This is a genomic window from Nocardioides sp. TRM66260-LWL (genome assembly GCF_020075545.1).
Classification (GTDB): domain Bacteria; phylum Actinomycetota; class Actinomycetes; order Propionibacteriales; family Nocardioidaceae; genus Nocardioides.
Genome location: NZ_JAIQZK010000001.1, coordinates 1,129,320 through 1,186,587 on the forward strand (window position 1 = coordinate 1,129,320; position 57,268 = coordinate 1,186,587).

Annotated in this window: 49 protein-coding genes and 1 tRNA gene (2 of these 50 only partly in view); 38 read left to right on the forward strand and 12 right to left on the reverse strand. The window is 74.3% G+C overall.

The genetic code is table 11. The annotated features are described in order from the left end of the window. From K8Z61_RS05430 to K8Z61_RS05445, 4 genes are all read right to left on the reverse strand, one after another. Nucleotides 1-472, reverse strand: the 5' portion of a protein-coding gene (locus K8Z61_RS05430) for a DUF4267 domain-containing protein (protein ID WP_224127228.1). 53 nt of this gene lie to the left of the window's left edge; the window shows 472 of its 525 coding nt (coding positions 1-472); the start codon lies at nt 470-472; its stop codon lies off the left edge, out of view. A gap of 47 nt (nt 473-519) precedes the next feature. Continuing rightward, nucleotides 520-1,509, reverse strand: coding sequence for an alpha/beta hydrolase (locus K8Z61_RS05435; RefSeq protein WP_224127229.1), 990 nt, complete (start codon nt 1,507-1,509; stop codon nt 520-522). Continuing rightward, nucleotides 1,506-2,105, reverse strand: a complete 600-nt coding sequence (locus K8Z61_RS05440) for a hypothetical protein (protein WP_224127231.1) — start codon at nt 2,103-2,105, stop codon at nt 1,506-1,508. Before K8Z61_RS05440 ends, K8Z61_RS05435 begins: the two co-directional genes overlap by 4 nt. Before the next feature lie 104 nt (nt 2,106-2,209). Further along, complete coding sequence (locus tag K8Z61_RS05445) at nt 2,210-2,662, reverse strand: DUF6328 family protein (RefSeq protein ID WP_224127233.1); 453 nt, start codon at nt 2,660-2,662, stop codon at nt 2,210-2,212. 79 nt (nt 2,663-2,741) lie between these two features. Between K8Z61_RS05445 and K8Z61_RS05450 the strand changes: the two genes are divergently transcribed. The 5 genes from K8Z61_RS05450 to K8Z61_RS05470 all read left to right on the forward strand — a co-directional run bounded on the left by K8Z61_RS05450 (nt 2,742) and on the right by K8Z61_RS05470 (nt 13,257). Beyond that, nucleotides 2,742-3,857 carry a PP2C family protein-serine/threonine phosphatase gene (locus tag K8Z61_RS05450; RefSeq protein WP_224127235.1) on the forward strand — a complete coding sequence of 372 codons (1,116 nt, stop codon included), beginning with the start codon at nt 2,742-2,744 and terminating at the stop codon, nt 3,855-3,857. Between the two features lie 115 nt (nt 3,858-3,972). Next, nucleotides 3,973-7,161, forward strand: a complete 3,189-nt coding sequence (locus K8Z61_RS05455) for a hypothetical protein (protein ID WP_224127237.1) — start codon at nt 3,973-3,975, stop codon at nt 7,159-7,161. A 5-nt stretch (nt 7,162-7,166) separates the two neighbouring features. Further along, complete coding sequence (locus K8Z61_RS05460) at nt 7,167-11,108, forward strand: hypothetical protein (protein WP_224127239.1); 3,942 nt, start codon at nt 7,167-7,169, stop codon at nt 11,106-11,108. 73 nt (nt 11,109-11,181) lie between these two features. Beyond that, complete coding sequence (cobA, locus tag K8Z61_RS05465) at nt 11,182-12,432, forward strand: uroporphyrinogen-III C-methyltransferase (protein ID WP_224127241.1); 1,251 nt, start codon at nt 11,182-11,184, stop codon at nt 12,430-12,432. Between the two features lie 3 nt (nt 12,433-12,435). Next, nucleotides 12,436-13,257 carry an RNA methyltransferase gene (locus K8Z61_RS05470; RefSeq protein WP_224127243.1) on the forward strand — a complete coding sequence of 274 codons (822 nt, stop codon included), beginning with the start codon at nt 12,436-12,438 and terminating at the stop codon, nt 13,255-13,257. Nucleotides 13,258-13,468: 211 nt separating this feature from the next. Here the strand turns inward: K8Z61_RS05470 and def are convergent, their stop codons facing one another. Then, entirely contained in the window at nt 13,469-14,098 is a 630-nt protein-coding gene (gene def, locus K8Z61_RS05475; protein ID WP_374227904.1) for a peptide deformylase, read from the reverse strand. 125 nt (nt 14,099-14,223) lie between these two features. Between def and K8Z61_RS05480 the strand changes: the two genes are divergently transcribed. The 4 genes from K8Z61_RS05480 to K8Z61_RS05495 all read left to right on the forward strand — a co-directional run bounded on the left by K8Z61_RS05480 (nt 14,224) and on the right by K8Z61_RS05495 (nt 18,623). Then, a complete protein-coding gene (locus tag K8Z61_RS05480; RefSeq protein ID WP_224127244.1) occupies nt 14,224-15,609 on the forward strand; it encodes an acyl-CoA dehydrogenase family protein in 1,386 nt (461 codons plus the stop codon). Continuing rightward, nucleotides 15,609-16,823 carry an acyl-CoA dehydrogenase family protein gene (locus tag K8Z61_RS05485; protein WP_224127245.1) on the forward strand — a complete coding sequence of 405 codons (1,215 nt, stop codon included), beginning with the start codon at nt 15,609-15,611 and terminating at the stop codon, nt 16,821-16,823. Before K8Z61_RS05480 ends, K8Z61_RS05485 begins: the two co-directional genes overlap by 1 nt. Nucleotides 16,824-16,972: 149 nt before the next feature. Next, complete coding sequence (locus K8Z61_RS05490) at nt 16,973-17,758, forward strand: hypothetical protein (RefSeq protein ID WP_224127246.1); 786 nt, start codon at nt 16,973-16,975, stop codon at nt 17,756-17,758. 94 nt (nt 17,759-17,852) lie between these two features. Further along, entirely contained in the window at nt 17,853-18,623 is a 771-nt protein-coding gene (locus tag K8Z61_RS05495) for a hypothetical protein (RefSeq protein WP_224127247.1), read from the forward strand. Nucleotides 18,624-18,654: 31 nt separating this feature from the next. Here K8Z61_RS05495 and galK read toward each other — a convergent pair whose 3' ends face one another. Both galK and K8Z61_RS05505 read right to left on the reverse strand, forming a co-directional pair. Then, the gene (gene galK / locus K8Z61_RS05500; RefSeq protein ID WP_224127249.1) at nt 18,655-19,818 is read right to left on the reverse strand and encodes a galactokinase; all 1,164 of its coding nucleotides are present in this window, start codon (nt 19,816-19,818) and stop codon (nt 18,655-18,657) included. A 35-nt stretch (nt 19,819-19,853) separates the two neighbouring features. Then, on the reverse strand, nt 19,854-20,483 hold the full coding sequence (locus K8Z61_RS05505; protein ID WP_224127251.1) for a LysR substrate-binding domain-containing protein: 630 nt from the start codon (nt 20,481-20,483) through the stop codon (nt 19,854-19,856). A 145-nt stretch (nt 20,484-20,628) separates the two neighbouring features. Here K8Z61_RS05505 and K8Z61_RS05510 point away from each other — a divergent pair, with 145 nt between their 5' ends. From K8Z61_RS05510 to K8Z61_RS05540, 7 genes are all read left to right on the forward strand, one after another. Beyond that, on the forward strand, nt 20,629-22,074 hold the full coding sequence (locus K8Z61_RS05510) for a DUF1800 domain-containing protein (protein ID WP_224127253.1): 1,446 nt from the start codon (nt 20,629-20,631) through the stop codon (nt 22,072-22,074). Further along, on the forward strand, nt 22,071-23,333 hold the full coding sequence (locus tag K8Z61_RS05515; RefSeq protein WP_224127256.1) for a DUF1501 domain-containing protein: 1,263 nt from the start codon (nt 22,071-22,073) through the stop codon (nt 23,331-23,333). Before K8Z61_RS05510 ends, K8Z61_RS05515 begins: the two co-directional genes overlap by 4 nt. Before the next feature lie 85 nt (nt 23,334-23,418). Continuing rightward, nucleotides 23,419-23,503: transfer RNA gene (locus K8Z61_RS05520), tRNA-Leu, on the forward strand. A 311-nt stretch (nt 23,504-23,814) separates the two neighbouring features. Further along, on the forward strand, nt 23,815-24,285 hold the full coding sequence (locus tag K8Z61_RS05525) for a Fur family transcriptional regulator (RefSeq protein WP_224127258.1): 471 nt from the start codon (nt 23,815-23,817) through the stop codon (nt 24,283-24,285). Nucleotides 24,286-24,337: 52 nt separating this feature from the next. Next, nucleotides 24,338-26,581, forward strand: a complete 2,244-nt coding sequence (gene katG, locus K8Z61_RS05530) for a catalase/peroxidase HPI (RefSeq protein WP_224127259.1) — start codon at nt 24,338-24,340, stop codon at nt 26,579-26,581. Between the two features lie 127 nt (nt 26,582-26,708). Next, nucleotides 26,709-27,476 (forward strand): isocitrate lyase/phosphoenolpyruvate mutase family protein, encoded by a 768-nt coding sequence (locus K8Z61_RS05535; RefSeq protein ID WP_224127260.1) that lies wholly within the window; start codon nt 26,709-26,711, stop codon nt 27,474-27,476. Nucleotides 27,477-27,561: 85 nt separating this feature from the next. After that, entirely contained in the window at nt 27,562-28,932 is a 1,371-nt protein-coding gene (locus K8Z61_RS05540; RefSeq protein ID WP_224127261.1) for a M20/M25/M40 family metallo-hydrolase, read from the forward strand. A 24-nt stretch (nt 28,933-28,956) separates the two neighbouring features. Here the strand turns inward: K8Z61_RS05540 and K8Z61_RS05545 are convergent, their stop codons facing one another. Then, nucleotides 28,957-29,157 carry a DUF5703 family protein gene (locus K8Z61_RS05545; RefSeq protein WP_224127623.1) on the reverse strand — a complete coding sequence of 67 codons (201 nt, stop codon included), beginning with the start codon at nt 29,155-29,157 and terminating at the stop codon, nt 28,957-28,959. A gap of 67 nt (nt 29,158-29,224) precedes the next feature. Beyond that, nucleotides 29,225-30,172, reverse strand: a complete 948-nt coding sequence (locus K8Z61_RS05550) for an aldo/keto reductase (RefSeq protein ID WP_224127624.1) — start codon at nt 30,170-30,172, stop codon at nt 29,225-29,227. A 59-nt stretch (nt 30,173-30,231) separates the two neighbouring features. Between K8Z61_RS05550 and K8Z61_RS05555 the strand changes: the two genes are divergently transcribed. Then, nucleotides 30,232-31,068 carry an undecaprenyl-diphosphate phosphatase gene (locus tag K8Z61_RS05555; protein ID WP_224127262.1) on the forward strand — a complete coding sequence of 279 codons (837 nt, stop codon included), beginning with the start codon at nt 30,232-30,234 and terminating at the stop codon, nt 31,066-31,068. A gap of 19 nt (nt 31,069-31,087) precedes the next feature. On the opposite strand, the gene K8Z61_RS05560 is transcribed toward K8Z61_RS05555, so the two are convergent. Further along, entirely contained in the window at nt 31,088-32,068 is a 981-nt protein-coding gene (locus K8Z61_RS05560) for a magnesium and cobalt transport protein CorA (RefSeq protein ID WP_224127263.1), read from the reverse strand. A 110-nt stretch (nt 32,069-32,178) separates the two neighbouring features. Here K8Z61_RS05560 and K8Z61_RS05565 point away from each other — a divergent pair, with 110 nt between their 5' ends. The 5 genes from K8Z61_RS05565 to mshC all read left to right on the forward strand — a co-directional run bounded on the left by K8Z61_RS05565 (nt 32,179) and on the right by mshC (nt 37,009). Continuing rightward, nucleotides 32,179-33,399, forward strand: a complete 1,221-nt coding sequence (locus K8Z61_RS05565) for an FAD-dependent oxidoreductase (protein WP_224127264.1) — start codon at nt 32,179-32,181, stop codon at nt 33,397-33,399. 159 nt (nt 33,400-33,558) lie between these two features. Next, the gene (locus tag K8Z61_RS05570; protein ID WP_224127265.1) at nt 33,559-34,293 is read left to right on the forward strand and encodes a histidine phosphatase family protein; all 735 of its coding nucleotides are present in this window, start codon (nt 33,559-33,561) and stop codon (nt 34,291-34,293) included. Between the two features lie 31 nt (nt 34,294-34,324). Beyond that, nucleotides 34,325-34,894 (forward strand): DUF3090 domain-containing protein, encoded by a 570-nt coding sequence (locus tag K8Z61_RS05575; protein WP_224127267.1) that lies wholly within the window; start codon nt 34,325-34,327, stop codon nt 34,892-34,894. Further along, nucleotides 34,884-35,678 (forward strand): SCO1664 family protein, encoded by a 795-nt coding sequence (locus tag K8Z61_RS05580; RefSeq protein ID WP_224127269.1) that lies wholly within the window; start codon nt 34,884-34,886, stop codon nt 35,676-35,678. The genes K8Z61_RS05575 and K8Z61_RS05580 overlap by 11 nt, the downstream gene beginning before the upstream one ends. 92 nt (nt 35,679-35,770) lie before the next feature. After that, on the forward strand, nt 35,771-37,009 hold the full coding sequence (gene mshC / locus K8Z61_RS05585; protein ID WP_224127271.1) for a cysteine--1-D-myo-inosityl 2-amino-2-deoxy-alpha-D-glucopyranoside ligase: 1,239 nt from the start codon (nt 35,771-35,773) through the stop codon (nt 37,007-37,009). An 18-nt stretch (nt 37,010-37,027) separates the two neighbouring features. Here mshC and K8Z61_RS05590 read toward each other — a convergent pair whose 3' ends face one another. Then, a complete protein-coding gene (locus K8Z61_RS05590; RefSeq protein ID WP_224127273.1) occupies nt 37,028-37,876 on the reverse strand; it encodes a PAC2 family protein in 849 nt (282 codons plus the stop codon). Between the two features lie 195 nt (nt 37,877-38,071). Between K8Z61_RS05590 and metH the strand changes: the two genes are divergently transcribed. Together metH and K8Z61_RS05600 are read left to right on the forward strand one after the other, a co-directional pair. Continuing rightward, entirely contained in the window at nt 38,072-41,761 is a 3,690-nt protein-coding gene (gene metH / locus K8Z61_RS05595; protein WP_374227912.1) for a methionine synthase, read from the forward strand. Continuing rightward, the gene (locus K8Z61_RS05600) at nt 41,754-42,437 is read left to right on the forward strand and encodes an HAD family phosphatase (RefSeq protein WP_224127277.1); all 684 of its coding nucleotides are present in this window, start codon (nt 41,754-41,756) and stop codon (nt 42,435-42,437) included. The genes metH and K8Z61_RS05600 overlap by 8 nt, the downstream gene beginning before the upstream one ends. Here K8Z61_RS05600 and K8Z61_RS05605 read toward each other — a convergent pair. Further along, the gene (locus tag K8Z61_RS05605; RefSeq protein ID WP_224127279.1) at nt 42,426-43,316 is read right to left on the reverse strand and encodes a PD-(D/E)XK nuclease family protein; all 891 of its coding nucleotides are present in this window, start codon (nt 43,314-43,316) and stop codon (nt 42,426-42,428) included. The two genes, K8Z61_RS05600 and K8Z61_RS05605, sit on opposite strands and share 12 nt — an antisense overlap. A 93-nt stretch (nt 43,317-43,409) precedes the next feature. On the opposite strand from K8Z61_RS05605, the gene K8Z61_RS05610 reads away from it, so the two are divergent. The 14 genes from K8Z61_RS05610 to K8Z61_RS05675 all read left to right on the forward strand — a co-directional run. Further along, the gene (locus K8Z61_RS05610; RefSeq protein ID WP_224127280.1) at nt 43,410-44,561 is read left to right on the forward strand and encodes a site-2 protease family protein; all 1,152 of its coding nucleotides are present in this window, start codon (nt 43,410-43,412) and stop codon (nt 44,559-44,561) included. A 73-nt stretch (nt 44,562-44,634) separates the two neighbouring features. Then, a complete protein-coding gene (locus K8Z61_RS05615) occupies nt 44,635-45,675 on the forward strand; it encodes a tRNA (adenine-N1)-methyltransferase (RefSeq protein ID WP_224127281.1) in 1,041 nt (346 codons plus the stop codon). Between the two features lie 75 nt (nt 45,676-45,750). Next, nucleotides 45,751-47,505, forward strand: coding sequence for a proteasome ATPase (arc, locus tag K8Z61_RS05620; RefSeq protein ID WP_224127283.1), 1,755 nt, complete (start codon nt 45,751-45,753; stop codon nt 47,503-47,505). Nucleotides 47,506-47,858: 353 nt separating this feature from the next. Beyond that, entirely contained in the window at nt 47,859-49,370 is a 1,512-nt protein-coding gene (dop, locus tag K8Z61_RS05625) for a depupylase/deamidase Dop (RefSeq protein ID WP_263430415.1), read from the forward strand. A gap of 37 nt (nt 49,371-49,407) precedes the next feature. Beyond that, nucleotides 49,408-49,605 carry a ubiquitin-like protein Pup gene (locus K8Z61_RS05630; RefSeq protein WP_224127284.1) on the forward strand — a complete coding sequence of 66 codons (198 nt, stop codon included), beginning with the start codon at nt 49,408-49,410 and terminating at the stop codon, nt 49,603-49,605. Further along, nucleotides 49,602-50,477 (forward strand): proteasome subunit beta, encoded by an 876-nt coding sequence (gene prcB, locus K8Z61_RS05635; protein ID WP_224127286.1) that lies wholly within the window; start codon nt 49,602-49,604, stop codon nt 50,475-50,477. The genes K8Z61_RS05630 and prcB overlap by 4 nt, the downstream gene beginning before the upstream one ends. Then, the gene (prcA, locus tag K8Z61_RS05640; protein WP_224127288.1) at nt 50,474-51,181 is read left to right on the forward strand and encodes a proteasome subunit alpha; all 708 of its coding nucleotides are present in this window, start codon (nt 50,474-50,476) and stop codon (nt 51,179-51,181) included. The genes prcB and prcA overlap by 4 nt, the downstream gene beginning before the upstream one ends. Before the next feature lie 9 nt (nt 51,182-51,190). Continuing rightward, nucleotides 51,191-52,552 carry a Pup--protein ligase gene (pafA, locus tag K8Z61_RS05645; RefSeq protein ID WP_224127290.1) on the forward strand — a complete coding sequence of 454 codons (1,362 nt, stop codon included), beginning with the start codon at nt 51,191-51,193 and terminating at the stop codon, nt 52,550-52,552. A 108-nt stretch (nt 52,553-52,660) separates the two neighbouring features. Then, the gene (locus tag K8Z61_RS05650) at nt 52,661-53,590 is read left to right on the forward strand and encodes an FKBP-type peptidyl-prolyl cis-trans isomerase (protein WP_224127292.1); all 930 of its coding nucleotides are present in this window, start codon (nt 52,661-52,663) and stop codon (nt 53,588-53,590) included. A 34-nt stretch (nt 53,591-53,624) separates the two neighbouring features. Then, on the forward strand, nt 53,625-54,611 hold the full coding sequence (locus K8Z61_RS05655; RefSeq protein WP_224127294.1) for a YafY family protein: 987 nt from the start codon (nt 53,625-53,627) through the stop codon (nt 54,609-54,611). Beyond that, a complete protein-coding gene (locus K8Z61_RS05660) occupies nt 54,608-55,675 on the forward strand; it encodes a YafY family protein (RefSeq protein ID WP_224127296.1) in 1,068 nt (355 codons plus the stop codon). The genes K8Z61_RS05655 and K8Z61_RS05660 overlap by 4 nt, the downstream gene beginning before the upstream one ends. 44 nt (nt 55,676-55,719) lie before the next feature. Beyond that, nucleotides 55,720-55,980 (forward strand): twin-arginine translocase TatA/TatE family subunit, encoded by a 261-nt coding sequence (gene tatA, locus K8Z61_RS19230; RefSeq protein WP_224127297.1) that lies wholly within the window; start codon nt 55,720-55,722, stop codon nt 55,978-55,980. A 92-nt stretch (nt 55,981-56,072) separates the two neighbouring features. Next, the gene (gene tatC / locus K8Z61_RS05670; protein ID WP_224127298.1) at nt 56,073-56,840 is read left to right on the forward strand and encodes a twin-arginine translocase subunit TatC; all 768 of its coding nucleotides are present in this window, start codon (nt 56,073-56,075) and stop codon (nt 56,838-56,840) included. Between the two features lie 34 nt (nt 56,841-56,874). Further along, nucleotides 56,875-57,268, forward strand: partial view of a hypothetical protein gene (locus K8Z61_RS05675; RefSeq protein WP_224127299.1) — the 5' portion only. The gene runs 26 nt beyond the window's last position; the window shows 394 of its 420 coding nt (coding positions 1-394); it begins with the start codon at nt 56,875-56,877; its stop codon lies beyond the right edge, outside the window.

Consider the following 57,268-nt stretch of genomic DNA (forward strand, 5'->3'; position numbering starts at 1 on the left):
CCTTCTGCTGCGCGGCGCGCTTCGCGGCGGTGCGTGCCGCCTTCCGCGCCTTGCGACCGCCCGACGCCGCGAGGGCGCCCGCCTTCGCCTCGGCGCGCGCCTCGCGGGCCCGGCGACCCTCCGCGCGGAGGCCGAGCAGACCGGTCAGCACCGCGAACAGCGCCGGACCGGCGAGCAGCTGACCGGCGCGCTGCGGAACCTGGCCCTCCTGCGGTCCGAGGTAGCCGGTGGCCGCGTCGGCGCCGTCGACCCCCACGCCGAGCAGCAGCAGCCCCGCCCGGCCCCGGCCGCGGGAGACCAGCGTCGCGGTGCCGAGGGCGATCTCGCGGGAGGCGAAGAGGCGGATGACGTACGGCGCCTGGGGGTTGGCGACCGGGTCGAGCCCGAAGAGGGTGGCGGCCTGCTGCGGACGGGCCAGGGAGAACGCGCCGATGGCGATGCGGCCGAGTGAGAGGCCGGTCACAGGATTCATGCTGCGGACCCTAGCGAGCAGGCGTCCGGCGCGTCTGCCCCGTCCGATCAGGAGCGGTGCAGCCGCTCGACGTGCGCGTCGTGCCAGGCCTCGATCTCGGCGTAGACCCGGTCGCGGGCGGGCCGCCGCGAGAGGACGACGTCGTGCACCGCCCCGGGCACCGCGACGTAGGTGACGTGACGACCGATCGCCGTGGCCCAGCGACGGATCTGCTCGACGTCGAGCACGACGTCGGAGCTGCGCGCGTCCTCGTCGACCTCGGTCGGCGCGGTCGTGCGGTCGGAGGAGAGCACGAGCACCGGCACCGCGACGTCCAGACCGCGGTGCAGCCGGGCGTGGCCGCGGCGCACGGCGCGCAGCCAGCCCACCCGCACCGGGAAGGACTCCATCGGCTTCCAGGCGAGGTCGAAGTCCCACTCGCCACCGTGATCGCGGTGCAGCACCTGCCCGTACACGCCGTTGACCTCGCGGGGGATCACCCGGGTCGGCGCCATCGCGCCGAGCCGGTCGATCACGGCGGTGCCGACGGTGCGCAGCAGCGCGCTGCCGCGGAGGTCCAGCCAGGGCGAGTTGAGCACGAGGCCCGCCAGCTCGGGCAGCGCCGCCGCGCCCCGCTCGTCGACCCACAGCGGCACGGTGAGCCCGCCGGTGGAGTGCGCGGCGACGAGCACCCGCCGGTGACCGTCCCGCTCGGTGATGCGCAGCCAGGCGGCGTCGAGCTCGGGGAAGTGCTCGGCCAGGTCGGTGACGAAGGTCGGCAGCAGGTCGGGCCGCAGCGAGCGGCCGTACCCGCGCAGGTCGAGGCCGTACACCTCGTAGCCGCGCTCGGCCCACCAGGCGCCGAGCTCGGCGTGGAAGACGTAGTCGGCGAAGCCGTGCACCAGCAGCACCGCGCCGACCGGACGTGCTCCGGCCGCCGCCGGGCGCCGGATGAGCGTGGCGATCGCGCCGTCGTCGAGGTGGAGCGTCTCGGCGGTCCAGGGGTCGCCCAGGACGTCGGGCACGGGGAGGTCCTGCGGGGTCGGGTCGGGGCTCATCGGCGCCTCCTGCGTGCGGCGGCGCTCAGCTCGAGCGCGCGCTCGGGACGGTTCGTGGTGACCAGCCAGGCGCGTCCGGGCGCCAGCCAGTGCCGCAGCTCGCGGTCGGCGTCGACGGTCCACACGACCAGCGGGACGCCGTGGCGGCGCGCCCAGCCGGCCACGCCGAGCCGGGCCAGCGACCAGTGCGCGACGACGACGTCGGCGCCGCAGCCCTCGAGCCGGCTCCGGGGCCGTAGCTCGCTCCACCGGATCGCGACCTGCTCGCGCAGCGGCCGCCCGGCCACGTCCTGGCCCAGGGAGAGCCCCAGGCGGAGCGCGAGCCCGCGCTCGTCGGCCCAGCCGCGCAACACCCGGAGCACCTCCTCGCGACCGGTCGTGACGACCAGCCGCTCGAGCCCGAGCAGCTCGACGGCCCGGGCCACGGCGGCGATCTCGAGGGCGCCGTCGTCGGTGCCGAACTTGAGGTCGAGGTGCGCGCCGGCGCCTGCGTCGGCCAGGGCGAGGAGCACCTGCTCGGGCTCGAGGTCCTCCGCGCCGCCGACGTCGTGCGCGACGACGACGCGGCCGTCCTCCAGCTGCAGGTCGAACTCCACGAAGGGCGCGCCCAGGGCGAGCGCGCGCTCGAGCAGGGTGCGGCTGTTGCACCGGTGGGCGCTGACGCTCGCGGCGGGACGCCCGCCCGACGCGAGCCGGGGGCTCAGACCAGCCTCCGCGGCGTGACGACGAGCACCACCAGCGCGAGCGCGGCCACCACCGCGCCGCTGACCAGGCCCGCCTGGCGACCGACGACGACGTCGACGACGAGGGTCGCGATGCCGGCCACGAGCACGCACAGGCAGGCCAGCGCGACGTCCAGCGCCCGCCGCGCGGTGTGGACGACGTCCTGCTTGTGGTGGCGGCCGGAGAGCCGGCGGTGCACCGCGATCGGCGTCAGCACGGCCAGCGTCGTGAGGAGCGCCGCCCCGACGAGCAGCAGGTAGATCGAGCGCTCGAACCCGTCGAGCCGCCCGAAGGCGGGCTGGAAGGGGAGCGTGACCAGGATGCCGGCGAGCAGCTGGGCCCCGGTCTGGGCGACCCGCAGCTCCTGCAGGAGGTCCTCGAACTGACGGTCGAGGTGGGCCGGGTCGGTCGGCGGGCCGTCGGACTGCACCGGCGCATTCAAGCATCGCCGCCGACGGTCGTGGGGAACCGCGATCCCCCGGAGGGAGGAGCCGCCTATCCTTCAGCGCATGAGCGGTGCGCGGCGGCCACCAGCGCGGCCCGCACCGGGTCCGCGCGGCTGGAGCGCGCGCCCGAGCGCGGTCGCCGCGAGCTGGCGCACCGGCACGCGCAGCAGCCAGCGCCTCGTCCTCGGGCTGATGCTCGCGGCGGTCACGATCTGCTTCCTCGTCTCCCGCGCCGCCTACGCCGTCCTCCCGGTCGGCACCTACACGGTCTGGCTGCTGGTGGGCCTGCTGGTGCTGCGGCCGCGTCCCCTCGTGGTGCTGACCTTCTACACGGTGGTCGGGGCGATCGTCATCGGCGTGCTCGACGGCGACGTCACCACCGCGCGGGTCGCCGGCATGGTCGCGCTCGTCGTGGCCGGCGCGCTCGTGCTGCAGCACGCCCGACGGCAGCGCACCGGGCTGCCCACCTCGCTCGGCGAGACGATGCTCGCCGACCTGCGCCAGCGGCTCCACGACCAGGGGCGCATCCCTCCGCTGCCGGCGGGCTGGCACGCGCAGTCGGCGATGCTCGCGGCCGACGACGTCGGCTACGCCGGCGACTTCATGACCGCCGCGCTCGACCGCCGCGGCGAGGTGCTCGAGGTGATCCTGGTCGACGTCGTCGGCAAGGGCGTCGCCGCCGGCGCGGACGCCCTGCAGCTGGCCGGCGCGCTCGGCGGACTGGTCGGCGCCCTCCCGCCCGAGCCGCTCATGCAGGCCGCCAACGACTTCCTGCTGCGCCGCCCCGACGACGAGTCGTTCGCGACCGCGGCCTACGTGCGGCTCGAGCTGAGCACGGGGGAGTACCTCGTGCTGAGCGCCGGGCACCCGCCCGTCCTGCGCTGGTGCGCCCGGGACCGCGCCTGGCTCGTCGACCCCGCCCGCGGCCTGGCCCTGGGCGTGCAGCCGGACGCCGAGCTGGTGCGCAGCGAGGGTCGGCTCGAGCCGGGCGAGGCGCTGCTCTTCTACACCGACGGCGTCGTCGAGAGCCGCGGGCAGGACATCGAGGCGGGCATCGTCTGGCTCCAGGGGGTCGCCGCCGAGGCCGTCCGGGCCGGCTTCGACGGCGCGGCCCGGCGGATCATCCGCCAGGTGGCCCGGGGCGACGACGACCGTGCCGTGCTGCTGATCTCCCGCTGATCTCCGGTGAGCTCCCGCTGATCTGGCGCTGATCTGGCGCTGATCCTGCGGGTGCGCGCCGGCTCCCGCGCCCACTTCAAGGATTCCTCAAGGCCGCCTGCCTAGCGTCCGCGGCATGACGCTCGACGAGCAGCACGAGGTCCCCGGCAGCCCGCCGGCTCCGGCCGTGCGCGGCGACCTGCCCGCCGCGCTGGCCCGCCGCGGCGTCCTCGGCGCGGGCGGCGTGCTGCTGAGCGCGGCCGCCCTCGGCGGGAACCCCGCGGGCCGGCGCCTGCTCGCCGCGGTGGCCGACCCCCTCGGCGCCGACGCCCGCGCCCTGCGGCGGGAGTCGGGCGCCGTCGTCGAGCGTCTGCGTCGCGACGCCGACCAGCTGGTCCTCGACGTCGTGCGCACCGGGTTCGTCGAGACCGAGGTCGACGGCGTCGTCCAGCTGGAGGCGTCCGGGCCCGAGCCCGCGACCCTCGCCTTCGTGCTGCCGGCCCCCGCGCTCGGGGAGGCGTACGCCCACGGGTCCACCGCGCTCTCGGCGACGACCCCCGCGGTCAAGGCCGAGCTGGGGCAGCCGGCCGTCCTGGTGTTCACGGCCCCCGTCGGCACCCGGCTGCGCTACGACGTCGCCGGGCTGCTGGAGTGGTCGGGACTGGACGCGCGCTGGGGCGGTGCGGACGGCTCGCTGCTGGAGGCGCCGTACCGCCTGTCCGTGCGTCCGGTCGGCCAGACCGCCTGGCGCCACGACCCCGCACCCCGCCTCCTGCTCGACGCCACGGGCGAGTCCACGGCGGTCACCGAGCTGTGGCACACCCGGCTGACCCGCCCCGACCAGGGCGACCCGACCCTGCGGGTGCTCGCGCAGTACCCGACCGCGCTCAAGCTGCCGCTCGACGCGACGGACCGCAAGGCGATCGTGGCCCTCGCCGACACCGACCTGACCGGCGGCGGCCGGGGTCCGGTGCGCGCACCGCAGGTGCTGCTGACCTCGCTGGGCGCGATCCTGGAGCTGCACGGTCGGTGGCCGGTGCCGAAGACCGGGTCGCTGACCACCTGGGACCACCGCACCACCCTCGGCCGCGACCAGTACGTCAAGACCGTCAACGCCGGCTTCCTGCTGCCGTGGGGGCATCCCGCGGTGCTGATCGAGGAGACCTGGCGACGGATGCGGCTGCGGGGCTCGGGCTCCGCCGCGCGCCCGACGGCGGTGCTGGAGAAGGTCGTCACGCTCGTCGTGACGGAGCCGGTCGTCGACACCTCGCTGAAGGCCAAGCGCACGACGGCCGGGAAGACCCGCGGCTCGCGGCTCCCGTTCGCCACCGTGCGCTGCACGGTGCGCACCAGCCCCGAGCTGACGCTGCGCGGCAGCGAGAAGAGCGTCGGCGGCGTGCTGCGGCTGGCCGAGGGCGGGCTGCTGCGACTGCCCTTCGTCGGGATCGACTGGGAGGGCGCCGAGGTGCCGTTCACCTCCACGGTCGCCTTCCTGCCCGTCTCGCAGCTCGGTGCGGCTGGACGGCCGGCGGAGATCTGGTCCGACGTGGTGGAGCAGGACGCCGCCGGCATCGCGCTGGGCGGGCGCGCGATCGCCCTCGTGCCCCCGCCGGTGCCCGGCGCGACCCAGGTGGCGCTCACCGGCGCCCAGGTCGGGGTCACGCCGGTGCCGCTGACCTCCACGGAGCAGGCGATCAAGACCCGGGCGTCGTTCCGCCCGGTGCTCACCAGCCTGGACGCGATCGTCCCCGCGCTCAGCGCCCTCAGCGCGGCGGCCGCCGGCAGCGAGGGCGGCGCCGGCGGCGCGACGCCGGCCGCGCAGAAGCCGACCACGCACGTGTGGCCCAGCGCCTACGTGAAGGACGAGGCCAACCCCGGCGGGGTGTACCTGCGGCCCTCGGCGCCCGTCGCAGCCGCGAGCCCGAGCAGCCTCACCGGCGGACTGGGCTCGCTGCCGCAGGTCTACCAGGGCCTCTCGACCAAGGTCGGCGCCGTGCTCGCCGCCACCGAGGAGGCCTTCGACGCCGTCGCCAAGGGCGTCTCGACCGCCGCCGACGTCTACGAGAAGCTCACGCTCTTCGGGCGCATCCCGCTGGCCGAGATCATCGTCGGCGGCGACCTCTCGGCGCTCCCCAAGGCGATCACCGAGGTCGTCGACCAGCGGCAGACGGTGACGACGACGCTCACCCCGAGCCTGAAGCCGAAGGCCGTCGGACCGCTGCGCCTCTACCCCGGCGACCTGCGGATCACGGCCACGCTCGCCGCGGGCGGGGAGAGGCCGCCCGAGCACCGCGTGGACGCCCGGCTCACGCAGTCGCGCCTGGAGCTCGGGGGCGTCGTGCGCCTGCCGGTCATCGACCTGCACGTCACCTCGAGCACCGCCGCGCCCTTCGACCTGACGCTCGTGCTGGGCACCGTGGAGTTCCTCGGCCAGCTGGCCTTCGTCCAGGACCTCGCCGCCGTGCTGAAGCCGTTCCTCTCCGACGACGGCGGGGGCGCGGGGGGCTCGGCGAAGGCGACCTCCTACCGGGCGGTGCCGACGTCCGCGGCGCTGGCCCGGTCGGCCCGGACAGCCCGGGTCGCCCGGGCCGCCCAGGCCGGGGAGGTCGCACGCCGCGGGTTCGACCCCGACGTCGACGTCGACCTGTCGGGACTCCACGTGAGCCAGAGCATCGCGCTCCCGGACGTCCAGGTGGGGGTCTTCCAGCTCAGCGGCCTGGGGTTCGGCTTCGGCGTCGACCTGCTCTTCGCCGGCGGCCTCGGCGCGCGGTTCTCCTTCGCGAGCCACGAGAACCCCTTCCAGGTGCTCTACGGGCCGTTCGGCGGCGGCGGGTACTGCGCGATCGAGCTGGACGGCGGCGACGTCAGCCGCCTCGAGCTCTCCCTGGCCGCGGTCGGCGGCGTCGGCATCGACCTGGGCGTCGCCGCCGGGGCGATCTCCGTGTCGGCCGGCGTGGTGCTGGTGCTGCCGAAGAGCGGCCCGCTCAGCCTGACCGCGTTCTTCCGGACGTCCGGTGCGCTGGAGGTGCTCGGCCTGGTCTCGGTGAGCGTGGTCTTCGAGATCAGCCTGACCCTCGTCGACAGCGATCCGGTGAGCCTCAGCGGGCAGGCCGAGCTGGCCATGCGCATCGAGGTCTGCTGGGTCAGCAAGACCGTCACCGCCTCGGTGCAGAAGACGTTCACCGGCGGCGCGCAGCCGAAGCCCGTCGGCGGCGGCGCGCGCCGCGCGCCGGCCCCGCAGGACGCCCCGTACGCGTTCCGCGACGCCTACCCCGACCTGTCCACCTGGCAGTCCTACGCGGACGCCTTCGCCCCGGGAGGCTGAGCCCGATGGTCGCCAAGCGCACCCAGACGATCGTCCTGACCGCCGTGCCCCGCGGCTGGTCCGAGGGCGGCAGCACGGTCCGGATCGGCGTGCACGTCTCGCCACGCCTGTCCTACAGCGGCACGGGCGCCACCCTGGCCGACTTCCCGGCCTGGCTCGACTGGCCGGCGCAGAGCCTCGCCTGGGAGGTCTCCTGGGACGCCGGACGCACCTGGGCGGCGGCGGACGACGTGGTGGACGCCGGCGACTCGGCGTTCTGGACCGCGATCCTGCGGCCCCAGGTGCCGGTCGTGTCCTTCGACGGCACGCCGCCGCCGGCGGGCAAGGTCCGCGGGTACTCCTACGCCGCGCTGGAGAAGACGGTGCTCGCGGCCCTCGACGGCGCCACCCTCGGCGCGACCGCCGCGGGCCGGGCCGCGATCACGGCCGCCGCCGTCCGCACGCCCGAGCCCGACCGCAGCCCCACCGCCTCCCCGACCGCGGCGCTCACGGCCTTCCGCGGGTTCCACCGGCCCCGCCGCGCGGCCGGCGGCGTCCCGGGCCGGGGCTCGCTGGACGACGACCTGCACGCCCGGCTGGCCCTGCTCGGCGATCACGGTCCGCTGCTCGAGCGGCTCGGTCTGGTCGTCGAGCTGGTCGCGCGGCCGCCCGCGAAGGCGTCCTCGGCCACCGTCCGAGCCCGCTGGACGCCGGGCGGCGGCGTCACGACCCGGGTCCGGCGCACCCGTACCGCGTGCACGCTCACCGCGAGCGTCTTCCGCGCGCGGGCGGCGTCCGACTCGCTGCTCGACGCCGGGCTGCGCTACCGCGTCGACGGCCCCGAGTTCACCGTGCACAGCCTGGACGCCGACGTGTCGGCCGCCCAGCTGCTCGGCGCCGCGGCCGGGCCGGAGGGGAAGGCCGACGCTCCGCCGGCCGGCCGCAGCAGCGGGCTGACCCTGGCGCTGGTCGGCCGCGCGGCCCGGGTCTCGGCGCAGATCGCCCGCGCCCGCGCGGTGGCCGCCGACGTCGTGGCCGGCGAGGTGCCCCTGCTCTACGCCGACGACCTCGCCATCGGCACCCACGTGCAGGTCTCGCCGACCGACTCCGGCGCCTGGTTCGGCCTGGGCCACCGCCGCGTCCGCTACCGGGCCGAGGGCGCGGCGCGCGGCCTGGCCTTCGAGGCCGTCGACGAGGCGGCCGTCACGATCGCCGCCCGCCGGGAGCAGCCGGGCTCGCCGGACCTGCTGGTGAGCGACGTGCTCGCCCGCTTCGACGGCTGGAGCGTCGCGGTGCCGCGTCCGGGCGGCCAGATGATCCAGACGCCGCAGGGCAGCCGTCCGGACGCCCGGCCGGAGCGTCCCGCGCTCACCTGGCTGACGATGGACGCCTCGGTGCCCGCCGTGGCCGCGGACGGCGCGGACGGGCGCCTGCCGTCCCTGCGCTACGGACGCTCGTACGCCCTGCGCGCCCGGGCGGTCGACCTGACCGGCCGCGGCATGGGCCCCTGGACCGGCGCCCCGGCCACGGCGCCGGCGCCCTACCTGCGCTGGGACCCCGTGCCCGCGCCCCTCGTCCTCGCCCCGCCGTCCCTCACCGCGGGCGAGTCCGCGCGGCGGATGGTCGTGCGCAGCGACCCCGCCAGCGGGCTCGGCCCGCGCACGCCCTCGGTGCGCACGCTGGTGCCGCCGCGGGTGGCCGCCGAGATCGGCCTGCTCCACGGCGTCTTCGACGCCGAGGACTCCCACGCGCCCGACTCCCTGGCCTGGCAGCGCATCGCCGACCTCGACGCGCGGACCCCGCCCACGGACGCGCCGCCGCCCGACCTCGGGGCGCCGGCCGGCACGGGCGGGGCGGCGCCGGTGCCGACCACGGGCTCGCCCGGCCCCACCGACGGCGGCGTCAAGGGCGCTCCCGACGCCCAGCCCCACCCGCTGCCGGTCGACTGGCTGCCCGACCCGATGGCGACCGGCGTGGTCGTCGATCCGGACGCCGCGCCCGCGACCCCCGCGCGGTTCCTGCCGCCCGGCGCCTCGCCCAGCGGTCGCGCGGAGATCGGCGCCTGGAACGCCGTGGGCCTCCGGCTGCGCGCCGCGCCCGCCACGCCGACCCCGGCCGGCCCGGTGACGGTCGACGCCCTCGGCGGCGACGAGCACCAGCAGGTCGTCAGCCTGGCCCTGGCGCCCGGCGAGGTCCGCACCGTCCGGCTCCGGGCCCAGCCGACCCCCGACCTGCTGTCCCACCACGGCGTGGTGTCCCGGCTCGGCGGCACCGCCGAGCAGCGGGCTGCGACGGTCGCGGCCGGCGGCGCGCCGCTGCTGACGCCGAGCGTGGAGGTCGAGATCGTGCACGCCGTGCGCGCGCCCCTCGAGGCTCCCGCGATCGGGTCGGCGAAGGCTGCCCGGGTGCTCGGCCGCAAGGACGCCCCGATGACGACCCGCCTGCGCTGCCATCGCACGACGACCGGGCGGCTCACCCTGCGTGCGTCGTGGAGCCAGTGGCGCGACGACGGGCCGGGCACGCCCGCGCCGCGGCGCGTGCAGGTGCAGCGGCACGTCGTCCTCGACCGCAGCCTCGATCCCGGCGCGAGCACCGGCGTGACGACCCAGCTCGACCTCGCCCCGACCTTCGTGCTGCCCGACGCCCGCCGGATCACCGCGAGCCTGGAGGCGGTCGCGACCTCGCGGTTCGTCGACGAGTGGCGCGAGCCCATCCCGGCCCTCGCGGCGCAGCGCTCCGACGGAGGCACCTACCTGGTCCTGCCCGACGACGTCGACGTCGAGAGCGTCCGGCTGGTCCGCGGCGGGGCCACCGTCGCGGCCACCGATCTCGAGGGTGCCTTCGACCCCGACACCGGACGGCCGACGCTGCGCCTCCTGGGCGACCTGCCGGCCGCCGTCGCCGCCGGCCAGGTCGACGCCCGGGCCGTGCGGGGCGAGGTGCTGCGGGTCTCGGCGCCCTACCAGCTCGCGCTGCGCTCGGCCGTGCGCCCGGCGCCGCCGCAGCCGCGCTACGCCGTGCCCTCCTTCCGCGTGGAGCCCGGCACGGCCGACGGCGCCGGGGCCACCGCGGCGCGCCGCGGCACCGGGCTGCGCCTGTGGCTGGAGCGGCCGTGGTGGTCAAGCGGCGACGGCGAGCAGCTCGCGGTCGTCACCGAGGTGTCCAAGACCCCGCTCGGCACCGAGGACCGCACGAGGCTGGAGCGGCTGGTCACCACCTACGGGGCCGACCCGACGCTGAGGGCCGGCGACCCCGTGCCCCGCACCGGCGCGCTCGTCTCGGGCACCGAGGTCGACCGCCTGCCGATCTCCGAGGAGCTGGGCGCGAGCCTCAAGGCCGGCAGCACGTTCACCGCCCGCATGCACGACGTGGCCTACGACGCCGAGCGCGACGCCTACTGGGTCGACCTCGCCTTCGCCGACCTGCCGGCCGGGACGTTCGTCCGCCTGGCGATCGCCCGCTACCAGCCGCTCATGGCGGCGGCGCCCGGGGCGAGCCTCGCCACGGCCGTCGGGCTCTCGCGGATCGTCACCCTGGACCCCGTCCTGCTGCTGCCGGAGCGCCGGGCCACCGTGCGCCGCGACGGCACGACCGTGACCGCCCGGGTCGAGGGCCGCGTGCACCGCGGCGCGTCCGAGGGCGCCCGACCGTTCCTGCGGGTCTCGCTGCAGCAGAAGGTCGGCGGCGGCCCCGACACGGGCTGGCGCACGGTCGCGGCCGCCACGGGGGTCGCGACCGACGCCGGGTACCCGCCGGTCGCCCTCGACGCCCCCGCCGGACGTCGCCCGCAGCGCCTCCTCGTCGAGGAGCTCGAGCGGTGGCGCGCGGGTGGGCCGGACGGCACGCTCGCCCCGCCGGCGGCGGCCACGGCGCCGACCGGCGATCCCGACGACCGCGCCGGCACGGTGGCCGGGCTCACCGGCGTGCGTCCGGTCTGGGTGGCGACGCTGCCGCTGCCGGCCGGCTGACCCGTGTCGGGAGGGACGTCCGGGGCCGGCCCGGATGCCGGTCCGTCCGCGCGCAGGCCCGATGATGGGACCCGTGACCCCCGACCTCGACCCGACCCCGCCCCCGTACCTCGTCGGCCTGCGGCTGCAGGGACGCCGGGTGCTGGTGGTCGGCGGCGGCGGGGTCGCGCAGCGGCGCGTGCCCCAGCTGCTCGCGGCCGGGGCGGACGTGCTCCTGGTCAGTCCCGAGGTCACCCCTGCGCTCGAGGGCCTGGCGGGCGAGCTCACCTGGGCGCCGCGTCCCTTCGAGGACGCCGACGTCGACGACGCCTGGTACGTGCTGGCCGCCACCGACGACCCCGCGGTCAACGCCCGCGTCGCCGAGCTCGCCGAGGGGGCGCGCGTCTTCTGCGTGCGCGCCGACGACGCGCGCGCCGCGACCGCCTGGACGCCCGCCACGGGTCGGCACGACGGCGTCAGCGTCGCCGTGCTCGCCAACCGCGACCCGCGGCTCTCCGCGGCGGTGCGCGACGACGTCCTCGACGCCCTGCGCGCCCGGCGTCCCGACGACACCGGCGACCTCGGCGAGGACGAGGCGGGGGTCGGCGTCCCCGGCGTCACGCTCGTGGGCGGCGGCCCCGGCGATCCCGAGCTGATCACGCTCGCCGGACGCCGCGCGCTCATGGCCGCCGACGTCGTCGTGGCCGATCGCCTGGCGCCGCGCGAGCTGCTGGGCGAGCTGAGCCCCGACGTCGAGCTGATCGACGTCGCCAAGCTGCCGCGCGGGCGGTCCACCAGCCAGGAGGAGATCAACCGGGTCATCGTCGAGAAGGCGCGGCAGGGGCTGCGGGTCGCCCGGTTCAAGGGCGGCGACAGCTTCGTCTTCGGCCGCGGCTACGAGGAGGTGCTCGCATGCCGCGAGGCGGGCATCCCGGTCACGGTCGTGCCGGGCGTCACCAGCCCGATCGCCGTGCCGGGCGTCACCGGGCTGCCGGTCACCCACCGCGGCGTCGCCCACGAGGTCACCATCGTGTCGGGGCACCTGCCGCCGGGGCACCCGGAGTCGCTCACCCGCTGGGAGGCGCTCGCGGGCCTGCGCGGCACGCTCGTGCTGATGATGGCGGTCGAGAACGCGCCGCGGATCGCCGAGGTGCTCCTCGCCGGCGGTCGCGACGCCGCGACGCCGGTCGCGGTGGTCTGCGACGGGACGATGCCGGGGGAGCGCACCGTGCTGGCCACGCTCGGCACCCTCGCCGAGGAGCTGCTCGCCCAGCAGGTGCGTCCGCCGGCGATCATCGTGATCGGCGAGGTCGTGGCGGTCGCGCATCCCGAGCGGTTCGCCTGAGCGATGGCCGAGCTCGTCGAGATCACCGACCCCGCCGACCCGCGCCTGGCCGACTACCGCGACCTGCGCGACGTCAGCCTGCGCCGCCACCTCGAGGCCGAGCACGGGCTGTTCCTCGCCGAGGGGGAGAAGGTGGTGCGACGCGCCGTGCTCGCCGGCCACCGGCCGCGCTCGTTCCTGATGGCGCCGCGCTGGCTCGACGGCCTGGCCGACGTGCTCGCGAGCTCCGACGCGCCCTGCTACGTCGTCGGCGAGGACCTCGCCGAGCGGGTCACCGGCTTCCACGTCCACCGCGGGGCGCTCGCGTCGCTGCACCGCCTGCCGCTGCCGTCGCTGGACGACGTGCTGTCCGGCGACCCCGCCCGGGTCGCCGTGCTCGAGGGCGTCGTCGACCACGCCAACGTCGGCGCGCTGGCCCGCAACGCCGCCGCGCTCGGCGTCGGCGCCCTGCTGCTCGACCCCACCTGCGCCGACCCGCTGTACCGCCGCGCGGTGAAGGTCTCCATGGGCGCGACCCTGCAGCTGCCGTGGACGCGCCTCGACCCGCTCGCCGACGGCGTCGCCGCGCTGCGCGATCGTGGGTACGTCGTCGCCGGCATGACGCTCTCCGAGGCGTCGGTGTCGATCGACGAGGTCGCCGCCGACCCTCCGGCCCGGCTGGCGCTGGTCTTCGGCACCGAGGGCCACGGCCTCACCGAGCGCGCGCGGCGGCTGCTGGACCTCGAGATCGTCATCCCGATGGCCGCGGGCATCGACTCGCTCAACGTCGCGGCCTCCTCCGCCGTCGCCTTCCACGCGCTGCGGCCCCGCGACGGCCGGGCCTGACGCCGGACTCGCAGGCATCGCTCATCGGGTGCTCAGAGAGGTCTCAGCCCGCCCGCCTAGCGTGGAGTCATCGACGACGTCGGCCCCGCGACCCGGGGCGGCGTCACCCGGGCGGTCCGCCACACCCGCTCGAGCACGAGGCCCGCAGGTCCCCACTGAGGGGAGGGGACCTGCGGGCCTCGTCGCGTCGCGGCGTGGTCGGCCGGCTCGCTCAGGCCTCGGCGGGCCAGTGCGGCGGGTACTCCTCCGCGAGCCGATCGTGCTCCTTCTGCAGCCGCTTGCGGCGCTTGGCCGGCAGCCGGTCGCCGAAGACCGTGCCGAGGGTGTGATCGGTCTCGTGCTGCAGGCAGCGGGCGAGCAGGCCGTCCCCGGAGAACTCGACCGGCTCGCCGTCCAGCCCCTGGCCACGCACCGTGGCCAGGTCGGGACGCGCGCACGGCTCGAAGGCGCCGGGGAACGACAGGCAGCCCTCCTCGGAGTCGTCGAGCCGACGGTCGCGGCCCTCGGGCAGCTCGAGCACCGGGTTGCACACGACGCCCGCGGTGCGGCGCCCCGACTCGTCGGGGCAGTCGAAGACGAAGACGGCCTGGTCGACGCCGATCTGGCAGGCCGCCAGCCCCACGCCGTCGGCGGCGTACATGGTGGCGGTCATGTCGGCGACCAGCGCCCGCAGCGCCTCGTCGAAGGCCGTGACGCTCGCCTGCGGCCGGTGCATGACCGGCGTGCCCCACCGCGTCATGGGGCGCACCGTGCCGCCCTCGGGCAGCGGACTGTACGGCGTGTGGTCGGGGCCCGGGGCCGCGGGGGAGTCGGGCTGGTCGGCGGACGGGTCGCTCGGCATGGCGGCGATCCTACGAGTGGAAGTGCGCGTCGACCGCGCCCGCGGCGCGCCGGTGTGACCTGGCGCACGGCATCCGGTCGGCCGAAGCTGTAGTCCGACGTGTAACTCTGAGTTACATTTGCTGCATGAGCCTTTCCAAGAGCCTTCCGAAGCTGCCGAAGGGCTGGGCGCCCGGCGGCAGGCACGGTCTCTCCAGCAGCGAGACGCGCGACCCCATCGGCCTGGCCGTCCTGGCCCTCAACAAGCTCGCCCAGAGCGACGTGCTCGACCGCGTCGGCCTGCGCAAGCAAACCGAGCAGGCCGTCTTCACCGTCACCCGCAGCGGCTTCAAGACCGCCACGGCCGCGGGCCGCGCGTTCGCGAAGGCCGGCTCCAGCAGCAAGCCGGGCGTCCGGGTCGGCACCGCCTCGGCCAGCGGCCAGTTCGACCTCACCCCGAACGAGGACGAGCAGATGCTCGTCGACGTCGTCACCGAGTACGCCGGCGAGGTGCTCGCGCCCGCGGCCTCCGAGGCCAACGACGCCTGCGCCGCGCCGGAGGACCTGCTCAAGGCCGGCCTCGAGCTGGGCCTGCCGATCCTCGGCGTCCCGGAGGAGCTCGGCGGCATCGCCGAGCAGCGCTCCGCCGTCGCCGGCACCCTCGTCGCCGAGGCGCTCGCGAAGGGCGACATGGGCCTCGCGCTCGCCGTCCTCGCCCCCGGCGCCGTCGCGACCGCGCTCGGCCTGTGGGGCACCGAGGCGCAGCAGCAGACCTACCTGCCGGCCTTCACCGGCGACGAGGTCCCCGCCGCCGCGCTCGCCCTCGCCGAGCCGACCGTCCTGTTCGACGTGCTCAAGCCGTCGACCACCGCCACCCGCACCGCCGACGGCTTCGTCCTCAACGGCGTGAAGGCGGGCGTGGTCCGCGGCGCCGAGGCCGAGCTGTTCGTCGTCGGCGCGCTGCTCGAGGGCAAGCCCGCGCTGTTCCTCGTGGAGAGCTCGGCCGCCGGCCTCGAGGTCGAGGCCGACCCGTCCATGGGCCTGCGCGCCGCCTCGCTGACCCGCCTCTCGCTCACCGACGTCGCCGTCCCGGCCGACGCCGTGCTCGGCGAGACCGACGGCTCCACCTACACCGAGTGCGTGCGGCTCTCCCGCCTCGGCTGGTGCGCCCTGGCCGTCGGCACCGCCCAGGCCGTGCTCGACTTCGTGACGCCCTACGTCAAGGAGCGGCAGGCCTTCGGCGAGCCGATCGCCCACCGCCAGTCGGTGGCGTTCATGGTCGCCAACATCGCGATCGAGCTGCAGGCCATGCGCCTGCTCACCTACAAGGCCGCGGGTCGTGCGGCCGCCGGCCAGGACTTCGCCCGCGAGGTCGCCCTGGCCCGCAAGGCGTGCGCCGACAAGGGCATGCAGATCGGCCTCGACGGCGTCCAGCTGCTCGGCGGCCACGGCTTCACCAAGGAGTACCCCGTCGAGCGCTGGTACCGCGACCTGCGGGCCATCGGCATCATGGAAGGGAGCGTGCTGGTCTGATGGCCATCAACCTCGAGGACCCGAAGAAGTTCCGTCCGCTGCGCGACCAGGCCCACCAGGTCGCCATGAACATGCTGCGGCCCATCTCGCGCAAGTACGACCTCGCGGAGCACGAGTACCCCAAGGAGCTCGACATGCTCGCCGCGATGATCGACGGGCTCTCCGAGTCCGGCGCGGGCGAGGGCGCGGGCGCCGCGGGCGTCCGGCGTGACGACAAGGGCGAGCCGGCCGGCAACAAGAACGGCTCCAACCTCGCCTCGGTCATGTCGATCGCCGAGATGTGCTGGGGCGACGTCGGCCTGCTGCTCTCGATGCCGCGCCAGGGCCTGGGCAACTCCGCCATCGCCTCGGTGGCGAACGAGGAGCAGCTCAAGCGCTTCGACGGCACCTGGGCCGCCATGGCGATCACCGAGCCGGCCACCGGCTCGGACTCCGCCAACATCTCCACCACCGCCGTCCTCGACGGCGACGAGTACGTGCTCAACGGCGAGAAGATCTACGTCACCTCGGGCGACCGCGCCGACTCCGTCGTCGTCTGGGCCACTTTGGACAAGTCCCTGGGACGCGCGGCGATCAAGTCCTTCGTCGTCCAGAAGGGCACGCCCGGCATGCGCGTCGAGCGGCTCGAGCACAAGCTCGGCATCAAGGCGTCCGACACCGCGGTGATCATCTTCGACGACTGCCGCGTGCCCAAGGAGAACCTCCTCGGCTCGCCGGAGATCGACGTCAAGCAGGGCTTCGCCGGCGCCATGGCGACCTTCGACAACACCCGCCCGCTGGTCGCCTCGATGGCCGTCGGCTGCGCCCGCGCCGCCCTCGACCTCACCCGCGACCTGCTCGAGCAGGCCGGCGTCGAGATCGACTACGACAAGCCGGCCTACAACCAGTCGGCCGCCGCGGCGAAGTTCCTCCAGATGGAGTCCGACTGGGAGGGCGCCCGGCTGCTGATGATGCAGGCGGCGTGGATGGCCGACAACCGTCAGCCGAACTCGCTGGAGGCCTCGATGGCCAAGGCGAAGGCCGGCCGTGTCGGCTCCGACGTCACGCTCTCGTGCGTCGAGCTCTGCGGCACCCTCGGCTACTCCGAGGCCGAGCTGCTCGAGAAGTGGGGTCGCGACTCCAAGATCCTCGACATCTTCGAGGGCACCCAGCAGATCCAGCAGCTCATCGTCGCCCGCCGGATCCTGGGCCTCTCCAGCGCCGAGCTGAAGTGAGCTGACATGAGCCGCGCCGGTCGTCGACCGGCTCGATGACGACGGCCCGTCCCCGCTGCCGCGGGGGCGGGCCGTTCGTCCGTTCCCGCCCGAGGAGGGCGTGCGGGGGCTAGCGTCGCAACGTCCCGTCCTCTCGGAATCGAGGCCCCGTGCGCCCGTCGTCCCGCCCGTCCCGTCCCGCCGCGCTCCTCGCGACCGCAGCCGTCCTGCTCGGCGGAGCGGGCGCCGCGGCCTCCGCGGCCCCTTCCGCCCGGTCGGCATCGTCGGGCCCGTCGGCCCGCGCGAGCGATCCCTCGACCCGGCTGATCGACGCCGACTGCGGCGCGCTCGGCCACCTGGTCGGACGCGTGCAGCGCGACACCCCGGCGCGGGCCACGCTGTACCTGGCCCTGCGCGGCGGCCCGCCGGGCCATCGGCTGACCTACCGACTCACGCAGCCGGGCGGCGACGGCTCCAGCGAGTGGTATCCGCAGCTCGACGAGCAGGGGAACAGCACCGGAGACGCCATCTTCGGGCTCTCGGCAAGGAGCGACGACGCGTCGTTCCGCGGGGTGCTCGACGACGGTGGCGCGACGTGCGACGCCGCGTCGGGCACGATCCCTCTGCGCGCGGGCCCGCCCCGCGTCCATCGGGCGAAGCGCTGCTCGCACGGCGGCGTCCTCCGCACCACCGTGCAGAACTTCTCCGACGGCACCCGCCGGGTGAGTGCCCGCGTCGACGACGGAGCGCCCGGCGACCGGCTCGCCGTCTCGTTCGCGATCAAGCGCTCGCGGGGCGACTCCGCGCCCAGCGTGCGGACGGCGACCGTCTTGCTGGACGACCAGGGCCATGGCGATCTCGGCGCACGGCGCGTCGCGGCGGCGCAGCGCTACGCGGAGTACCTGGTCGTCGCGACGTCCGAGCGCACCCGGTGCGCGCTGGGCAAGGACCTCTAGCCGGCAGACGTCTGGTCCGCCGACCGTCGTCCGTTGACCGGACGGGGCCGGGACGCGAGGGTGGCGCCATCCCACGCTCTCGGAAGGTGCCCCCATGCTGCTCCCTCGTCGCGCCCTGCTCGCTGCGCTCGTGCCCGCCGTCCTGCTCGTCCCGTCGTTCGGCGCGCCGGCCGACGGCGCCCCGGCCGGTTCGGCCGAGCGGGCCGGATCCTCGGCCATCCGTGCCCGCACCTGCGAGGGGCTCGGCCGGCTGGTCGTGCGCGTCGATCGCCTCTCGCCGACCACGGTGCGGGTCCGGGCGGCCGTGCGGGACGGCCGACCACACGCGCGGATCCCGCTCCAGCTCTCCGTGCAAGGACCGCAGACGGCGCACTCGTCCGGGGGCGCGGCCCGGACGGGGGACGTCACGCTCGACCGCCGCGGCGCTTCGACGAGCACCGAGCTGCGCGTCGCGCCCTTCCGTGCGGGCACGACCTTCGACGTCGATCTCGGCCGGCCCGGTGCCTGCACGATCGCGGGCGCCGTGCCGGACCGCGCCGCCGGCTCGACCTTCGAGCGCGCGAGCGCCTGCCGGGGTCAGGGACGCCTGGTCGCCCGCATCCACCGTGACGCCCGCGGCGTGCGGCTGCTGCGCGTGCGCCTCGAGGGCGCGCGTCCGCGGGAGACCGGGGGACTGGGCACCTCGATCAGCCGCACCCACCCGGGCGGCACGCACTCCACGGCCAGCGGCGACGGCCTCTACGAGACCGACGCCCACGGGCGGGCCGACCTCCTGACCCTGCGGGTCGAGCCCAGCCAGCGGGTCGACTACCGGGTCGAGGCCGGCTCCCGCGCGCTCGACTGCGAGATCCGCGGCCGTCTCTGAGCCGCCGGACCGCTGGGCGGGGACGTCGGCCTCAGAGCACCTGCGCCCCCGCCGAGGCGACGGCCCGCAGGTGCTGCGGCGGCGCGAAGCCGTCGGCGGCGAAGCGGGCGTCGATCGCCGCCGCGACGCCCTCGGCCCGCTCAGCCGGGACGAGGGCCACGCTCGAGCCGCCGAAGCCGCCGCCGGTCATCCGGGCGCCGATCGCGCCGGTGCCCCGGGCGGCATCCACGGCCGCGTCCAGCTCGGCGCAGGAGATCTCGAAGTCGTCGCGCATCGACGCGTGCGAGGCGTCCATCAAGGCGCCGAACGCGTCCAGGTCGCCCGCTGCGAGGGCCGCGACGGCGTCCTCGACCCGGGCGATCTCGGTGACGACGTGGCGGGCCCGGCGGCGCACCCGCTCGTCGGGCAGCGCCTCGACGGCGTCGATCTCCGCGCGGCGCAGGCTGGGGACGTCGAGCGCGGCGGCGGCTGCCTCGCAGTCGGCCCGGCGGGCCGCGTAGCCGCCGTCGACGAGGGCGTGGCTGACGCGGGTGTCGGTGACCAGCCAGACCCAGCCGTCCGCGGGGAGCGGCACAGACGTGGCGCTCGGCTCGTCGGCCTCGAAGTCGACGAGCAGGGCGGACCCGGCCTCCGCCAGCATGGCGACGGTCTGGTCCATCCCGCCCGTGGGCGCACCGACGACCTCGGTCTCGGCGCGGATGGCGGCCCGGGCCAGCGAGCGCCGGGCCGGGTCGTCCAGCGGCGCTCCCGTGGCGGCCAGGAGCGCCGTGCCGACGGCGCACTCGAGCGCCGCCGAGCTCGACAGCCCGGCACCGGACGGCACGGTGGAGTCGACGAGCAGGTCGAAGCCGCGCGGCGTCCCGAGCGCCCACGCGACGCCGGCGGCGTACCCCACCCAGCCGGGACGCTCGCCGCCCGGCGCGAGGTCGTCGAGGCGTCCGCTCCACGGCTCGTCGACGTCCGTGCTCGCGCACCGGACGACGTCGTCCTCGCGCAGCCGCAGCACGGCCAGGGTCGCGTGGGGGAGCGCCAGGGGCAGGACGAGACCGCCGTTGTAGTCGGTGTGCTCGCCGATCAGGTTCACGCGTCCGGGCGCCCGCGCCACGACGTCCGCCTCGAGGCCGAAGCGCTGCGCGAACGCCGTCCGCAGGAGGGAGGCGGAGCGCGCGGCGTCGCCGGGGGAGAGGAAGGGCACCCGCCGCAGCGTAGTCAGCCCGGCCGACGCGCGGCTCAGCCCCGCGAGGACCGCGCGGTGCGGCCGCGCACGATGCCGATGAACTCCTGCCGCAGCGGGTCGTCGTCGTCCTCGACCAGCCACGCGAGCCCGACCCGCGTGCCGGGCAGGTCGGCGACGGGACGCGTGACGACGTCGCGCCGGGCGTGCAGGCGCGCGAGCGCCATCGGCAGCACGACGACGCCGGTGCCGGCGGCGACGGTCTCCACGGCCTCGGCGGCGCTCATCGGCGGCCAGGCGAGCTGCTCGGCCGCCGGCCTCCAGTCGGCCCACTCCGGCCCGTGCCCGGGGTCGAGCGGCCGGACGAGCTGCTCGTCGGCGAGGTCGGCGAGCGTCACCTCGTCGTCCGGTCCGGCGGCCGCCACGACGAGGTGCTCGCGCCCCGCGACCACCACGGGCCGCTCCTCGTACAGCGGGATGCAGTGCACGCCGTCGCGGTCGACGGGCAGTCGCACCAGCGCCATCGCCACCCGCCGCGAGCGCAGCGCCTCGTCCTGCTCGGAGGCGGCGAGCGGCATCAGCTCCAGCGGCTCGGGACGACGCTCGCGCCACGTCCGCGCCCACTTGTCGGGGGTCGCCCCCTCGACGAAGCCGATGACGAGGGGCTGCGGCGCGCTGACGGCCATGGGGACGGGTCTCCCTCGGTTCGGACGATTCCGCCCCGGGACGGCGCGGCGCCCCTAGTGTGAGCCACGGCGTCTCCGGGGACAGAGCGGTCCCCGGGTGTCCCGGGCGCCCTCGCTCCCACTCACGTCGCAGGAGTCCCTCCCCGTGGCCCCTCCCACCGTGCTCCCGGCCGCCGATCGGCACCTGCTGGAGCGCTTCTCCTACGGCATCACGCCGTCGCTGGCCGACGAGGTGCGCAGCGCCGGATCGGCCCGCGCGTGGTTCGACCGCCAGCTCCGCGGGGAGGTCGCCGAGGACGGACTGGTCGCGGCGATCCCGACCTGGTTCCCGGGGCTCAACAACCCGCCGCCGACCGCCGCCCTGCTGGCCGGCGGCGGCGCGCGCTCGGCCTACCAGTCCGACACCGAGGTGATCGCCCGGACGCTCGCCCGCCGCCTGCTGAGCAAGCGGCAGGTCTACGAGCGGATGGTCGACTGGGCCTCCAACCTGCTCTACGTGCCGGCCGTCTCGGGGCGTCCGTTCCCCTGGCGCTCGGACTTCGACGAGAACGTCATCCGGCCGCGCGCCCTCGGCAGCTACCGGGCGCTGCTCCAGGCCGCGACCGTGCACCCCGCGATGGTCGTCTACCTCAACGGCGACCAGAACGCCCGCGGCGCGGTCAACGAGAACCACGCGCGCGAGCTGCTCGAGCTGCACACCGTCGGCCGTCGCGCCTACCGCGAGAGCGACGTCAAGCAGCTCACCCGGCTGCTCACCGGCTTCACCATCGACGACCGCACCACCCTCTACACCTGCGGCTACGACCCCGCGCGCCACCAGACCGGCACCGTCCGGATCCTCGGCTTCACCCACCGCAACGCCGATCGCGACGGACGGGCCGCCGTGCGGGCGTTCCTCGACTACGCCGCGCTGCACCCGGCCACCGCGCGCCGGGTCGCCACGCGGCTGTGCCAGCGGTTCGTGGCCGACGAGCCCGACCCCGCCCTGGTGCGACACGTCGCCGCTGCCTACTTGGCCGCCCGCAGCGACCTGCCCAGCACCCTGCGCGCGCTCGTGCGGCACCCGGCCTTCGCCGCGTCGGCGGGCGGCCTCACGCGGCTGCCGGGCGACGACGTCGTCCGCTCGGCCCGGGCGCTCGGGCTGCGGCCCCTCGGCGCCGGCACCGGCTCCCTGGTGCACCGCCTGGTGTCCTACGCCGAGGACATGGGCCAGGTCAGCTATCGCTGGCCGGCGCCGGACGGCTGGCCGGAGCGCTCGCGCACCTATCTCGGGCCGGCGCGGATGCTGCGCGGCTGGCAGGCCCACTACGAGCTCACCACCGTCTCGAGCGCGTCGGGACAGGCGGCCGTCGCGCCGGAGCCGTTCACCCAGCTGCCCGACCGGTGGCCGGTGACGCTGCGCGCGCTGGTCGAGCAGCAGACCGTGCTCCTGCTCGGCCGGCACGCCAGCGCCCGCCTCGTCGACGCCGTCGCGGACGTGCTCGGCCTGCGACCCGGTCACCTGTTCACCGGACCCGGCCAGGTCGACCAGCGGGTCTACCGGCTGGTGCGCGGCACCGTCCTCAACGACCCGTCAGGAGTGCGCCGATGAGCCACGACGAAGCCGTCGCGACCCCCGGGTGCGACTGCCCCGGCCCCGGGACGATCAGCCGGCGCGCCGTGGTCGGGGGCGCCGCGATCGCCTTCGCGGGCGGCGGGCTGCTAGCCGACGCGGTGCTGACGCCGACCTTCGCGGCCGGCGGATCCGGGCGGGTGCTCGTCGTGGTCTCTCAGCGCGGTGGCGCGGACGGCCTGAGCCTGGTCGTCCCGCACGCCGAGCGGGCGTACTACGCCGCCCGGCCCGGCATCGCGATCCCGCGGTCGCGCCTGCTCGCGGCCGACCACCACTTCGGGCTGCACCCGAGCCTCGCTCCGCTGCTGCCCCTGTGGCGATCGGGTCGGATGGCCGCCGTGCACGCGGTCGGCATGCCGTCGCCCAACCGCTCGCACTTCGAGGCGATGCTCGAGCTCGAGCAGGCCGACCCGCGCGGCAGCCTGCGCTCGGGCTGGCTGAACCGGCTCGTCGACGGCCTGCACTCCTCGGCGGGGCCGCTGGAGGGCGTCCAGTCGGGCTCGACCCTGCTGCCGCAGGAGCTGCGCGGCAGCGCGCCGACGATCGCCGTGCCCGATCCGTTCGCGCTGCGGACCCCGCTCGCCGGCGCCGCCGACGGACGCGCCGTGCGTGCCGCCCTGCGCCGGCTGCACAGCGGCTCGGACGACGCCGTCGCCCGCGCCGGTCGCCAGGCGCTCGCGGTCGTCGATCGCGCGGCCCCCGTGCGCAAGGCCTACCAGCCGTCCCGACTCGCCGCCGCTGGCTACCCGTCCTCGCCGCTCGGCCGCGCGCTCCAGGCGGGCGCGGCGTTCATCCGCAGCGGCGTCGGCGTGCGCACCCTGACCGTCGACTCCGGCGACTGGGACCACCACGTCGGGCTGTCGGGGCGGCTGGAGGCCAGCACCGACGACCTCGCACGCAGCCTCCAGGCCTTCTTCGCCGACCTCGGCGACGCCGCCTCCCGGGTGACGGTCGTGACGGTCAGCGAGTTCGGGCGACGGCTGCAGCAGAACGGCGGGGGAGGTCTCGACCACGGCTACGGCGGCCTGATGTTCGTGCTCGGGGGCGGCGTGAAGGGCGGCTACTACGCCCGCTGGCCCGGCCTCTCGGCCTCGCGGCTCGTCGACGGCGACCTCGCGGTCACCACCGACTACCGGCACGTGCTGGCCGAGGTCGTCGACCGCCGGTTCCCCGAGGTCGACCGCAGCCGGATCTTCCCCGGAGCGGGCCGGCTGAGGCCCCTGGGGTTCATGAGGTGACGCCGCGGCGACCGGTGCGCGACGCCGGGACGACGCCCCGATTTGCGGCGCCGGGCCTGCGTTGCGCTACTGTTCCACCGCACTCGTCCGGGTGGCGGAATTGGCAGACGCGCTAGCTTGAGGTGCTAGTGCCCTTATTGGGCATGGGGGTTCAAGTCCCCCCTCGGACACACGACCAGGAACGGCGGCCCTCGGGCCGCCGTTCCTGCTTTCCGGGGGAGCGCGGCGAGGACGGCCTCGCCGAGAGGGTGAGCGGCGGGCCCGTCCACCGGCCCTCGCCGACGACGTCGTCCCAGGTCAGACCGGACATCGGTGCCATGGCGACGGTCCGCGTCGGTGAGCCTCTCCTTGCTTGGCCGGGCCCGTCCGGGGTGTCAGTCTCGACGGTGGAGTCCGCCTCTGCGGGCGCCACCGTCTCGGGATCGGAGAGGACGCGTGTTCTTTCTTGAATGATTCAAGAAACTCCGGCAGGCTGCAGGACATGAGTGACGACCACGCCGCCCTGCTGCGTGCCGCGTCGCTGCGCGTCACGCGGCCGCGGCTCGCCGTCCTCGACGCCGTGCACCGGCACCCGCACGCCGACACCGAGGCGCTGATCGGCGCGGTGCGCGCCGATCTGGGAGAGGTCTCGCACCAGGCCGTCTACGACGTCCTGCGCGCCCTCACCTCCGCCGGGCTCGTCCGGCGGATCCAGCCGTCCGGCTCGGTCGCCCGCTACGAGGCGCGGGTCGGCGACAACCACCACCACGTCGTCTGCCGGGCCTGCGGCGCGGTCGCCGACGTCGACTGCGCCGTCGGCGAGGCCCCGTGCCTCGAGGCGGCGGACGACCACGGCTTCCGCATCGACGAGGCCGAGGTCATCTACTGGGGCACCTGCCCCGACTGCACCCGCGGCGACGCCGCCCGCACCACCCCGACCCCCGCATCCATCGAGCACCACTCCTCCTCGTGATCACCCGTCACGCAGGCCACCAGAGAAGTCAGAAGAGTCCGGGAAGGAAGTCATGACCGAGAACCACGACACCCGCGTCGGCGAGATGAACGAGAGCGAGAGCGAGGCCAAGTGCCCCGTCGTGCACAGCACTGAGCGCGCCCCGTACCCCACCCAGGGCGGCGGCAACCGCGGCTGGTGGCCTGAGCGCCTCAACCTCCGGATCCTCGCCAAGAACCCCGTGGTCGCCAACCCGCTGGGCGGCGACTTCGACTACGGGCAGGCGTTCCAGTCCCTCGACCTCGCCCAGGTCAAGCGCGACATCGCCGCCGTGCTCACCGACTCCAAGGACTGGTGGCCCGCGGACTTCGGCCACTACGGCCCGTTCATGATCCGCATGGCGTGGCACGCCGCCGGCACCTACCGGGTGCAGGACGGCCGTGGTGGAGCGGGCACCGGCCAGCAGCGGTTCGCGCCGCTCAACTCCTGGCCGGACAACGGCAACCTCGACAAGGCCCGCCGCCTGCTGTGGCCGGTGAAGCAGAAGTACGGCCAGCGCCTCTCGTGGGCCGACCTGATCGTGCTCACCGGCAACGTCGCGCTGGAGGAGATGGGCTTCGAGACCTTCGGCTTCGCCGGCGGCCGCGCCGACGTGTGGGAGCCGGACGAGGACGTCTACTGGGGCCCGGAGACCGAGTGGCTCGGCGACGAGCGCTACACCGGCGACCGCGAGCTGGAGAACCCGCTCGCCGCCGTCCAGATGGGCCTGATCTACGTCAACCCCGAGGGCCCCAACGGCCAGCCCGACCCGCTCGCCGCCGCCCGTGACATCCGGGAGACCTTCCGCCGGATGGCGATGAACGACGAGGAGACCGTCGCGCTGATCGCCGGCGGCCACACCTTCGGCAAGACCCACGGTGCGGCCGACCCCGACGTCCACGTCGGCGACGAGCCCGAGGGCGCCGGCTTCGAGGAGGTCGGCCTGGGCTGGAAGAACTCCTTCGGCACCGGTGTCGGCGCCGACGCGATCACCAGCGGACTGGAGGTCACCTGGACCACCAAGCCGACCCAGTGGACCAACGACTACTTCACCCACCTGTTCGAGTACGAGTGGGAGCTCACCAAGAGCCCCGCTGGCGCCTGGCAGTGGACCCCGAAGGACGGCGCGGGCGCGGAGACCGTCCCGCACGCCCACGACGCGTCGCGGAAGATCTCGCCGAGCATGCTCACCACCGACGTCGCGCTCCGCGTCGACCCGGTCTACGAGCAGATCTCCCGCCGCTTCTGGGAGAACCCCGACGAGTTCGCCGACGCCTTCGCCCGCGCCTGGTTCAAGCTGACGCACCGCGACATGGGCCCGATCCAGCGCTACCTCGGCCCCGAGGTGCCCTCGGAGACCCTGCTCTGGCAGGACCCCGTGCCGGCCGTCGACCACGAGCTGATCGACGAGGCCGACGTCGCGGCGCTCAAGCAGTCGGCGCTCGAGTCCGGGCTGTCGGTCACCCAGCTGGTCAAGACCGCCTGGGCGGCGGCGTCCTCCTTCCGCGGCAGCGACAAGCGCGGCGGCGCCAACGGCGGCCGCATCCGCCTGCAGCCGCAGGCCGGCTGGACCGTCAACGACCCCGACGAGCTCGCCGGCGCGATCCGTGCCCTCGAGACCGTCCAGGAGGCGTTCAACGCCGGCCGCACCGACGGCAAGCGCGTGTCGTTCGCCGACACCGTGGTCATCGCGGGCGCCGCGGGCGTCGAGAAGGCGGCCAAGGACGCCGGCTTCGACGTCACCGTGCCGGTCACCGTCGGCCGCACCGACGCCACCCAGGAGCAGACCGACGTCGAGTCGTTCTCCTGGCTGGAGCCCCGCGCCGACGGCTTCCGCAACTGGGAGGGCAAGGGCCTGCGCCTCGGCGCGGAGTACCAGCTGGTCGACAAGGCCAACCTGCTCACCCTCTCCGCCCCGGAGATGACCGTGCTGGTCGGTGGCCTGCGCGTGCTCGGCGCGAACGCCGGCGGCTCGACGCACGGCGTCCTGACCGACCGCGTCGGCGTCCTGAGCAACGACTTCTTCGTCAACCTGCTCTCGATGGACACCGTGTGGTCCGCGACCTCGGAGGACTCCAGCGCCTTCGAGGGCAAGGACCGCGCCACGGGCGAGGCCCGCTGGACCGGCACCCGCGCCGACCTGGTCTTCGCGTCCAACTCCGAGCTGCGCGCCCTCGCCGAGGTCTACGCCAGCGACGACGCGGCCGAGAAGTTCGTCCACGACTTCGTCGCCGCCTGGGCGAAGGTCAGCGACCTCGACCGGTTCGACCTGCGCTGATCGGCCGCTGACCGGCCACCGAGCCGCAGCAGCTGACGACGGCCCCCGGGGGAGCGATCCCCGGGGGCCGTCGTGCGCCCACCCGACCGGGTCGGCACGGCACGCGCCCGGTCGGCAGACTCGGGCCATGACCTCTCGCCCCTCCGCGGCCTCCGAGCTGCTGGCCCTGCACCACGCCCCCGAGCTGCTCACCGTCGTCAACGTCTGGGACTCCATCAGCGCGACCGTCGTCGCCGACATCCCCGGCACCAAGGCGCTCGCCACCGCCAGCCACTCGATCGCCGCCTCCCGCGGCTACGAGGACGGCGAGAACATCCCCGTCGACGAGATGCTCGAGGAGGTGCGCCGCATCGTCGAGCGCACCCAGCTGCCGGTGAGCGCCGACCTCGAGGGCGGCTACGGCGACGCCGCCGAGACCGTCCGCCGGGCGATCGGCCTGGGCGTCGTCGGCGCCAACATCGAGGACCAGCTCAAGCCGCTGGCCGAGGCCGCGCGTCAGGTCGAGGCGATCATGAAGGCCGCCGAGTCCGAGGGCGTCCCCGACTTCGTGCTCAACGCCCGCACGGACGCCTTCCCGCGCCAGGCCGAGAACCCGCTGGAGGAGGCCGTCGCCCGCGGCAAGGCGTTCCTCGACGCCGGCGCGCCGGTCGTGTTCGTGCCCGGCCGGCTCGACGAGCAGCAGGTGACGACGCTCGTCGACGCGCTGGGCCCGCAGCGACTCACGCTGATCGGCATCCCCGGCGTCCCGCCGCTGGCGCGCCTGCAGGAGCTCGGCGTCGCCCGGGTCTCCTACGGCCCGATGTCGCAGAACGTCGCGCTCACGGCGCTGGCCGAGCTCGTCGAGGCCGTGCACGACGGCGGCGGCGTGCCGGAGTCGATGCGCATCCTGAACTGAGGCCCGACCGGCCCCTCGACGACGATCCGCCGGTCGCGTCGAGGGGGTGGGGGAGAGGCCGGGCGACGGTGACATGCTGGACCGCATGAGCCCGTCGCACCCCGATCCCGCTCACCTCTCGGACCCCTCGACCGTCCCGCTTCCCGAGGACGAGGTCGTCGAGCTGTGCAGCGACCTCATCCGCATCGACACCTCCAACTACGGCGACCAGGACGGCCCGGGCGAGCGGCTCGCGGCCGAGCACGTCGCGGCCCTGCTCGACGAGGTCGGCATCGAGAGCCGGCTCTACGAGCCCGAGCCCGGACGCACCAGCCTGGTCGCGCACTGGGGCGGCACCGGCGACGGCGCGACCCACCCCGACGGGGCGCTGCTGCTGCACGGCCACCTCGACGTCGTCCCGGCCGCGGCCGAGGACTGGCAGGTGCACCCGTTCAGCGGCGAGGTCCGCGACGGCTACGTCTGGGGCCGCGGCGCGGTCGACATGAAGGACTTCGACGCGATGCTGCTCAGCGTCGTGCGCCACCGGCAGCGCACCGGACGCGTGCCGGCGCGTCCGATCGTGCTCTGCCTGACCGCGGACGAGGAGGCCGGCGGCCACCGGGGCGCGCAGGTGCTCGTCGAGCAGCACCGCGACGAGCTCGAGGGGGTCACCGAGGCGGTCGGCGAGGTCGGCGGCTTCAGCGCGACCGTCCGCGGCCGTCGCGTCTACCTGATCGAGGCCGCCGAGAAGGGCATGGCGTGGATGCGCCTCACCGCGCGCGGACGGGCGGGTCACGGCTCGATGCTCAACCCCGACAACGCCGTCAGTCGTCTCGCCGGCGCCGTCGCGCGCATCGGCGCCCACGAGTGGCCCGTGCGGCTGACGCCCGCCATGGAGGTGCTGCTGGCGAGCGTCGGCGAGCTGGCCGGCACGCCGGCGACGCCCGAGAACGCCGCCTCCCTGGTCGAGGAGTTCGGCGGCGCGGCCCGCATGCTCGGCGCCGTCATCTCCAACACTGCCAACCCGACGATGCTGCAGGCCGGCTACAAGGTGAACGTGATCCCGACCGAGGCGACCGCGCACGTCGACGGCCGCTTCCTGCCCGGCTTCGAGGACGAGTTCTTCGCCACCCTGGCCGAGCTCGTCGGCGAGGGCGTCGAGATCGAGCACCTCAGCCACCAGCAGCCGTGGGAGACCCCGTACGAGGGACGACTGGTCGACGCCATGACCCGCTCGCTGCTTGCCGAGGACCCCGACGCGCTCGTCGCGCCGTACCTGATGAGCGGCGGCACCGACGCCAAGCACTTCCGCCGGCTGGGCCCGCAGGTGCGCTCCTACGGGTTCGCACCGCTGCGGCTGCCCGCCGACCTCGACTTCACGGCGCTGTTCCACGGCGTCGACGAGCGGGTGCCGGTCGACGCGCTGCGCTTCGGCGCGCGCGTGCTCGACCGGTTCCTCGACGACGCGGCCGGCTGAGCCGCCCGGGGGCCGACCCGCCGGTCAGGCGGTGCGCACCATCCGGATGATCTTGCGACGCAGGATCACCCGGCGGGTGCCGTCGGCGCTGATCCGCACCCGGTCGAGCTCCCAGCCGCCGTGCTCGGCGCGATCGGTCAGCAGCCGCGTGACCGCCGAGCGCGACAGGTCCCGCGAGAGGGTGATCCGGTCGAACTCCCACTCCACCCCGGGCGAGGTCGCCATCCAGGGTCGTCGGTTCGGTCGGGTCACCGGGCCTCCTCCAGCGGCTGCGCGGACGAGCGGCAGCCGGTCAGTCGTCGGACACGTCGTCGAGCGCCTCGGCGATCTCCGCCGGCAGCTGCAGCTCCTCGACGGCGAGGCTGGCCCGCAGCTGGGCGGCGCTCCGAGCTCCCACGATAGGCGCCGTCACCCCGGGACGGTCACGCACCCACACCAGCGCCACCTCCGCAGGCGTCCAGCCCAGACCGTCGGCGGCCCGCGCCACGCCCTCGACGATCGCCGCCGAGCGGGTGTCGAGGTAGTCGCCGACGAAGCGGGAGAACTGCGACGTCGCGGCGCGGGAGTCCGAGGGCGTGCCGGTGCGGTACTTGCCCGTCAGCACCCCGCGTCCGAGCGGGGACCACGGCAGGACGCCGAGGCCCAGCGCCTGCGCCGCCGGCAGCACCTCGTCCTCGACGCGGCGGTTGAGCAGCGAGTACTCCACCTGGGTCGAGATCAGCGGGGTGCGGCCCGGCACCGCCTGCTGCCAGGTGGCGGCCCGGCCGGTCTGCCAGCCGGTGTAGTTCGAGACGCCGACGTAGGCGGCGCGGCCAGTCGACACCGCGTGGTCGAGCGCCGCGAGGGTCTCCTCCATCGGGGTGCCCGGCTGCCACAGGTGCACCTGCCACAGGTCGACGTGGTCGACGCCGAGCCGCGTCAGCGAGGCGTCCAGAGCGGTGAGCAGCGCCCGGCGCGAGGTGTCGTAGCGCAGCCGCCCGTCGCGGGCCTCGACGCCGGCCTTGGTGGCGATGACCACCTCGTCGCGGGCGACGACGTCGCCGATCAGCGCCCCGAGCATCTCCTCCGACCGGCCCTCCGCGTACGCCACGGCGGTGTCGACGAGCGTCCCACCGGCCTCGGCGAAGGCGATGAGCTGGTCGCGGGCCTCGTGCTCGTCGGTGTCGCGACCCCACGTCATGGTGCCGAGCCCGAGGCGGGAGACCCGCAGTCCGCTGTGACCGAGCCGACGCTGCTGCATGCGGCTCACCGTAGCGATAGTCAGGTGGATGTCAGCGCAGGCTCCCTAGGATGCCGGGCGTGCTGCACTTCCTCGAAGCCGTCGTCCTCGGAGTGATCCAGGGGCTGACCGAGTTCCTGCCGATCTCGTCCAGCGCCCACCTGCGGATCCTCCCCGCGATCTTCGGCTGGGAGGACCCCGGCGCGGCGTTCACCGCCGTCATCCAGATCGGCACCGAGCTCGCCGTGCTCCTGTACTTCCGCAAGGACATCTGGCGCATCGTCACGATGTGGCTCCGCTCGCTGGTCAAGCCGGAGTACCGCGGTCACCTCGACGCCCGGATGGGCTGGTACGTCATCGTCGGGTCGCTGCCGATCGTGGTGCTGGGCATCGTCCTGAAGGACCCGATCGAGACCCACTTCCGCAGCCTGTGGCTGATCGGCACGACGCTCATCGTGCTCGGCCTCGTGCTCGGCCTGGCCGACCGCGTCGGCTCCACCGACAAGCAGGTCGAGGACCTCTCGCTGCGCACCGCCGTCATCATGGGCCTCGCGCAGGCCGCCGCGCTCGTGCCCGGCGTCTCCCGCTCGGGCGCCACCCTCTCCGCCGGGCGCCTCCTCGGCTACGACCGCGCCGCCGCCACCCGCTTCGCCTTCCTCCTCGCCATCCCCGCCGTCGTCGGCGCCGGGCTCTTCGAGCTCAAGGACATCGGCGGCACCGCCAACCCCTACGGCTGGGGCCCGACGATCGTGGCCACCGTCGTGTCGTTCCTCGTCGGCTACGCCGCGATCGCCTGGCTGCTGAAGTACGTCTCGACGCACTCCTACACGCCGTTCGTGGTCTACCGCGTCGCCTTCGGAGCCCTCACGCTGCTGCTCGTCGCCGGCGGCGTGCTCAGCGCCACCGCCGGCGCCTGAGCGACGCGGCGCCGGGCGCTCAGAGCCAGCCGCTGCGCTTGAAGAACCGCCACAGCCCGTAGGACGACAGCGCCATCAGCGCGAGCGCCATCGGGTACCCGAGGCGCCAGCCGAGCTCGGGCATGTCGACGAAGTTCATGCCGTAGATGCCGGCGATCAGCGTGGGCACGGCGACCAGGCCGACGCCGGCCGAGATGGTGCGCATGTCCTCGTTCTGCTGCACCGAGATGCGGGCGAGGTGGGCGTCGAAGGCGGTCGAGAGCAGCCCGTCGAGGCTCTCCACGATCTCGGCGGCCAGGTTGAGGTGGTCGAGCACGTCGCGGAAGAACGGCGCCGAGCCCTCCTCGAGGCCGCCCACCTCGCCGGCGGCGAAGCGGCGCATCGGCTCGCGCAGCGGGTTCACCGCACGCCGCACCTCGGCGATCTCGCGCTTGAGCGTGTAGATGCGGACGGAGTCGTTGGTGCGCGCCGGGGAGAAGACCGACTCCTCGACCTCGTCGACGTCGACCTCCAGCTCGCCGACGACGCTGGTGTAGCCGTCGACGACGCGGTCGCACACCGCGTACAGCACCGCGGAGGGGCCGTGGGTGAGCACCGAGGCGTTCGCCTCCAGATCGCGACGTGCGGAGGCGAGCTCGGAGCCCCGGCCGTGCCGCACGCTCACCACGAAGTCCGGTCCGACGAACAGGCAGATCTCCCCGGTCTCGACGGCGTCCTGCTCGTCGACGTACCAGAGGGTCTTGAGGACGAGGAACAGCTGGTCGCCGTAGGCGTCGATCTTGGGCCGCTGGTGGGCCGAGAGGGCGTCGTCGACCGCGAGCCGGTGCAGCCCGAAGGCCGAGGCGACGGCGTCGATCTCGGCGCGGTCCGGCTCGTGCAGGCCCACCCAGACGAAGCCGTGCTCGGTGCGCGCGGTCTCCCGCAGGGTGGCGTAGTCCGCGTGTCCGCAGGCAACGCCCACCCGGGCGCCGTCGCGGTACACGCCGCTGTCGACGATCACCGGGCCACGCTAGCCGCGGCCCGCCCTTTCGGTGGTGTCCGCCCCCGGTGCGCGGGTCAGGCTGAGGAGGTCCCACCCCGTCCCATCCGTCGAGCCCTCGGAGGCACCCCGTGTCCAGCGACACCCGCGAGACCAGCGACATCCGCCAGCACGACTTCCTGATCATCGGCGCCGGCATGGCCGCGCACGCGGCGGCCGTGGGCATCCGGGCGCAGGGCGCCACCGGGTCGATCGCGATCCTCGGAGCCGAGGCCGACGGACCGGTCGAGCGGCCCGCCCTGAGCAAGGACCTCTGGAGCGGCGACGACGCCGAGGGCACGTCCGCGCTGAAGGACACCGCCGGCGAGACCGGCGCGAGCCTCGTCCTGGGCGACGCCGCCGCGTCGATCGACGTCGAGGCCCGCACCGTCACCACCGAGTCCGGCGCCGTGCACGGCTACGGCGAGCTGCTCGTCGCCACCGGCGGCGTGCCCCGCACCCTCGACGGCCTGGACGAGGGGGAGCGGGTCATCGCCTACCGCTCCCTCGACGACTACCGCCGCCTGCGCGCCCTCGCCACCGCCACCCCGGCGCCGAGGATCGCGGTCGTCGGAGCCGGCTTCGTGGGCACAGAGATCGCGGCCTCGCTGAGCCGCACCGACGCCGACGTCGTCCTCGTGCACCCGGGCGCCCGGGTGGCCGACCACGTGCTGCCCGACGAGCTCGCGACCGAGCTCGAGCGCGAGCTCACCGAGCACGACGTCGACCTGCACGGCGGCGCCGAGGTGTCCCGCGGGGAGGTCCGCCTCGACGGCGTGACGCTGCACCTCGACGACGACACGTCGGTGGACGCCGACGTCGTCGTGATCGGCCTGGGCGTGCGCCCGGCGACCCGCTTCGTCGAGGGCGTGCTCGACCTCGCCGACGACGGCGGGATCGTGGTCGACGAGCACCTGCGCACCAGTGCCCCGCACGTCTGGGCCGCGGGCGACGTCGCCCAGTACCCCGACCCGATCCTCGGTCTTACCCGCGTCGAGCACGTCGACGCGGCGACCACCCAGGGCGAGGCGGCCGGACGGGCGATGGCCGGCGGCACGGAGCCCTACGCCCACACGCCGATCTTCTGGTCCGACGTCCGCGACCTCGGCTACGAGGCCGTCGGCACCCTCTCGACCCGGCTGCAGACCGTCGTCGACCCCGTGGGCGACGGCACCGTCGTCTACTACCTCGACGACGACGCGGTGCGCGGCGTGCTGCTCTGGAACGTCTGGGAGCAGACCGACGCCGCCAAGGAGGTCCTCGCCGGCCCGCGTCCCGCCGATCCCGCCGAGCTGCGCGGTCGCATCGGCTGACCGCCCGGTCGCCGATCAGGGCAGGCAGAACTGGTCGCCGGCAGGCGAAGTTTCGCCTGCCGGCGACCGGTTTCCCCGGGCGCCCGGGGAAACCGACGCACCGCCGCCACCACCCGATCGGGCCCGGACGCCGTGGAGCCCGCACCTACGCTGGCCGCCATGGCAACGGTCATCCTGGTGCGGCACGGTCGCACCACCGCGAACGCCTCCGGCGTGCTGGCCGGGCGCACGCCGGGCGTCCGACTCGACGAGGTCGGCCGCGGTCAGGCCGAGCGCGCCGGTCGGCGCCTCGCGGGGGTGCCGATCGCCGAGGTCGTCTGCTCGCCGCTCGAGCGGTGCCGGCAGACGGCCCGCCTGGTCCTCGCCCAGCGCGAGGGCGAGGCGCCCCCGATCCGCACCGAGAAGGGCGTCTCGGAATGCGACTACGGCGACTGGCAGGGCCGCCCGCTCAAGGAGCTCGCCAAGGAGCCGCTGTGGCGCACCGTCCAGGCCCAGCCCTCGGCGGTGGTGTTCCCGGGCGGCGAGGCGATGACCACCATGCAGTCGCGGTCGGTGGCGGCCGTCCGCGGGCACGACGCCCGGATCGCCGCCGAGCACGGTGCCGACGCCGTGTGGATCGCGGTGAGCCACGGCGACATCATCAAGTCGATCCTCGCCGACGCCCTCGGCATGCACCTCGACCTCTTCCAGCGGATCAACGTCGATCCCGCGTCCATCTCGGTCGTCCGCTACGGCGAGAGCCGCCCGACGGTGCTGGCCACCAACACCCACGAGGGCGATCTCGCCTGGCTGGCCCCGCCGCCGCGCAAGCGCGGACGCCGTCCCCGCCGGGTCGCCGACGACGCCGCGGTCGGCGGAGGAGCCGGCCCGACCGCCCCGGAGGACGCCTCGTGAGCGTCCCGCACCTGCGTGAGAGGGTTGCCCCATGCCTCTGATCCACGGCTTCGACCCGCCCGAGCGGTTCGTCACCGGGACCGTCGGCCCCCCGGGAGGACGCACGTTCTTCCTCCAGGCCCGTGAGGGCGGCCGCCTGGTCAGCGTCGCCCTGGAGAAGCAGCAGGTCGCGGCGCTCGCCGAGCGCGTCGACGAGCTGCTCGACGAGGTGATGAACAGCCAGACGACCACCGTCGTTCCGGCGCTCGCGCCCCGCGCGCTCGACGACAACGGCCCCCTCGACCAGCCGATCGAGGAGGAGTTCCGCGCCGGCACCATGACGCTGGCCTGGGACGCCGGCGCCGAGCGGGTCGTCATCGAGGTCTTCCCGTTCGTCGAGGCCACCGTGGTCGGCCCCGAGGGCGACGACGAGGTCGAGGAGCCCGAGCCCGAGCAGCTGCTGGTCGTGCGGCTCGAGCCGGGTCAGGCCCGGGCGTTCGTCCAGCGCACCGCGCGGGTGCTCGACGCCGGGCGCCCGACCTGCCCGTTCTGCGCCGAGCCGATCGACCCGGAGGGCCACCTGTGCGTGCGCGCCAACGGGTTCAAGCGGCGTGACCCCTGACCTGCGCGCCGACGACCCGGCCGTGGGGCCGCTGCTCGACGGCGACCTCGTGCTCGACGGCCGGGTGATGCCGGCGTCCAACGCCACGTTCGTCGGCCACGTCAGCGGCTCCGGCGTGCGCATCGTCTACAAGCCGGTGCAGGGGGAGCGGCCGCTCTGGGACTTCCCCGGCGCGGTGCTCGCTCACCGCGAGGAGGCCGCGTACCTCGTCTCCCGGGTCTTCGGTGGCGACCTCGTGCCGCCGACCGTCGTCCGGGAGGGTCCGCACGGTCCCGGCATGGTGCAGCGCTGGTGCGAGACCGACCCCGACCAGGAGGCCGTCACGCTGGTCCCCGACGGCGCCGTGCCGCCCGGCTACCTCCACGTCTTCGACGGTCTGGACGCCGACGAGCGGCCGATCGCGCTGGTGCACGAGGACACCGCGGTGCTGCGCCGGATGGCGGTTCTCGACGTCGTCATCAACAACGCCGACCGCAAGGGCGGGCACGTGCTGGAGATGCCCGACGGCCACCGGCACGGCGTCGACCACGGCATCGCCTTCCACGCCGAGCACAAGCTGCGCACGGTGCTGTGGGGCTGGGCCGGGCAGCCGCTGACCGACGACGAGCTGGCGGCGGTGGGCGCGGTGCGCGGCGCGCTCGGCGGCGATCTCGGCCAGCGCCTGGTCGGGCTGCTCGACGCGCTCGAGATCGACTGCCTCGCGCGCCGCTGCGATCGCTTGCTGGCCGCAGGGGTCCTGCCGCAGCCGCGCGACTGGCCGGCCATCCCCTGGCCGCCGTTCTGACGCTGGCCGGAGGCCTCGCGTCGCCGCCGCGGCGCGCGGCGACCGGCCCTCCCGGATCGGCCGCGGGGCGAGCCCCGGCTAGGCTGCCGGGCATGCGTGCGTGGACTGCTCCCGAGGTGCCCACCCTGACGGTCGCCGGCCCTCCGGTCGTCCTCCACGACACGCCGACCGGCGGCCCGGTCACCACCGCTCCGCAGGGTCCGGCCCGGCTCTACGTCTGCGGCATCACGCCCTACGACGCCACCCACATCGGGCACGCCAACACCTACGTCGCCTTCGACCTGCTGCAGCGCGCGTGGCGCAGCGCCGGCCACGAGGTGCGCTACGTCCAGAACGTCACCGACGTCGACGACCCGCTGCTCGAGCGGGCCGAGAAGGTGCACGTGGAGTGGACCGAGCTGGCCGAGCGCGAGACCGAGCTGTTCCGCCAGGACATGGAGGCGCTGCGCGTCCTGCCGCCGGAGGCCTACGTCGGCGCCGTCGAGTCGATCCCGCTGGTCATCTCCCTGATCGAGCGGCTCGACGCGGCGGGCGCGATCTACCGGGTCGACGACGACCTCTACTTCTCCGCGGCCGCCGACCCCGCCTTCGGCGAGGAGTCGCGGCTCTCGCGCGAGGAGATGCTGACGATCTTCCCCCAGCGCGGCGGCGACCCCGACCGTCCCGGCAAGCGCGACCCGCTCGACCCGCTGGTCTGGCGAGCCGAGCGCGAGGGCGAGCCGTCGTGGCCGAGCCCCTTCGGTCCCGGGCGCCCGGGCTGGCACATCGAGTGCGCCGCGATCGCCCGCGAGCACCTCGGAGGGGCCTTCGACGTGCAGGGCGGCGGCAGCGATCTCGTTTTCCCGCACCACGAGATGTGCGCGGGCCACGCGCAGGTGGCCGAGCCGGGCGTCGCGTTCGCGCGGGCCTACGCGCACGCCGGCATGGTGGCCTACGACGGCGAGAAGATGTCGAAGTCCAAGGGCAACCTGGTGTTCGTCTCCGCGCTGCGCAACTCCGACGTCGACCCGATGGCGATCCGGCTGACCCTGCTGCGCCACCACTACCGCAGCGACTGGGAGTGGACCGACGCGCAGCTCTTCGACGCCGTCGACACCCTCGTCGACTGGCGCCGCGCCCTCGCGCTCGGCTCGGGCGCGGCCTCCGCCCCCGTCGTCGAGGGCGTGCTCGCCGCGCTGGCCGACGACCTCGACGCGCCACGCGCGGTCGCGCTCGTCGACGCCTGGGTGCGTGCGACGCTCGGCACCGACGGGCTCGCCGACACCTCCGACCCCGACGCCTCGCTCACCATCGCTCGGCTCCTGGACGCCGCGCTCGGCCTGGCACTGTAGATCCGGCCCGGCGGTGGGTCAGTCGCCCTCCTGCCGACGCTTGAGGTAGCGCTCGAACTCGCGGGCGATCGCCTCGCCGGAGGCCTCCGGCAGGTCGGCGGTGTCGCGCGACTCCTCCAGGGAGCGCACGTACTCGGCGACGTCCTCGTCCTCCTCGGCCAGCTCGTCGACGCCCCGCTCCCACGCGCGGGCGTCCTCGGGCAGGTCGCCGAGCGGGATCGACACCTCCAGGAGGTCCTCGATCTGGCCGATCAGCGCGAGCGTGGCCTTCGGGCACGGCGGCTGGGCGACGTAGTGCGGCACCGCCGCCCAGTAGGAGACGGCCGGGATGTCCAGGCGCGAGCAGGCGTCCTGCAGCACGCCGACGATGCCGGTGGGCCCCTCGTAGGACGAGTGCTCGAGCTTGAGCCGCTCGACGAGCTCGGGCTCGGTGGCGGTGCCGTTGATCGGGATCGGGCGCGTGTGCGGGGTGTCGGCCAGCAGCGCGCCCAGGGTGACGACGAGCTCGGAGCCGAGGTCGTCGCAGGCCGCCAGGATCTCGGCGCAGAACTGCCGCCACCGCATGTTCGGCTCGATGCCGCGCACGAGGATGATGTCGCGGCCGAGGTCCGGGGGAGAGGCCACCGCGATCTGCGTGCTGGGCCACGTGATGCGCCGGTGACCGTGCTCGTCGGTGCCGATGTGCGGGCGGTTGACCTGGAAGTCGTAGAACTCCTCGGGATCGATCGCCCCGACCACGCGCGCGTCCCAGACCGTCATGAGGTGGTCGATCACGCCTGAGGCGGCGTCGGCGGCGTCGTTCCAGCCCTCGAAGGCGGCGATGACGATGGGGTCGACGAGGTCCTGGGCGTGCTCGAGCTCGATCACCCGGTCAGCCTAGTCGGGGTCGCGATTTCGCTCGGGTGTTCGGGCGGTGTCACGATCTGGGAAAGCAGTCCAGCCCTCGGACACGGGGTCCGTACCGTGGAGGGTGGACCGGCAGGCGCCGGTCCGGAAGGAGTCCCCGTGTCGATCGCCCCCCTCGCCGCGACGCCGACCTGGCGTCCGGACGCCACCGACGCCCTGACCGCCGCCCTCGAGCAGCGGATCTTGGTGATCGACGGCGCGATGGGCACCGCGATCCAGCGCGACCGGCCCGACGAGGCCGGCTACCGCGGCGAGCGGTTCGCCGACCACCCCAGCGACCTGGTCGGCAACAACGACCTGCTCACGCTCACCCAGCCGCAGATCATCGCCGACATCCACCGCGAGTACCTCGAGGCCGGCGCGGACCTGATCGAGACCAACACCTTCAACGCCAACGCCGTCTCCCTGGCCGACTACGGCCTGGAGGAGCTCGCCTACGAGCTCAACCTCGAGTCCGCGCGCCTGGCCCGACGCATGGCCGACGCCGTGGCCACGCCCGAGCGTCCCCGCTACGTGGCCGGCGCGCTCGGCCCGACGACCCGCACCGCCTCGATCTCCCCCGACGTCAACGACCCCGGGGCCCGCAACGTCAGCTGGGACGAGCTCGTCGAGGCCTACGGCGTGGCGGCCCGCGGCCTGGTCGACGGCGGCGCCGACCTGCTGATCATCGAGACGATCTTCGACACCCTCAACGCCAAGGCCGCGATCTTCGCCGTCGAGACCCTCTTCGAGGAGACCGGCCGCCGCTGGCCGGTGATCATCTCGGGCACCATCACCGACGCGTCCGGCCGCACCCTCTCGGGCCAGGTCACCGAGGCGTTCTGGAACTCGGTGCGGCACGCACGCCCCCTGGCGATCGGCCTGAACTGCGCGCTCGGCGCCCGCGAGATGCGCCCCTACGTCGCCGAGCTGTCCCGCATCGCCGACACCTTCGTCTCCTGCTATCCCAACGCCGGCCTCCCGAACGCCTTCGGCGAGTACGACGAGGCCGCCGAGGAGACCGCGGCGATCGTCGGGGAGTTCGCCGACGCCGGGCTGGTCAACATCGTCGGCGGCTGCTGCGGCACCACCCCGGCGCACATCGGCGCGATCGCCCGTCGGGTCGAGGGCGTCGCGCGCCGCGAGGTGCCCACCGTCGAGCCGGCGATGCGGCTGGCCGGCCTCGAGCCGTTCACCGTCGGCGCCGACTCGCTGTTCGTCAACGTCGGCGAGCGCACCAACATCACCGGCTCGGCCCGCTTCCGCAACCTCATCCGTGACGGCGACTACGACACCGCGCTCTCCGTCGCCGCCCAGCAGGTCGAGAACGGCGCGCAGGTCATCGACGTCAACATGGACGAGGGCATGATCGACGGCGTCGCGGCGATGGACCGCTTCCTCAAGCTGGTCGCCGCCGAGCCCGACATCAGCCGCGTCCCGCTGATGGTCGACTCCTCCAAGTGGGAGGTCATCGAGGCCGGCCTGAAGACCGTGCAGGGCAAGCCGATCGTCAACTCGATCTCGCTGAAGGAGGGCGAGGACGCCTTCCGCGCCCACGCCCGCCTGTGCCGCAAGTACGGCGCCGCGGCCGTCGTAATGGCCTTCGACGAGGACGGACAGGCCGACAACCTGCAGCGGCGCATCGCGATCTGCAGCCGCGCGTACCGGATCCTCACCGAGGAGGTCGGGTTCCCGGCCGAGGACATCGTCTTCGACCCCAACGTCTTCGCGGTGGCCACGGGCATCGAGGAGCACGCGTCGTACGGCCTGGACTTCATCGAGGCCACGCGATGGATCAAGGAGAACCTGCCGGGGGCGAAGGTCTCCGGCGGCATCTCGAACGTCTCGTTCTCGTTCCGCGGCAACAACCCGGTGCGCGAGGCGATCCACGCCGTCTTCCTGTTCCACGCGATCCGCGCCGGGCTCTCGATGGGCATCGTCAACGCGGGCGCGCTCGCGGTCTACGACGAGGTCGACCCCGAGCTGCGCGAGCGCATCGAGGACGTCGTCCTCGACCGTCGGCCCGACGCCGCGGAGCGGCTGCTGGAGATCGCCGAGCAGCACAACGCCTCGTCCGGGCCGGTCGAGGCCACCGCGGAGGAGTGGCGCTCGAAGCCGGTCGAGGAGCGCATCACCCACGCCCTGGTGAAGGGCATCGACGCGCACGTCGAGGCCGACACCGAGGAGCTGCGGGCGCTCATCGCCGCGCGCGGCGGACGCCCGATCGAGGTGATCGAGGGCCCGCTCATGCAGGGCATGGACGTCGTCGGCGACCTCTTCGGCGCCGGCAAGATGTTCCTGCCCCAGGTGGTGAAGTCCGCGCGGGTGATGAAGAAGGCCGTCGCCTACCTCATCCCGTTCATCGAGCAGGAGAAGCTCGACAACCCGGCGCTGGCCACCGCCAAGGACACCAACGGCACGATCGTGATGGCCACGGTCAAGGGCGACGTGCACGACATCGGCAAGAACATCGTCGGCGTGGTGCTGCAGTGCAACAACTTCGAGGTCATCGATCTCGGCGTCATGGTGCCGCCGCAGAAGATCCTCGACACCGCGCAGGAGGTCGGCGCCGACATCATCGGCCTCTCGGGCCTGATCACGCCCTCGCTCGACGAGATGGTCACGATCGCCACCGAGATGCAGCGCCTCGGCCTGGAGATCCCCCTGCTGATCGGCGGTGCGACGACCTCGCGCGCCCACACGGCCGTCAAGGTCGCGCCCCGCTACGACGGCCCCGTCGTGTGGGTCAAGGACGCGTCGCGGTCGGTGCCCACCGCCGCGGCCCTGCTGCACCCCGAGAAGCGCGTCGAGCTGCTCGCGGACGTCGCCGACGACTACGCCGGGCTGCGGGCCCGGCACGCGGCGAAGTCCGACCGGCCGCAGCTCTCGCTCGAGGCTGCCCGGGCGAACGCCACGCCGGTCGACTGGACGGCCTACGCCCCGCCCACCCCGCGGCAGCAGGGCGTGCACGTGCTCGCCGACTACGACCTCGCCGAGCTGCGCGAGTACATCGACTGGCAGCCGTTCTTCAACGCCTGGGAGATGAAGGGACGCTTCCCCGACATCCTCAACAGCCCGACCGCCGGCGAGGCCGCGCGCCGGCTCTACGACGACGCCCAGGCGATGCTCGACACGATCGTCGCCGAGCGGTGGATCGAGGCGCGCGGCGTCTACGGCTTCTTCCCGGCCGCCGCCCGCGGCGACGACGTCGTACTCTACGCCGACGTCGAGCGCTCGGCCGAGCGCACCGTGCTGCACCACCTGCGCCAGCAGGGCCAGCACCGCGACGGCATCCCCAACCGCTCGCTGGCCGACTACGTCGCCCCCGAGGACGCCGGCCTGGTCGACCACGTCGGGGCGTTCGCCGTCACGGCCGGTCTCGGCCTGCCCGAGCGCGTCGAGGCCTTCAAGGCCGCGCACGACGACTACTCGGCGATCCTGCTGGAGTCCCTGGCCGACCGCCTGGCCGAGGCGTTCGCCGAGCGGCTGCACCAGCGGGTCCGCACCGAGTTCTGGGGGCACGTGCCGCACGAGCAGCTCAGCAACGAGGACCTCATCGCCGAGAAGTACACCGGCATCCGGCCAGCGCCCGGCTACCCGGCGTGCCCCGACCACACCGAGAAGCTGACGCTGTGGGAGCTGCTGGACGTCGAGGCGGCCACGGGCATCACGCTCACCGAGTCGATGGCCATGTGGCCGGGCGCGTCGGTCTCCGGCTTCTACTTCAGCCACCCGCAGGCGCAGTACTTCGTCGTCGGCCGGCTCGGACGCGACCAGGTCGCCGACTACGCCGAGCGCAAGGGCTGGAGCCTCCAGGAGGCCGAGCGCTGGCTCTCCCCGAGCCTCGGCTACGACCCCGATGACTGAGCCGGCGCCCACAGCACCGGCGGCGGTCCTGTGGGACATGGACGGCACGCTGGTCGACACCGAGCCGTACTGGATCGCCACGGAGTTCGCCCTCGCCGAGCGGCACGGCGCCACCTGGAGCCACGAGCACGCCCTGAACCTCGTCGGCAACGACCTGCTGGCGTCCGGGCGCTACATCCGTGCGCACATGGGCCTGGACCTCACGCCGGAGGAGATCGTCGAGGAGCTGCTCGACGGCGTCGTGGCCCGCGTCCGCGAGGCCGTCCCGTGGCGGCCGGGAGCCCGCGAGCTCCTCGCCGCGCTGCGCGTCGACGAGACCCCCTGCGCGCTGGTGACGATGTCGTGGACCCGGTTCGTCGACCCGATCGTCGAGCAGCTCCCCGCGGGCACCTTCGCCGCGATCGTCACCGGGGACGCCGTGACCCGGGGCAAGCCCGACCCCGAGCCGTACCTCCTCGCCGCCGAGCGGCTCGGCGTCGACCCGGAGTCGTGCGTGGCGATCGAGGACTCCCCGCCGGGGGCGACGAGCGCAGCGGCCGCCGGCTGCGGCGTACTCGTCGTGCCGCACCACGTGCCCGTGCCGCCGGGGGAGCGTCGCGTGTTCCGCGACAGCCTCGAGGGCGTCGGGACGGCCGACCTGGCGCAGGTGCTGCGCGAGGCCGCCTCAGCCGTCTGAGGTCGCGACGTCCGGCTCGTCGGGAGCCTCCGGCCCGCCGTCCTGCGGCAGCGGAGGAGGCGTGCCGCCGAACGCCGGGCACAGCGCCTGGTGCGCGCACCAGCCGCACAGTCGCGACGGGCTCGGACGCCAGTCGCCCGACGCGCGGGCCAGGCTGATCGCCGCCCAGACGGCCTCGACCTTGCGCTCGGTGGCGCGCAGGTCGTGCTCGTCGGGCTCGTACCGCACGACCGTGCCGTCGCCGAGGTACACCAGCTGGAGCATCGCGGGGACGACGCCGGTGGTGCGCCACAGCACGAGCGCGTAGAAGCGCATCTGGAACAGCGCACCCGCCTCGAACCCCGGCCCGGGGGCACGGCCGGTCTTGTAGTCGACCACTCGCACGGCGCCGTCGGGAGCGACGTCGAGCCGGTCGATGAACCCGCGCAGCAGGAGGCCGCTGTCGAGGACGGCCTCGACGTAGTGCTCCCGCTCCGCCGGCTCCAGCCGGGTGGGGTCCTCCAGGGTGAACCAGCGGGCCAGCACCGTCGAGCAGCTGCGCAGCCAGCGCGCCTCCTGCTCCGGGGCGGCGCCGTCGAACAGCCCGGCGAGCTCGGGGCGCTCGGCGCGCACCCGCTCCCAGGCCGCGGCGAGCATGCCGTCGGCGACCTCGGGCGTGCGCTCGGCGGCCGGCCGCTCGAAGAGGTCCTCCAGCACCTTGTGGACGACGGTGCCGCGGGCGGCGTCCGGCGACGGCGGCTCGGGCAGCCGATCGATGCTGCGGAAGCGGTACAGCAGCGGACACGCGAGGAAGTCGCCGGCCCGGCTGGGGGAGAGGGCCCCGACGACCCGCTCGCCGTCGACGGGCGTCGAGAGGCGGTCGGCGGGGCTGGTGGTCACGGGCGGCACGCTAGCCGTCGCCACCGACGCTCCGGTCCTGCGGGGCCAGGACCGCGGGACGGTCGCGGTGGGCCGCTCGGATAGCCTCGTCGCGTGCCCTCCTCGCCGCCCGCCCCGCCCCGGGCTCCTCGCCCGCCGGGCACGATCCGCATCGGATCCGTCGCCGGCAGCGACGTCCTGGTCTCCTCCTCGTGGTTCCTGGTCGCGGGCCTGATCGCGGTCGTCATGGCGCCGCAGGCCGAGCAGGTCCAGCCGGGGCTGGGCGCCTGGAGCTACCTCGCCGGAGCGCTCTTCGCCGTGGTGCTCTACGGCTCGGTGCTCCTCCACGAGGCCGCCCACGCGCTGGTCGCCAAGGCCTTCGGCCTGCCGGTCTCCTCCATCACGCTGCACTTCCTCGGCGGCATGACCGCGATCGACAAGGAGGCGCGTCGCCCGCGCGAGGAGTTCCTCATCGCGGTCGTCGGCCCGCTGACCTCGCTCGCCGTCGGCGTCGGGGCCCTCGCGGCCGTGCTCGTCGTGCCGGGCGGCCTGCTCGAGCTGGTGCTGGAGGGGCTCGCCGGCGCCAACCTGCTCGTCGGCGTGCTCAACCTCGTCCCGGGCCTCCCGCTCGACGGCGGACGCGTGCTGAAGTCCGCCGTCTGGGGCGCGTCGGGCGACGTCCACCGCGGCACCATCGTGGCCGCCTGGGGCGGCCGGGTGGCCGCGGTGCTCGCGCTCCTGTGGCCGGTCTTCCTCGAGCGGGTGCTCGACTCGCCCACCTCGCTGCTCGACCTCGCGCTCGCGGTGCTGGTCGCCGGCTTCCTCTGGGCCGGCGCCACCGCGGCCCTGCGCAGCGCCCGGCTGCGTCAGCGCCTGCCCCGTCTGGCCGCGCGCGACCTCGCCCGACGCACCTTCGTGGCCGACTCCGACCTCCCGCTCGCCGAGGCCGTCCGGCGGGCCCGCGAGGCCCAGGCCGGCGGCATCGTCACGGTCGGCTCCGACGGACGCCTCGAGGGCATCGTCAACGAGGCCGCGCTGCTCGCGGTGCCCGAGGACCGCCGCGCCTGGGTCGCGACCGCCACGGTGGCCCGCCGACTCGAGCCCGGGCTGGTGCTCCCCGCGCGGCTGCGCGGCGAGGAGCTCGTCACGGCGCTGACCTCGGCGCCGGCTGCGGAGTACGTGCTGCTCGACGACGCCGGTCAGGTCTACGGCCTGCTCGTCGCGCGCGACGTCGACCGCGCGTTCCGCGAGGTCCTGGCCCGCTGAGCCAGGCCGGCGGTCCGGTCCGACGTCTCGCGGATTCCGCGGCCGCCCCGCCCGCTGACTAGGCTCGCCGTCCATGAGCAGCGCCTCCGACCCCGTGGAGCCCGCCCCGCCCGTCGAGCTCGGCGACGTCCCCCCGGAGGCCTGGTCCGGTGTGCACCGCGGCCCGCTGCGGGCCGGCGAGTGGATCCGCCTGGTCGACGCGAAGGGGCGCAAGCACAACTTCGCGCTCACACCCGGCAAGCGCTTCTTCTCCAACCGCGGCCACCTCGAGCACGACGAGCTGATCGGCTGCGAGGAGGGCTTCACCGTCCAGAGCTCCGGCGGCGCGGAGTACCTCGTGTTCCGGCCGCTGCTCTCGGAGTTCGTCGTCTCGATGCCGCGGGGCGCCGCGGTCGTCTACCCCAAGGACGCCGCGCAGATCGTGGCGCTGGCCGACGTCTTCCCGGGAGCCCGCGTCGTCGAGGCCGGCGTCGGCTCTGGCGCGCTGACCTGCTCGCTGCTGCGTGCGGTCGGCCCCTACGGCCGGGTGTCCTCCTTCGAGCGCCGCGAGGAGTTCGCGGAGGTGGCCCGCCGCAACGTCGACCAGTTCTTCGGCGTGCCCGAGGGCGCCGCCCACCCGTCGTGGACCCTCACCCTCGGCGACCTCGCCGAGGCGCTGCCGGCGTCGGGGGAGCGCGCCGACCGGATCATCCTCGACATGCTGGCGCCGTGGGAGTGCCTCGGGGCCGCCGCGGACGCCCTCGTGCCCGGCGGCATCGTCTGCGCGTACGTCGCGACCACGACCCAGCTCTCCCGGTTCGTCGAGACCGTGCGGGTGCACGGCGGCTTCACCGAGCCGCACGCGTGGGAGTCGCTCGTCCGCGACTGGCACGTGGAGGGCCTCGCGGTGCGCCCGGGCCACAAGATGATCGGCCACACCGCCTTCCTGGTCACCGCCCGACGCCTGGCGCCCGGCGCCCGCCCGCCGCGCCGCACCCGTCGCCCGGCCCCGGGCGCCTACGGCGTCGACTACACCGGCCCGCGGCCCGCCGACGTCGCCCACGAGGGCCCCGAGGTCGAGCTCGACGCGCCGGCGTCGAGCACCGGCCCCGACGGCGACGCGACCGAATCGTGACGCACGAGTTGGGCTCGGCGGGCTCCCGCGCGTAGGGGCCCACGGGTAGGGTCGAGAGACACAGGAGGTGCGCTCATGACCACATCTGCTCAGCCCGGCGGTCCCGTCGACCGCAGTCCCGAGGAGCTCCGCGACCAGGTGCGCTTCCTCGAGGGCGAGATCGCCGACCTGCGGCGCCGTCTCACCGCGGCGCCCGGATCGGCCCGCTCCCTCGAGCTCAAGCTAGCCGACACGCAGCGCTCGCTGGCGGCGCTGACGTCGCAGAACGAGCGGCTCGCGCAGACCCTGCGGGACGCCCGCGACCAGATCATGAAGCTGAAGGAGGAGGTCGACCGGCTCGCGCAGCCGCCGGCCGGCTTCGGCACCTTCCTGCAGCGCAACGAGGACGACACCGTCGACGTCTTCACCGGCGGCCGCAAGCTGCGCGTGAGCGTCAGCCCGGCCGTCGAGCTCGACGGCCTGCAGCGCGGCCAGGAGGTCATGCTCAACGAGGCGCTCAACGTCGTCGCGGCGCTGGAGTTCGAGCGCACCGGAGAGGTCGTCTCGGTCAAGGAGGTCATGGCCGACGGCGAGCGAGCGCTGATCCTCTCCGGCGCCGACGAGGAGCGGGTCGTCCGACTCGCCGAGCCGCTGTTCGACGAGGTCATCCGCGCCGGCGACTCCCTGCTGCTCGACAGCCGCTCGGGCTACGTCTACGAGAAGGTGCCGAAGTCCGAGGTCGAGGAGCTCGTCCTCGAGGAGGTGCCCGACATCGCCTACGACGCGATCGGCGGTCTGGGCAACCAGATCGAGCTCATCCAGGACGCCGTCGAGCTGCCCTACCTGCACCCCGAGCTGTTCGCCGAGCACGAGCTCAAGCCGCCCAAGGGCATCCTGCTCTACGGCCCGCCGGGCTGCGGCAAGACGCTGATCGCCAAGGCGGTGGCCAACTCGCTGGCCAAGAAGGTCGCCGCGCGCACCGGGCAGGAGGGCAAGTCCTACTTCCTCAACATCAAGGGCCCCGAGCTGCTCAACAAGTACGTCGGCGAGACCGAGCGCCACATCCGGCTGGTCTTCCAGCGGGCGCGCGAGAAGGCGTCCACCGGCACGCCCGTCATCGTGTTCTTCGACGAGATGGACTCCCTGTTCCGCACCCGCGGGTCCGGCGTGTCCTCCGACGTCGAGAACACGATCGTCCCGCAGCTGCTCAGCGAGATCGACGGCGTGGAGCTGCTCGAGAACGTCCTGGTCATCGGCGCGTCCAACCGCGAGGACATGATCGACCCCGCGATCCTGCGGCCGGGCCGTCTCGACGTGAAGATCAAGATCGAGCGGCCCGACGCCGAGTCGGCCCGCGACATCTTCTCCAAGTACCTCACCTCGACGCTGCCGCTGCACGCCGACGACGTCGCCGAGTTCGGCGGCGACCGCCAGGCGTGCGTCGACGGCATGATCCGGGCGACCGTCGAGCGCATGTACAACGAGACCGAGGAGAACCGCTTCCTCGAGGTCACCTACGCCAACGGCGACAAGGAGGTCCTGTACTTCAAGGACTTCAACTCCGGCGCGATGATCCAGAACATCGTCGACCGCGCGAAGAAGATGGCGATCAAGGACCTCCTCGAGCACGAGCAGCGCGGCATCCGCGTCAGCCACCTGCTGCAGGCCTGCGTCGACGAGTTCAAGGAGAACGAGGACCTGCCGAACACGACGAACCCCGACGACTGGGCCCGCATCTCCGGCAAGAAGGGCGAGCGGATCGTCTTCATCCGCACCCTCATCACCGGCAAGCAGGGCACCGAGCCGGGCCGCTCGATCGACACCGTCTCGAACACCGGTCAGTACCTCTAGGGCCGCACCCCGACCGACCGCGTCCCCGCCCCGGGTCTACCGTGGGCGGGGGCGCGGTCGTCGCGTCCGGGGAAGGAGCTGACCATGGGCGTCATCGAGGTCGTCATCGGCGCGGGCGCGGTCATCGCGGTCGCCACCTGGGTCTTCGGACGCGGCGTCGGCCGCGACCTCGACTGAGCCCGCTCACCCTCCTGAGCGTGTGGGGAGCGCGACGACGGGCAGGACTCACGCATGCTGAAGCTGCTGATCCTCATCGTCGTCGTCGTCGCCGTCATCTACCTGGCCCGCATGCTCATGGCCCGTCGCTGACGGGCCGCCGTCCGCCGCACCGCGCGTCCCCGTAGGCTCGAGCCATGTCGGTGCGGCGGATCATGGGCACAGAGGTCGAGTACGGCATCGCCGTCCAGGGGCAGCCGCTGGCGAACCCGATGGTTGCCTCGTCCCAGATCGTCAACGCCTACGCCACCGCGACGCTCACCGCGCGTCGTGCGCGCTGGGACTTCGAGGAGGAGTCGCCCCTCCGGGATGCCCGGGGCTTCGACATGGCCCGCCAGGTCGCCGACCCGTCGCAGCTGACGGACGAGGACCTCGGCCTGGCCAACGTCATCCTCACCAACGGCGCCCGGCTCTACGTCGACCACGCGCACCCGGAGTTCTCGACGCCGGAGGTGCTCACGCCGCTCGACATCGTGCGGTTCGACAAGGCCGGCGAGCAGGTCATGCTCGACGCCGCCCGGCGGGCCGCCACGCTGCCGGGCGGCGCGCCGATCGTGCTCTACAAGAACAACACCGACAACAAGGGCGCCTCCTACGGCGCGCACGAGAACTACCTGATGCGCCGCTCGACGCCCTTCGCCGAGATCGTCAGCCACCTGACCCCGTTCTTCGTCACCCGCCAGGTGTTCTGCGGCGCCGGCCGCGTCGGCCTCGGCCAGGACGGTCGCGAGCACGGCTACCAGATCAGCCAGCGCGCCGACTTCTTCGAGGTCGAGGTGGGGCTCGAGACCACGCTGAAGCGGCCGATCATCAACACCCGCGACGAGCCGCACGCCGACCCGCAGCGGTTCCGGCGGCTCCACGTGATCATCGGCGACGCGAACCTCGCCGAGGTCTCCACCTACCTCAAGGTCGGCACCACGGCGCTCGTCCTCGCCATGATCGAAGATCGCTTCCTCACCACCGACCTCTCCCTCGAGGGCCCGGTCGCGGCGCTCCGGGCGGTCTCCCACGACCCGACGCTGCGCCAGACCGTCACGCTGCGCGACGGCCGGACCATCACCGCCCTGGACCTGCAGGGGGAGTACCTGACGCGGGCCCGCGCCTACGTCGAGCAGCGCGTCGAGGACGTCGACGACCAGACCCGCGACGTGCTCGACCGCTGGGAGTCCGTGCTCGAGCGGCTGGCGCGCGACCCGATGCTCTGCGCCCGCGAGCTCGACTGGGTCGCGAAGCTGCAGATCCTCCAGCGCTACCGCGACCGCGACGGCCTGGACTGGGACGACGCGAAGCTGCAGGCCGTCGACCTCCAGTACGCCGACATCCGCCCCGAGAAGGGGCTCTACCAGCGCCTCGTCGCCTCCGGCCGGATCGAGCGCCTCCTCGACGACGCCGAGGTCGACGCCGCCATGCACGAGCCGCCCGAGGACACCCGGGCCTACTTCCGGGGCCGGTGCCTGGAGAAGTACGCCGACGCGGTCGCGGCGGCGTCGTGGGACTCCGTCATCTTCGACCTGCCCGGACGCGAGTCGCTGCAGCGCATCCCGACGATCGACCCGCTGCGCGGCACCAAGGCGCACGTCGGCGCGCTCATCGACGGGGCCGACACCGCCCAGCAGCTCTTCCACCGGCTCACCCGCGGCGCGTAGCCCGTCGTCGCTTCCCCGGCAGCGCTAGGGTCGGGGCATGGCACAGGAGCAGAAGCAGCCGCGCCGGTCCGGCGAGACCGAGGAGACCACCCAGGACCTCCCCGAGACCGACGTCGCGGAGCGCAAGGAGGCGCTCGACAGCGACGTCGACGACCTCCTCGACGAGATCGACGACGTCCTGGAGACCAACGCGGAGGACTTCGTGAAGTCCTTCATCCAGAAGGGCGGCGAATGAGCGAGGCCCGCCTGCCGGCCGCCTTCCTGCGCTCCGGCACGTCGTCGTTCGCCGAGTTCCTCGCCGATCACGCGCCCGACCTGCTGCCCACCCGTCGCCTCGCCGGCTCCGCGCCGCTCGCCGACGACGCCGCGCCCCACGGCACGACCATCGTCGCGCTGACCTTCCCCGGCGGCGTCCTGATCGCCGGCGATCGGCGCGCCACCATGGGCAACCTGATCGCCTCGCGCGACATCGAGAAGATCTACGCCACCGACGAGTACTCCGCGGGCGGCTTCGCCGGCACGGCCGGCATCGCGGTGGAGCTGATGCGGCTCTTCCAGGTCGAGCTCGAACACTACGAGAAGATCGAGGGCACGGTCCTCTCCTTCGACGGCAAGGCGAACCGGCTCTCGGCGCTCATCCGCAACAACCTCGGCATGGCCATGCAGGGCATGGCGGTCGTGCCCCTGCTGGTCGGCTACGACGTCGACGCGCGCCGCGGCCGGATGTTCAGCTACGACGTCACCGGCGGGCGCTACGAGGAGACCGGGTACCACTCGGTCGGCTCCGGCTCGCTGTTTGCCAAGGGCTCGCTGAAGAAGCTCTACCGCCCCGACCTCGACGAGGACGAGGCCACGCGCGTGGCCATCGAGGCGCTCTACGACGCCGCCGACGACGACTCCGCCACCGGCGGGCCCGACGTCAGCCGACGGCTCTACCCGATCGTCCACGTCATCACCGCCGAGGGCGGCCGCCGGCTCTCCGAGCAGACCGTCGCCGAGGTCGCCACCCGGGTGGTCGCGAGCCGGCTCGGCCAGCCCAACGGCCCGATCGCCTCGCTCGCGTCCCCGTCCGTCGCCGGCGAGATCCCCGGAGGTGACCCCGCATGAGCATGCCGTTCTACGTCTCGCCCGAGCAGCTGATGAAGGATCGGGCCGACTTCGCCCGCAAGGGCATCGCCCGCGGCCGCTCGGTCGTCGCCGTGCAGTACGCCGACGGCATCCTCTTCGCCTCCGAGAACCCCTCGCAGGCGCTGCACAAGGTCTCCGAGCTCTACGACCGCATCGCCTTCGCGGCGGTCGGGCGCTACAACGAGTTCGAGAACCTCCGCATCGCGGGCGTCCGGCTCGCCGACATGCGCGGGTACTCCTACGACCGCCGCGACGTCACCGGCCGCGCGCTGGCCAACGCCTACGCCCAGACCCTGGGCGCGGTGTTCTCCAGCGGCGGCGAGAAGCCGTTCGAGGTCGAGCTCTTCGTCGGCGAGATCGGCGACACCGCCGCCGACGACCAGATCTACCGCCTCACCTACGACGGCCAGGTGGCCGACGTCCACCAGTACGCCGTCATGGGCGGCGCGGCGGAGTCGGTGGCGACGTACCTGCAGGAGCGCTACGCCGAGGGGGCGAGCCTGGGCGACGCCCTCGCGCTGGCCGTCGCGGCGCTGGGCCACACCGACGCCGAGGACCGCTCCATCGCGGTCGACGCCCTCGAGGTGGCCGTGCTCGACCGCACCCGACCGCAGCGCCGCAAGTTCTCGCGGCTCAGCCCGGCGCGGCTCGAATCGCTCCTCGGCTCACCGTCGGCACCGTAAGGTCGATCCATGGACCGCCGGATCTTCGGGATCGAGAACGAGTACGGCGTCACGTGCACCTTCAAGGGGCAGCGACGGCTCAGCCCCGACGAGGTCGCGCGCTACCTCTTCCGCAAGGTGGTCAGCTGGGGTCGCTCCAGCAACGTCTTCCTGCGCAACGGCTCGCGGCTCTACCTCGACGTCGGCAGCCACCCCGAGTACGCCACGCCCGAGTGCGACGACGTCGTCGAGCTCGTCACCCACGACAAGGCGGGCGAGCGGCTGCTCGAGGGGCTGATGGTCGACGCCGAGCAGCGGCTGCACGACGAGGGCATCGCCGGCGAGATCTACCTGTTCAAGAACAACACCGACTCCGCCGGCAACTCCTACGGCTGCCACGAGAACTACCTGGTCAGCCGGGCAGGCGAGTTCAGCCGGCTCGCCGACGTGCTGATCCCGTTCCTCGTGACCCGCCAGATCATCGTCGGGGCCGGCAAGGTCACGCAGACGCCGCGGGGCGCGTCGTACAGCGTCAGCCAGCGCGCCGAGCACATCTGGGAGGGGGTCTCCTCGGCCACCACCCGCAGCCGTCCGATCATCAACACCCGCGACGAGCCGCACGCCGACGCGGAGCGGTACCGCCGCCTGCACGTCATCGTCGGCGACTCCAACATGTCGGAGACCACGACGCTGCTGAAGGTCGCGACCTGCGACCTCGTGCTGCGGATGATCGAGGAGGGCGTCGTCATGCGCGACCTCACCCTCGAGAACCCCATCCGCGCGATCCGCGACATCTCCAGCGACGTCACCGGCCGCCGCAAGGTGCGCCTGGCCAACGGCCGCGAGGCCAGCGCCCTGGACATCCAGCACGAGTACCTCGGCAAGGCGCGGGAGTTCGTCGACCGCCGCGAGCTGCGCACCCCGGTCATCGACCGGGCCCTCGACCTGTGGGAGCGCGGGCTCAAGGCCGTGGAGTCCGACGACCTCGGCCTCGTCGACACCGAGATCGACTGGGTGATCAAGTGGAAGCTGATCGACGCCTACCGAGCCCGGCACGGCCTCCCGCTGGGCCACCCGCGGATCGCCCAGCTCGACCTCGCCTACCACGACATCCGCCGCGAGCGCGGGCTCTACTACCTGCTCGAGAAGCGCGGCAAGGTCGCCCGGGTCACCACCGACCTCAAGGTGTTCGAGGCCAAGTCCGTGCCCCCGCAGACCACCCGTGCCCGGCTGCGCGGCGAGTTCATCCGGCACGCGCAGGAGCGGCGCCGCGACTTCACCGTCGACTGGGTGCACCTGAAGCTCAACGACCAGGCGCAGCGCACCGTCCTGTGCAAGGACCCCTTCCGCGCCCACGACGAGCGCGTCCAGCGGCTGATCGACGGCATGTGACCCGTGTGGCGCCGCGGCGGGCCGACGCTCGGTGCGTCCGACGCCACTCGTAGGATGCCCGCGGGCGCGCGTCGCCCGTCCGCCCGCACCCCGACGAAGGATGACCCGGTGACTGCCTCCCGCTGGAAGCTGGCCCTCGCCCTGCCCGTGCTGCTCGTGCCGGCCCTGGCCGGCTGCGGCGGCGACGACTCCGCCGCCACCGCGAACGGCTTCGACGCGGTGAGCATCAGCGGCCAGGTCGGCTCCGAGCCGACGATCGACTGGAAGGGGCAGATGTCCGCCTCCTCCACCGACACCCGGACCCTCGTCCAGGGCGACGGACCGGCGCTCACCAAGGACGACACCGCCTACATCGGCCTGACGGTCGGCAACGGCTACGACCGCAAGGTCTCCTTCACCAGCTACAAGAAGGGCGTGGGCGGCCAGAGCGTCGACCTCGGCGACGGCAAGACCCTGCCGGTGCTCACCTCCGCGCTGGTCGGCGCGAAGGTCGGCTCCCGTCTCGCGATCACCGCGAACGCGCAGGACGTGTTCGGCGAGGCCGGCAACCCCGATCTCAAGATCGGCAACCAGGACCCCATCGTCCTCGTCGTCGACGTGCTCGGCCCCTACGCGCCGACCGGCTCGTACCCGGCCGCGGCGAAGGGCACCGTCCCGGGCGTCACGCAGAAGGACGGCACGCCGACCGCGCTGGTCTTCGGCGCGAAGAACCCTCCGAAGGGCCTGCAGGTCACCGTCGTGAGCAAGGGCACCGGCCCGAAGGTCACGAAAGACGGCGGCGTCGAGGTCGACTACCTCGGCCAGGTCTACGGCGCGTCCAAGCCGTTCGACGAGAGCTTCAGCAAGAAGCCGATCAGCCAGCCGGTCGCCGGTTTCGTCAAGGGCTTCACCCAGGCGCTCGTCGGCGTGCCGGCCGGCAGCCGACTGCTCGTCTCGATCCCGCCGTCCCTCGGCTACGGCAAGGACGGCAACGCGCAGGCGAAGATCAAGGGCACCGACACGATCGTGTTCGCCATCGACGTCCTCGGCGCCTCCTGACCCGCCGACCCGCCGGCCCGGGGAGGAGGGGACGATGAGCGCACGCAAGACCGAGCGGCTGCTCAACCTGCTCATCATGCTGCTCGTGCAGCGCCACTACGTCCCGAAGTCGCGCATCCGCGCGATCCTCTACGCCGACGCCGGCGACGAGGCCTTCGAGCGGATGTTCGACCGCGACAAGGACGAGCTGCGCAGCCTCGGCGTGCCGATCGAGGTCGGCCAGCTCGACCCGCTCTTCGACGACGAGCCCGGCTACCGCATCCGGCCGGACCGGTTCGCCCTGCCCCCGATCGCGCTCGAGCCCGACGAGGCCTCGGTCGTCGGGCTCGCCGCGCGGGTGTGGCAGCACGCCAAGCTGGCCGAGGCCACGGGCGAGGCCGTCCGCAAGCTCACCGCGGCCGGGGTCGAGGTCGACCTCGGCGCCCTCGACATCGCCGAGCCCCGCCTCACCGCCGACGAGCCCGCCTTCGACGTCTTCTGGGACGCCGCCCTCGCGCGGCGCGAGGTGGTCTTCGACTACCGGCGCGGCCCGGCGGCCGAGGTGCGCACCCGACGGCTCCAGCCGTGGGGCGTCGTCCGCTCCTCGGGCCGCTGGTACGCGGTGGGCCTCGACGTCGACAAGGGGGAGGAGCGGGTCTTCCGGCTCTCCCGGGTGGTCGGCGCCGCGCGCGCGGTCGGACCCGCCGAGGCGTTCGTCGTGCCCGAGGGCACCGACGTCCGCGCCGTGGCGCGCCGGCTGGCGCCGTCCGCGCCGCCCGAGCGCACGGTGCTGCTGGTCCGGCCCGGCGCCGGACACAGCCTCCGGGCCGACGCCGAGCCGGTGGCACGCGGCGTGGTCGGTCCCGACGGTCGGGACGACTGGGAGCGGATCGTGCTCGCGCGCGGCACGCTGGGCCTGGCCGACGAGGTGCTGGCCCACGGACCCGACGTCGTGGTCGAGGAGCCCGCCGAGCTGCGCCGGCGCGTCCGGGAGCGGCTCGAGGCCGCGCTCGCACCGGCTACGGACGGAGGCCCGCGGTGACCACCACCGGTCCGACCGGCCCGACCGCCCCGGCGCCGCGCGGCGCCGCGTCCAAGGAGCAGCTGGGACGGCTGCTCGCCCTCGTCCCCTACCTGCACGCCCGGGGCGCCGTGCGGCTCGACCGCGCGGCCGACGACCTCGGCGTCCCGCCCCGCCAGCTGGTCCGCGACCTCAAGGTGCTGCTGATGTGCGGGCTGCCCGGCGGCTACCCCGACGACCTGATCGACGTCGACCTCGACGCCCTCGAGGGGCCGCAGGCCGACGGCGTCATCCGGGTCTCCAACGCCGACTACCTCGCGCGGCCCCTGCGGCTGACGCCGACGGAGGCCAGCGCCGTCGTCGTCGCACTGCGCGCGCTGCGCGGTGGCGCCGACGCCGAGACGCGCGCGATCGTCGACCGCACGCTGGCCAAGATCGACGCCGCCGTCGAGGAGGGCGCCGACGCCGTCCGCGTGGGCGTCGTCGAGGCCGACGCCGACGCGCTGGAGCGGCGGATCGACGAGCTCGCCGCGCGACTCGAGGCAGCCGCCGCCGAGCACCGCCAGGTGCGGCTCTCGTACTTCGTGCCCGCCCGCGACGAGGTCACCGAGCGGACGGTCGACCCGCGCGGCGTCGTGACGGCCGAGGGCCACCGCTACCTCGACGCCTGGTGCCACGTCGCCGATGCCCCGCGGCTGTTCCGGCTCGACCGCATCCGCAGCGCGGAGGTCACCGACGTCCCGGTCCTGCGCGAGCCCGAGCCGCCGCGCGACCTCGGCGAGGGTCTCTTCGCGACGCCCCAGGCGACGATCCCGGTCACGCTGCGGCTGCAGCCCGATGCGGCCTGGGTGGTCGAGTACTACCCGGTGCAGGACGTCCGGGAGCTGGGGGACGGCGTGCTCCAGGTCGTGCTGCCGGTGGCGGACCCGCGCTGGCTGACCCGTCTGCTGCTGCGCCTGACCCCGGCCGCCGAGGTCGTCTCCCCGGTCGGCCTCGGCGACGAGCACCGTGCGGCGGTGCGGGCCGCTGCCGCGCTCTACGGAGCCGACGTCCCATCCGAAACCTCATCCGGCGTCGTAGACTGACGAAGGCTCGTCCGAGCCGCGTAGATCGACTGGAGCTGAACCCCATGAGCATTCCCCTGATCGCCATGCCGCAGGGCGCCGAGTGGCTCGTCATCCTCGCCATCGTGGTGCTGGTGTTCGGCGCTGCGAAGCTGCCCGAGCTGGCCCGCAGCTCCGGCCAGGCGCTGCGCATCTTCAAGGCCGAGACCAAGAGCCTCCGCGACAACGACGACTCCAAGGCGGCCACCCCGACCGCCGAGCTCCCGGGAGCCGAGAACACCCCGGCCGCCGCCGAGGCCGAGCGCACCGACCCCAAGAACGTCTGAGCGACACCCGCACCTGACCGATGTCGACGATCTCCGGCGTCGTCGGCCTGTTCCGCGGTCGACCGGTTCACCCGGTGGGCGCGGACGGCCGCATGGCGCTCTCCGACCACCTGCGCGAGCTCCGGGCCCGCGTCCTGAAGGTGGTGCTGGTGCTGGTGGTGACGCTGATCGCGTCGCTGTTCTTCTTCAACCCGCTCTACGACTTCGTCTACGGGCCGTACCAGCAGGCCGCCGCCCAGCTGCCCGCCGGCAGCACCCAGGCCACCACCAACGGCGCCGGCGGCGGCCTCATGCTCTACCTCAAGCTGTGCGGCTTCGCCTCGCTGCTGATCACCTCGCCGTTCTGGCTCTACCAGGTGTGGGCGTTCATCCTCCCCGGGCTGCACAGCCACGAGCGGCGCTGGAGCCGGCTGTTCATGGTCGTCTCGACCCCGCTGTTCGCGGTCGGCGTCGTGCTCGGCTACGTCACCCTGCCCAAGGGCCTCGAGGTGCTGATCTCGTTCAACCCGCCGGGCATCGTCAACCTCGTCGAGTTCAACGAGTACCTGCAGTTCTTCACCCGCACCCTGCTGGTCTTCGGCCTCGCCTTCGAGATCCCGGTCTTCGTGGTGCTGCTGAACCTCGCCGGCATCGTCAGCGGGGCGGCGCTGGGGCGGTACCGGGCCTGGGTGATCGTCGGCATCTTCGTCTTCGCCGCGGCGGCGACCCCGTCGACGGACCCCTTCACGATGACCTTCATGGCCGTCCCGATGTGCCTGCTGTTCTTCATCTCCGAGGTCATCGCGCGGTTCAACGACCGGCGCAAGGCCGCCCGCCGCGTCGGCGCCGGCCTCTCGCCCGACGAGCCGTCCCCGCTGTGATCCGCCGCGCCGGCGCGGAGGCCGGGTCGGACGCGTGAGCGAGGCCTGGTCGGAGGTCGACCCATTCGAGCTGCCCGAGTGGCTCGGCACCGACGACGTCCTGTGGCGCGCCTGCGACGGCGCGTCACCGGCGCACCACCTGACCGTCGGCGAGCTCGTGTGTCCCGGCGGGCAGGTCGTCGGCTGCGACCTCGCAGCGATCGACGAGGCGTACCCGGCGCCGGTCGCACCCGAGGCCGTGCGTCAGCGGGTGCACCTCGCCTGGCGCTCCGGCGAGGTCGCGCTCCTGTCCTCGCCCGACGGCAGCGGGCGGCTGACCCTGGGGGTCACCGGCTGCACCTTGGACGCAGCCGTCACGATGGAGGCGATCGCCCGCCTGGCCCGAGCGGTCGGCACCTCGCCGGCCCGCTGGTCCGTCCAGTGGCGGC

What these genes read in the sequence shown, in the direction of transcription:
- K8Z61_RS05435 (WP_224127229.1), bottom strand. Translation starts at nt 1,509, where the DNA reads ATGAGCCCCGACCCGACCCCGCAGGACCTCCCCGTGCCCGACGTCCTG.
- K8Z61_RS05450 (WP_224127235.1), top strand. Translation starts at nt 2,742, where the DNA reads ATGAGCGGTGCGCGGCGGCCACCAGCGCGGCCCGCACCGGGTCCGCGC.
- K8Z61_RS05455 (WP_224127237.1), top strand. Translation starts at nt 3,973, where the DNA reads ATGACGCTCGACGAGCAGCACGAGGTCCCCGGCAGCCCGCCGGCTCCG.
- K8Z61_RS05460 (WP_224127239.1), top strand. Translation starts at nt 7,167, where the DNA reads ATGGTCGCCAAGCGCACCCAGACGATCGTCCTGACCGCCGTGCCCCGC.
- K8Z61_RS05470 (WP_224127243.1), top strand. Translation starts at nt 12,436, where the DNA reads ATGGCCGAGCTCGTCGAGATCACCGACCCCGCCGACCCGCGCCTGGCC.
- def (WP_374227904.1), bottom strand. Translation starts at nt 14,098, where the DNA reads ATGCCGAGCGACCCGTCCGCCGACCAGCCCGACTCCCCCGCGGCCCCG.
- K8Z61_RS05480 (WP_224127244.1), top strand. Translation starts at nt 14,224, where the DNA reads ATGAGCCTTTCCAAGAGCCTTCCGAAGCTGCCGAAGGGCTGGGCGCCC.
- K8Z61_RS05485 (WP_224127245.1), top strand. Translation starts at nt 15,609, where the DNA reads ATGGCCATCAACCTCGAGGACCCGAAGAAGTTCCGTCCGCTGCGCGAC.
- K8Z61_RS05495 (WP_224127247.1), top strand. Translation starts at nt 17,853, where the DNA reads ATGCTGCTCCCTCGTCGCGCCCTGCTCGCTGCGCTCGTGCCCGCCGTC.
- K8Z61_RS05505 (WP_224127251.1), bottom strand. Translation starts at nt 20,483, where the DNA reads ATGGCCGTCAGCGCGCCGCAGCCCCTCGTCATCGGCTTCGTCGAGGGG.
- K8Z61_RS05515 (WP_224127256.1), top strand. Translation starts at nt 22,071, where the DNA reads ATGAGCCACGACGAAGCCGTCGCGACCCCCGGGTGCGACTGCCCCGGC.
- K8Z61_RS05525 (WP_224127258.1), top strand. Translation starts at nt 23,815, where the DNA reads ATGAGTGACGACCACGCCGCCCTGCTGCGTGCCGCGTCGCTGCGCGTC.
- katG (WP_224127259.1), top strand. Translation starts at nt 24,338, where the DNA reads ATGACCGAGAACCACGACACCCGCGTCGGCGAGATGAACGAGAGCGAG.
- K8Z61_RS05535 (WP_224127260.1), top strand. Translation starts at nt 26,709, where the DNA reads ATGACCTCTCGCCCCTCCGCGGCCTCCGAGCTGCTGGCCCTGCACCAC.
- K8Z61_RS05540 (WP_224127261.1), top strand. Translation starts at nt 27,562, where the DNA reads ATGAGCCCGTCGCACCCCGATCCCGCTCACCTCTCGGACCCCTCGACC.
- K8Z61_RS05545 (WP_224127623.1), bottom strand. Translation starts at nt 29,157, where the DNA reads ATGGCGACCTCGCCCGGGGTGGAGTGGGAGTTCGACCGGATCACCCTC.
- K8Z61_RS05550 (WP_224127624.1), bottom strand. Translation starts at nt 30,172, where the DNA reads ATGCAGCAGCGTCGGCTCGGTCACAGCGGACTGCGGGTCTCCCGCCTC.
- K8Z61_RS05570 (WP_224127265.1), top strand. Translation starts at nt 33,559, where the DNA reads ATGGCAACGGTCATCCTGGTGCGGCACGGTCGCACCACCGCGAACGCC.
- K8Z61_RS05575 (WP_224127267.1), top strand. Translation starts at nt 34,325, where the DNA reads ATGCCTCTGATCCACGGCTTCGACCCGCCCGAGCGGTTCGTCACCGGG.
- mshC (WP_224127271.1), top strand. Translation starts at nt 35,771, where the DNA reads ATGCGTGCGTGGACTGCTCCCGAGGTGCCCACCCTGACGGTCGCCGGC.
- K8Z61_RS05600 (WP_224127277.1), top strand. Translation starts at nt 41,754, where the DNA reads ATGACTGAGCCGGCGCCCACAGCACCGGCGGCGGTCCTGTGGGACATG.
- K8Z61_RS05615 (WP_224127281.1), top strand. Translation starts at nt 44,635, where the DNA reads ATGAGCAGCGCCTCCGACCCCGTGGAGCCCGCCCCGCCCGTCGAGCTC.
- arc (WP_224127283.1), top strand. Translation starts at nt 45,751, where the DNA reads ATGACCACATCTGCTCAGCCCGGCGGTCCCGTCGACCGCAGTCCCGAG.
- dop (WP_263430415.1), top strand. Translation starts at nt 47,859, where the DNA reads ATGTCGGTGCGGCGGATCATGGGCACAGAGGTCGAGTACGGCATCGCC.
- K8Z61_RS05630 (WP_224127284.1), top strand. Translation starts at nt 49,408, where the DNA reads ATGGCACAGGAGCAGAAGCAGCCGCGCCGGTCCGGCGAGACCGAGGAG.
- prcB (WP_224127286.1), top strand. Translation starts at nt 49,602, where the DNA reads ATGAGCGAGGCCCGCCTGCCGGCCGCCTTCCTGCGCTCCGGCACGTCG.
- prcA (WP_224127288.1), top strand. Translation starts at nt 50,474, where the DNA reads ATGAGCATGCCGTTCTACGTCTCGCCCGAGCAGCTGATGAAGGATCGG.
- pafA (WP_224127290.1), top strand. Translation starts at nt 51,191, where the DNA reads ATGGACCGCCGGATCTTCGGGATCGAGAACGAGTACGGCGTCACGTGC.
- K8Z61_RS05655 (WP_224127294.1), top strand. Translation starts at nt 53,625, where the DNA reads ATGAGCGCACGCAAGACCGAGCGGCTGCTCAACCTGCTCATCATGCTG.
- tatA (WP_224127297.1), top strand. Translation starts at nt 55,720, where the DNA reads ATGAGCATTCCCCTGATCGCCATGCCGCAGGGCGCCGAGTGGCTCGTC.
- tatC (WP_224127298.1), top strand. Translation starts at nt 56,073, where the DNA reads ATGGCGCTCTCCGACCACCTGCGCGAGCTCCGGGCCCGCGTCCTGAAG.